The 43,836-nt window shown below is 72.5% G+C and carries 37 protein-coding genes (1 of these 37 only partly in view); 19 read left to right on the top strand and 18 right to left on the bottom strand.

The genetic code is table 11. The features are described 5' to 3' along the window. The 3 genes in view from ACWD4U_RS16340 to ACWD4U_RS16350 are tightly spaced (at most 54 nt apart) and all read right to left on the bottom strand, a layout consistent with a single transcriptional unit that may run on beyond the window. A protein-coding gene (locus ACWD4U_RS16340) for a cytochrome ubiquinol oxidase subunit I (RefSeq protein WP_363454354.1) crosses the window boundary here: on the bottom strand, nucleotides 1–351 show its 5' end (the start). The gene continues 1,020 nt to the left of window position 1, outside the view; only the first 351 of its 1,371 coding nucleotides appear in the window; the start codon lies at nucleotides 349–351; the stop codon falls past the left edge of the window. Between the two features lie 54 nt (nucleotides 352–405). Beyond that, nucleotides 406–1,116: a YoaK family protein gene (locus ACWD4U_RS16345; RefSeq protein WP_363454356.1), complete on the bottom strand. Its 711-nt coding sequence runs from the start codon at nucleotides 1,114–1,116 to the stop codon at nucleotides 406–408. A 28-nt stretch (nucleotides 1,117–1,144) separates the two neighbouring features. Further along, nucleotides 1,145–3,019, bottom strand: coding sequence for an amidohydrolase (locus ACWD4U_RS16350; protein ID WP_363454430.1), 1,875 nt, complete (start codon nucleotides 3,017–3,019; stop codon nucleotides 1,145–1,147). A 430-nt stretch (nucleotides 3,020–3,449) separates the two neighbouring features. Between ACWD4U_RS16350 and ACWD4U_RS16355 the strand changes: the two genes are divergently transcribed. Further along, nucleotides 3,450–4,112: a hydrolase gene (locus ACWD4U_RS16355; RefSeq protein ID WP_363454358.1), complete on the top strand. Its 663-nt coding sequence runs from the start codon at nucleotides 3,450–3,452 to the stop codon at nucleotides 4,110–4,112. Between the two features lie 29 nt (nucleotides 4,113–4,141). After that, nucleotides 4,142–4,624, top strand: a complete 483-nt coding sequence (locus ACWD4U_RS16360) for a DoxX family membrane protein (RefSeq protein WP_363454360.1) — start codon at nucleotides 4,142–4,144, stop codon at nucleotides 4,622–4,624. A gap of 56 nt (nucleotides 4,625–4,680) precedes the next feature. Here ACWD4U_RS16360 and ACWD4U_RS16365 read toward each other — a convergent pair whose 3' ends face one another. The 6 genes from ACWD4U_RS16365 to ACWD4U_RS16390 all read right to left on the bottom strand — a co-directional run bounded on the left by ACWD4U_RS16365 (nucleotide 4,681) and on the right by ACWD4U_RS16390 (nucleotide 8,833). Further along, a complete protein-coding gene (locus tag ACWD4U_RS16365; RefSeq protein WP_363454362.1) occupies nucleotides 4,681–4,986 on the bottom strand; it encodes a GNAT family N-acetyltransferase in 306 nt (101 codons plus the stop codon). A gap of 114 nt (nucleotides 4,987–5,100) precedes the next feature. Then, a complete protein-coding gene (locus ACWD4U_RS16370) occupies nucleotides 5,101–5,550 on the bottom strand; it encodes an SsgA family sporulation/cell division regulator (protein ID WP_363454364.1) in 450 nt (149 codons plus the stop codon). 34 nt (nucleotides 5,551–5,584) lie between these two features. Then, nucleotides 5,585–6,472, bottom strand: coding sequence for an alpha/beta fold hydrolase (locus ACWD4U_RS16375; protein WP_363454366.1), 888 nt, complete (start codon nucleotides 6,470–6,472; stop codon nucleotides 5,585–5,587). 76 nt (nucleotides 6,473–6,548) lie between these two features. After that, nucleotides 6,549–7,103 (bottom strand): Dps family protein, encoded by a 555-nt coding sequence (locus tag ACWD4U_RS16380; RefSeq protein ID WP_363454368.1) that lies wholly within the window; start codon nucleotides 7,101–7,103, stop codon nucleotides 6,549–6,551. Between the two features lie 12 nt (nucleotides 7,104–7,115). Further along, complete coding sequence (locus ACWD4U_RS16385) at nucleotides 7,116–7,835, bottom strand: alpha/beta fold hydrolase (protein WP_363454370.1); 720 nt, start codon at nucleotides 7,833–7,835, stop codon at nucleotides 7,116–7,118. Beyond that, entirely contained in the window at nucleotides 7,832–8,833 is a 1,002-nt protein-coding gene (locus tag ACWD4U_RS16390; RefSeq protein WP_363454372.1) for an alpha/beta hydrolase, read from the bottom strand. The genes ACWD4U_RS16385 and ACWD4U_RS16390 overlap by 4 nt, the downstream gene beginning before the upstream one ends. A gap of 180 nt (nucleotides 8,834–9,013) precedes the next feature. Here ACWD4U_RS16390 and ACWD4U_RS16395 point away from each other — a divergent pair, with 180 nt between their 5' ends. Then, nucleotides 9,014–11,332, top strand: a complete 2,319-nt coding sequence (locus ACWD4U_RS16395; RefSeq protein ID WP_363454374.1) for a helix-turn-helix domain-containing protein — start codon at nucleotides 9,014–9,016, stop codon at nucleotides 11,330–11,332. A 92-nt stretch (nucleotides 11,333–11,424) separates the two neighbouring features. Here ACWD4U_RS16395 and ACWD4U_RS16400 read toward each other — a convergent pair whose 3' ends face one another. The 4 genes from ACWD4U_RS16400 to ACWD4U_RS16415 form a co-directional block, all read right to left on the bottom strand. Beyond that, nucleotides 11,425–12,390: an AraC-like ligand-binding domain-containing protein gene (locus ACWD4U_RS16400; RefSeq protein WP_363454376.1), complete on the bottom strand. Its 966-nt coding sequence runs from the start codon at nucleotides 12,388–12,390 to the stop codon at nucleotides 11,425–11,427. A gap of 112 nt (nucleotides 12,391–12,502) precedes the next feature. After that, entirely contained in the window at nucleotides 12,503–13,474 is a 972-nt protein-coding gene (locus ACWD4U_RS16405) for an AraC-like ligand-binding domain-containing protein (RefSeq protein ID WP_449787207.1), read from the bottom strand. Between the two features lie 127 nt (nucleotides 13,475–13,601). Next, nucleotides 13,602–16,385 carry an ATP-binding protein gene (locus ACWD4U_RS16410; protein ID WP_363454380.1) on the bottom strand — a complete coding sequence of 928 codons (2,784 nt, stop codon included), beginning with the start codon at nucleotides 16,383–16,385 and terminating at the stop codon, nucleotides 13,602–13,604. Nucleotides 16,386–16,532: 147 nt separating this feature from the next. Then, complete coding sequence (locus ACWD4U_RS16415; protein ID WP_363454382.1) at nucleotides 16,533–17,384, bottom strand: LysR family transcriptional regulator; 852 nt, start codon at nucleotides 17,382–17,384, stop codon at nucleotides 16,533–16,535. A gap of 95 nt (nucleotides 17,385–17,479) precedes the next feature. On the opposite strand from ACWD4U_RS16415, the gene ACWD4U_RS16420 reads away from it, so the two are divergent. After that, nucleotides 17,480–18,211: an SDR family oxidoreductase gene (locus ACWD4U_RS16420; RefSeq protein WP_363454384.1), complete on the top strand. Its 732-nt coding sequence runs from the start codon at nucleotides 17,480–17,482 to the stop codon at nucleotides 18,209–18,211. Nucleotides 18,212–18,446: 235 nt separating this feature from the next. Here the strand turns inward: ACWD4U_RS16420 and ACWD4U_RS16425 are convergent, their stop codons facing one another. Next, nucleotides 18,447–19,034: a TetR/AcrR family transcriptional regulator gene (locus tag ACWD4U_RS16425; RefSeq protein ID WP_363454386.1), complete on the bottom strand. Its 588-nt coding sequence runs from the start codon at nucleotides 19,032–19,034 to the stop codon at nucleotides 18,447–18,449. Between the two features lie 162 nt (nucleotides 19,035–19,196). On the opposite strand from ACWD4U_RS16425, the gene ACWD4U_RS16430 reads away from it, so the two are divergent. The 3 genes from ACWD4U_RS16430 to ACWD4U_RS16440 all read left to right on the top strand — a co-directional run bounded on the left by ACWD4U_RS16430 (nucleotide 19,197) and on the right by ACWD4U_RS16440 (nucleotide 23,156). Then, a complete protein-coding gene (locus tag ACWD4U_RS16430) occupies nucleotides 19,197–20,339 on the top strand; it encodes an FAD-dependent oxidoreductase (protein WP_363454388.1) in 1,143 nt (380 codons plus the stop codon). 556 nt (nucleotides 20,340–20,895) lie between these two features. Continuing rightward, a complete protein-coding gene (locus tag ACWD4U_RS16435) occupies nucleotides 20,896–21,921 on the top strand; it encodes an SGNH/GDSL hydrolase family protein (protein ID WP_363454390.1) in 1,026 nt (341 codons plus the stop codon). A 320-nt stretch (nucleotides 21,922–22,241) separates the two neighbouring features. After that, nucleotides 22,242–23,156 (top strand): hypothetical protein, encoded by a 915-nt coding sequence (locus ACWD4U_RS16440; RefSeq protein ID WP_363454392.1) that lies wholly within the window; start codon nucleotides 22,242–22,244, stop codon nucleotides 23,154–23,156. 66 nt (nucleotides 23,157–23,222) lie between these two features. Here ACWD4U_RS16440 and ACWD4U_RS16445 read toward each other — a convergent pair whose 3' ends face one another. Further along, nucleotides 23,223–23,795 carry a TetR/AcrR family transcriptional regulator gene (locus ACWD4U_RS16445; protein WP_363454394.1) on the bottom strand — a complete coding sequence of 191 codons (573 nt, stop codon included), beginning with the start codon at nucleotides 23,793–23,795 and terminating at the stop codon, nucleotides 23,223–23,225. Nucleotides 23,796–23,921: 126 nt separating this feature from the next. Here ACWD4U_RS16445 and ACWD4U_RS16450 point away from each other — a divergent pair, with 126 nt between their 5' ends. The 4 genes from ACWD4U_RS16450 to ACWD4U_RS16465 all read left to right on the top strand — a co-directional run bounded on the left by ACWD4U_RS16450 (nucleotide 23,922) and on the right by ACWD4U_RS16465 (nucleotide 29,424). After that, nucleotides 23,922–24,362, top strand: coding sequence for a nuclear transport factor 2 family protein (locus tag ACWD4U_RS16450; RefSeq protein WP_363454396.1), 441 nt, complete (start codon nucleotides 23,922–23,924; stop codon nucleotides 24,360–24,362). A 557-nt stretch (nucleotides 24,363–24,919) separates the two neighbouring features. After that, on the top strand, nucleotides 24,920–27,139 hold the full coding sequence (locus ACWD4U_RS16455; RefSeq protein WP_363454398.1) for a tetratricopeptide repeat protein: 2,220 nt from the start codon (nucleotides 24,920–24,922) through the stop codon (nucleotides 27,137–27,139). Nucleotides 27,140–27,634: 495 nt separating this feature from the next. Further along, the gene (locus ACWD4U_RS16460; protein ID WP_363454400.1) at nucleotides 27,635–29,047 is read left to right on the top strand and encodes an amino acid permease; all 1,413 of its coding nucleotides are present in this window, start codon (nucleotides 27,635–27,637) and stop codon (nucleotides 29,045–29,047) included. Nucleotides 29,048–29,298: 251 nt separating this feature from the next. Further along, the gene (locus ACWD4U_RS16465) at nucleotides 29,299–29,424 is read left to right on the top strand and encodes a hypothetical protein (protein WP_363454402.1); all 126 of its coding nucleotides are present in this window, start codon (nucleotides 29,299–29,301) and stop codon (nucleotides 29,422–29,424) included. A gap of 173 nt (nucleotides 29,425–29,597) precedes the next feature. Here ACWD4U_RS16465 and ACWD4U_RS16470 read toward each other — a convergent pair whose 3' ends face one another. Continuing rightward, nucleotides 29,598–30,371, bottom strand: coding sequence for a maleylpyruvate isomerase family mycothiol-dependent enzyme (locus tag ACWD4U_RS16470; RefSeq protein ID WP_363454404.1), 774 nt, complete (start codon nucleotides 30,369–30,371; stop codon nucleotides 29,598–29,600). A gap of 48 nt (nucleotides 30,372–30,419) precedes the next feature. Next, nucleotides 30,420–31,748, bottom strand: coding sequence for an aldehyde dehydrogenase family protein (locus ACWD4U_RS16475; protein WP_363454406.1), 1,329 nt, complete (start codon nucleotides 31,746–31,748; stop codon nucleotides 30,420–30,422). Nucleotides 31,749–31,864: 116 nt separating this feature from the next. Between ACWD4U_RS16475 and ACWD4U_RS16480 the strand changes: the two genes are divergently transcribed. The 7 genes from ACWD4U_RS16480 to ACWD4U_RS16510 all read left to right on the top strand — a co-directional run bounded on the left by ACWD4U_RS16480 (nucleotide 31,865) and on the right by ACWD4U_RS16510 (nucleotide 41,371). After that, nucleotides 31,865–32,335 (top strand): MarR family winged helix-turn-helix transcriptional regulator, encoded by a 471-nt coding sequence (locus ACWD4U_RS16480; protein WP_363454408.1) that lies wholly within the window; start codon nucleotides 31,865–31,867, stop codon nucleotides 32,333–32,335. Between the two features lie 153 nt (nucleotides 32,336–32,488). Beyond that, nucleotides 32,489–35,137, top strand: a complete 2,649-nt coding sequence (locus ACWD4U_RS16485) for a helix-turn-helix transcriptional regulator (RefSeq protein WP_363454410.1) — start codon at nucleotides 32,489–32,491, stop codon at nucleotides 35,135–35,137. A gap of 84 nt (nucleotides 35,138–35,221) precedes the next feature. Beyond that, entirely contained in the window at nucleotides 35,222–38,398 is a 3,177-nt protein-coding gene (locus ACWD4U_RS16490) for a hypothetical protein (RefSeq protein ID WP_363454412.1), read from the top strand. Nucleotides 38,399–38,441: 43 nt separating this feature from the next. Continuing rightward, nucleotides 38,442–39,689: a hypothetical protein gene (locus ACWD4U_RS16495; protein WP_363454414.1), complete on the top strand. Its 1,248-nt coding sequence runs from the start codon at nucleotides 38,442–38,444 to the stop codon at nucleotides 39,687–39,689. A 103-nt stretch (nucleotides 39,690–39,792) separates the two neighbouring features. Further along, nucleotides 39,793–40,413 carry an L-threonylcarbamoyladenylate synthase gene (locus ACWD4U_RS16500; protein WP_363454416.1) on the top strand — a complete coding sequence of 207 codons (621 nt, stop codon included), beginning with the start codon at nucleotides 39,793–39,795 and terminating at the stop codon, nucleotides 40,411–40,413. 16 nt (nucleotides 40,414–40,429) lie between these two features. Continuing rightward, a complete protein-coding gene (locus tag ACWD4U_RS16505; RefSeq protein WP_363454418.1) occupies nucleotides 40,430–40,642 on the top strand; it encodes a hypothetical protein in 213 nt (70 codons plus the stop codon). A gap of 309 nt (nucleotides 40,643–40,951) precedes the next feature. Further along, a complete protein-coding gene (locus ACWD4U_RS16510) occupies nucleotides 40,952–41,371 on the top strand; it encodes a hypothetical protein (RefSeq protein ID WP_363454420.1) in 420 nt (139 codons plus the stop codon). A gap of 811 nt (nucleotides 41,372–42,182) precedes the next feature. Here the strand turns inward: ACWD4U_RS16510 and ACWD4U_RS16515 are convergent. Then, complete coding sequence (locus tag ACWD4U_RS16515) at nucleotides 42,183–42,791, bottom strand: TetR/AcrR family transcriptional regulator (protein ID WP_363454422.1); 609 nt, start codon at nucleotides 42,789–42,791, stop codon at nucleotides 42,183–42,185. Between the two features lie 423 nt (nucleotides 42,792–43,214). Here ACWD4U_RS16515 and ACWD4U_RS16520 point away from each other — a divergent pair, with 423 nt between their 5' ends. Then, complete coding sequence (locus ACWD4U_RS16520; protein WP_363454424.1) at nucleotides 43,215–43,607, top strand: ester cyclase; 393 nt, start codon at nucleotides 43,215–43,217, stop codon at nucleotides 43,605–43,607. The last annotated feature ends 229 nt before the right edge of the window (nucleotides 43,608–43,836 follow it).

The following is a 43,836-nucleotide window of genomic DNA, read 5'->3' on the forward strand; positions in this document are numbered from 1 at the left end:
GAGCATGACGCCGATGAAACCGGCCTCCAGGAAGAACGCCGTGATGACCTCCATCCCGATGGTCACCCCGATGACGGGCCCGACCGCGTGGGCGAAGACGCCCCAGTTGAGGCCGAACTCGAAGGTCATCACGGTGCCCGCGACGACGCCGAGGCCGAAGCCGACCGCGAAGATCTTCTTCCAGAACCGGAAGATCTGCTGGTAGAGCGGGTTGCCGGTGCGCACGTACACGGTCTGCACGACGGCGAGCAGCACGGAGAGGCCGACCGTGAGGGCCGGGAAGGACATGTGGAAGATCGCCGTGACGGCGAACTGCCACCGGGACAGTTCCAGGGCAGCCGGTGAGGCCATGAGGTCTCCGGGAGGGACGCGGGACGGGCGGGAGAAGGGGACTGCTGTACCGGGCTACTCCCGGTACAGCAGGACGGTGGCGCCGGCCAGCACCGCGCTGGCCACCAGCGCCCACGCGGTCTGCCCGTGCAGCACCAGGACGGCGCCCGGCGCGGCCCCGGCGAGCATGGTGACGACCGCGAGGATCCGGCGGCGCTGGCGCGGCGCCGTGCCGCCGGCCGGGCGGGAGTCGGCCGCCAGGCCGGTCAGCGTGAGGGTGAGCACGGTGGTCGTGAGGTCCGGCACCCCGAGGCCGCGCACGGTGCCGTTGCGGATGCCCATCGCCAGCGCGAGCAGCGCGATGACGACGTACTGCGCGGTCCCGGCCACGCCCCAGGCGAAGACGGCCGCGGCCGCCACGCCGTGCAGCGCCACCTCCAGGGCCAGCGCGGAGCGCAGCCGCCGCCCCCGGCCGGAGTCGGGCTGCGGACCGGCCAGCCGGCCGGCCAGTCCCGCGCCGAGCAGGAAGGCGGCGAGCGACGTCACCGAGCCGAGGACGGAGAACCCGGGGGCTCCGGCCAGGGCGAAGCCGATGACGACGACGTTGCCGGTCATGTTCGCCGTGAAGACGTGGCCGAGGCCGAGGTAGCTCACGGCGTCGATCAGCCCGCTGACGGCGGTGAGGGCGAACAGGGCCAGGGCCAGCGGATGGCGGTCGTGGACCTGCGGGCCGGGAAGCGGCTTCGGCCGGTCGACGGCGCCGGAGTCGGCTGCGGGCGTGCTCATGCGGGTTCCTCTCGGAAGTGACGGGTCGTCAGAAGAAACACGGGTCCAGCGGCGCCGCACCCTGCGCGGGCAGGGCGAGGCCGCGTGCTTCGCGCCAGCCGCGCTGCTCGTCGGAGGCCGCGGCGGCCTCCGCCACCAGCTCGGCCTGCCGGAGGCCCGGGCCGGGCGCGGGGGTGGCGTGGTAGCCGCCGAAGCGGGCGACCGGGCTCCAGGGCGGTGTGATCGCGGGCAGGTCGGGGGCGAGGCCCTGGTGCTCGTGGGTGCCGTGGACGATCCGTCCGCCGACCACGGTGAGGACGGCCTCGATGTGCGGGATGTCGGGCTCGGGCACGGCGAAGTAGTCGGCACTGAGCACGGCGACGTCCGCGTAACTGCCCACGGTCAGGCGGCCCTTGACGTCCTGTTCGCCGGTCAGCCGGGCGCCGCCCAGGGTGTACAGCTCCAGGGCCTGTTCGCGGCTGAGCCGGTTGTGCGCGGCGGCGAGGCGGCGTCCGGCGACGTTGCGGCCGGAGACCAGCCAGTGCAGGGCGACCCAGGGGTTGTAGGAGGAGACCCGGGTGGCGTCGGTGCCCGCCGCGACGGTGAGGCCGCGGTCCAGCATGGCCCGCAGCGGGGGCGCCTCGGCGGCGACCGGTGCGCCGTAGCGGGAGAGGAAGGCCTCGCCCTGGAAGGAGAGGCGGTTCTGCACGGAGACGGCACCGCCGAGCGCCGCGATCCGGTCGAGGCTGTCGGGGCTGACGGTCTCGGCGTGGTCGAAGAGCCAGCGGTTGCCCTGCGGGAAGAGGCCCTCGGCGGCGAGCCGCTCGAAGACAGCGAGGTCGCGGCGGATCGTCTCGTCGTAGCTGGCGTGCAGCCGGAAGCCCCAGCCGTGCTCCGTGAGCAGGCGGACAGCCTTCTCGAACTGCGCCTCGTACGGGCCGAGTTGCGGGCGGGGTTCGGTGAAGTTCTCGAAGTCGGCGGCGGCCCAGGTGAGGTTCTCGCCGGCGCCGTTGAGGCGCAGCCAGGCGTCGCCGTCGCCCGGGCGGACGGTGCTGACCCAGCAGGTGAGGTCGTCCAGTTCCTGTCCGGCGGTCTGCGGGAAGAGGTGGTAGGCGATCCGCAGCGTCAGTTCGCCGCGGGCGGCGAGTTCCATGACGGTGCCGTAGTTCTCGGGGAAGGACTGGAAGCCGCCGGCGGCGTCGATCGCCGAGGTGAGGCCGAAACGGTTCAGCTCGCGCAGGAAGTGCCGGGTGGAGGCGGCCCGGTCGGCCTCGTCCAGGGTCGGCGCCTTGGCGAGGGTGGAGTAGAGCAGCAGCGCGCCCGGCGCGGCGACCAGCAGACCGGTCGGGGTGCCGTCGTGGCCGCGGACGATCTGGCCGCCGACCGGGTCCGGGGTGGTGCGGGTGAAGCCTGCGGCGCGCAGTGCGGCCCGGTTGAGCAGCGCCGACTGGTAGAGGTGCAGGACGAAGACGGGGGTGTCGGGCGCCGCGGCGTTGAGCTCGTCCAGGGTGGGCAGCCGCCGCTCGGCGAACTGGTCGGCGGACCAGCCGCCGACCACCCGCACCCACTGGCCGGGCGGGGTGCGCTCCGCCTGGACCCGGAGCATGGCCAGGGCCTGACGCAGCGTCGGCACCCCGTCCCAGCGCAGCTCCAGCACGTAGTTGAGACCGCCGCGGATGACGTGCACGTGTGCGTCGTTGAGTCCGGGGACGGCCCGGCGACCGAGCGCGTCGACGACCCGGGTGTCGGGGCCGACCAGCGGGACGACGTCCGCGTCGTCACCGACCGCGGCGATCAGTCCGTCCCGGACGGCCAGCGCGCTCGCCCGGGGGCGACGCGGGTCGTTGGTGTGCACCTTGGCATTGCGGAGGACGAGGTCGGCGGGCCGGTCGGGCGCGCCGGGGCGGATGCCGGTGACGGGCATGCTGGACAACGGGGGTTTCCCTTCGGGCGGTGGCGGTCGATGGCTCGGCGTGCGGGAGGTCAGTGCGGACTGAGCGCGGCGGGCGGCCGCACGGGGTTTCAGGCGGCCGGCCGTGGCGCTGCCGCGAGGGTTAGCGCGGCGAGTTCGCCTTTCCGCTGACAGGCCGGCCCGGTGGGACCGCCCCGGCGAACCTAGGCGGGCGACTGTGTCCGGAGTGCCTTCGCAGTGCACTGCCGATGGCCTCGCAGTGCACGGTGCGGGGCGGCTGAGCTGCGGTTCGCCGGCGGTGCAGTGTCGGAACAGCCCCGGGCACGGAGCGAGCAGCCGGGGCGGGCAACGCGCACTAGCGTCGCCGGACGTGACGCCCCGTCGACCCGGCGGGAGCGTCCTGACGATCCGTCAACTCCCTCACGTGCCAAGGAGAAGAACCATGGCTGACATCGCCGCCGTCCAGGCCGGCCCGAGCCCCGATCTGCTCACCCCGGACAACGCGATGATGCTGTTCGTGGACCACCAGCCGCAGATGTTCTTCGGCACCGGCAGCGGCGACCGCACCTCCATCATCAACTCGACCGTCGGCCTGGCGAAGGCTGCGAAGGTCTTCGACGTACCGGTGGTGCTCTCCACCGTGGCGGCGGAGTCCTTCTCCGGTCCGATCCTCCCGCAACTGCGGGAGGTCTTCCCCGACCAGGAGGTCATCGACCGGACCAGCATGAACGCCTGGGAGAATGCGGCCCTGGTCGAGGCGGTCAAGGCGACCGGCCGCAGCAAGATCATCCTGTCGGGCCTGTGGACCGAGGTCTGCCTGGTCCTGCCTGCGCTGTCGGCGCTGGAGCAGGGCTACGAGGTGTACGTGGTCGCGGACGCCTCCGGCGGCGTGAGCCCGCAGGCGCACGAGCACGCCCTCCAGCGGATGACCGCCGCCGGGGCCGTGCCGGTCACCTGGGTGCAGGTGCTGCTGGAGCTCCAGCGCGACTGGGCCCGGGCCGAGACCTACGTGGCCGTGACGGACCTGGTGAAGGAGCACGGCGGCGCCTACGGCATGGGCATCGTCTACGCCCAGTCGATGATCAACCCGCACGCCGCCGGCTGACGGCCGGCACCGAACCACCGGAGTCCGACATGAACACGGGCCTTCTCCTGCTGCGACTGGTCGCCGGCCTGCTCGTCGCGGGTCACGGCGTCCAGAAGATCAGCTTCCACCTCGGCGGCAGCGGACTGGCCGGCGGCACCGCGGAGTTCCGCGGCGACGGCTTCCGCGGCGGGCGGCTCACCGCGCTCGCCGCGGGCGGCACTCAGCTCGGCGCCGGGCTGCTGCTCGCGCTCGGCCTGCTCACCCCGCTGGCCGCCGCGGGAGTGATGGGCGTGATGACCGTCGCCCTCACCGTCAAGTGGCCGCACGGGCTGTGGGTGCAGCACGACGGGTTCGAGTACCCGCTCGTCCTGATCGTCATCGGCGCGGTGCTGGCCGCCACCGGCCCCGGCCAGTGGTCGCTCGACGGCGCCCTCGGCCTGGCCCACTGGCCGCTGTGGTGGCTGCCGCTGGCCGTTGCCCTCGGCGTCGGCGGCGGTCTGGCCACCAGGCTCGCCCTGCACCGGAACTGACCGTTTGTGGCGTGGGCCCCGAGGCTGCTTGCGCCTCGGGGCCAACTTAGGTCGGCTCAGAGGCCGAACCTGGCGCGGTGGGAGGCGGGAACCAGGTCGGCGTACTCCGGGTGCTTGGTGATCCACCCCCGGATGAAGGGGCAGTAGGGCAGCACGGCGAGCTTCTGCTCGCGGGCCGCGTCCAGCGCTGCGCGCGCCAGCTTGCCGGCCAGGCCCTGGCCTTCGAAGCGCGAGTCGACCTCGGTGTGAATGAACGCGATCTCGTCGCCCGAGCGGTGGTACTCCGCGAAGCCGGCGCGCTCGCCGTCCACGTGGATCTCGAACCGCGACTTCTCGGCGTTGTCGACGACGATCTGCTCCATGACTCCTCCTTCTCGCGGCGGCCCGGGCGGGCCGACGCTCACACTGTAGTTGAATCCTCAACATCTGTCTCCCCGGAGCGAGTCAGTGACCGCTCGGTGATCCGGTGACCAGGCTCAGTGGTCGTCGGTGAGGTGGCTCAGTTCGGCTTCCCAGTCGATGAGTTCGGCTTCGGTGCCGCGTGGGACCAGGGCGTAGCTCTCGTTGCGGAGCCAGCTGCGCAGTGGCCTGGCGGGGAGGCCGAGCAGGGCTGTGCCGTCGGGGCCGATGAGCATGATCCGCAGTTGTCCGCGGCCGCGGCAGACGCACGGTGGCCAGATCCGTACGTCGCCGAGGCCGGCGGGCTTGTGCAGGCCCTCCCAGAGCAGGTCGCGGGAGAAGCTCCACGCCTCGCTGCGAGCCGCGGAGTCGGGGAACTCCAGGACCACGGCGAAGGGTGCGTCGCGGGAGTACCGGAAGCACACCGACAGGTCGAGGAACTGGCCTTCCCCGAGGAGAAGTCGGGCCTCCAGCGGGAGCGCCGTGGGAGCGGGACCCTGGTCGTGCAGCGGGTGGCGTCCGGGCACGGTACCTCCTGGGTGGTGAGGGTGGTGCGGCCGGTCAGCCGGTGGCCTGCGCGGCTTCGGTGATCGTGCGGGCGACCGTGTCGGGGGCGGTCAGCAGGGAGAGGTGTCCGGCGGGGACCTGCACGATGTGCGAGCCCGCCCGGCGTGCCATGGCCAGCTGTTCGGTCGGCGGGATCACCTGGTCCTCGGTCCCGACGACCGCCCAGGACGGGAGGGTCTTCCAGGCCGGCGGCCCGGAGGGCTCCGAGCCCGCGCTGACGGCGAACGGCCGCTGCCCCGCGGCCAGCAGCCGGGCCTGCGCCGCCGGGACACCGTTCGCGAAACACTGGCCGAAGCCCCGATAGGCGCCGTTGGGGGCGTACTTGAGGTACGCGTCGACATCGCCGGCCGGTCCGCCGGGGTACGGCACCAGGTCGAGGAAGGTCGTCGGATCGGCCGTGACGCAGGAGCCGGGCTGCGCCGCGTTGAGCGCGAACACGGTGTCGCCCTGGTCCGGGACGTACGCGTCGACGTAGACGAGGGCCCGTACGTTGGTGGTCTGGGTGGCGGTGTTGGTGATGACCATGCCGCCGTACGAGTGGCCGACCAGGACCACCGGGCCGGGGACGGTCGCGACGAAGTCGGCGACGGTCTCGGCGTCGGTCCGGACGCCGCGCAGCGGGTTCGGCGGCGCGACGACCGGGTAGCCGGCCTTCACCAACCGGCTGATCACGGGGTTCCAGCTGGACGCGTCGGCCCAGGCCCCGTGGACCAGCACGATGGTGGGCTTGTCGTGCTCCGGCTGCCGGTCGACGGCCATGACCGCGGGCTGATCGGCGGCCACGACGGCCTGTGCCGGGGCCAGCGTGGCGGCGGCGGCACCGAGCAGCGACGCCAGTGCGAGGACGCGGCCCGCACGGCGACGGGTCGGGATGGTGGGCAACGGGGTCTCCTTCGAACGGAGTTGACGGGAGGTCAGGGCGGGCGGGGCCCGTCGGTGGGCGGGCCCCGCCCACCGGTCACGCCCCGGGTCGGGGGGTGACCACGAGGTGTTCGGCGAGGAACCAGACCTGGGCCTCACCGGTGCGGATGACCTGGGAGACCAGGAGGTCCTGGGTGCCGTCGTCGCCGAGCTGCGCGGTGCGGCCGGCCGCGTCGCGGGCCTCGGCCAGGATCGTCTCGTGGGCGTCGAGGAGCCGCGAGAGCATCGCGGGCACGTCCTCGACCCCGTCCGGCGGACGCGGCACGCCGGTGATCTCGGCGGCGTGGCGGGGATCGCCCACGGCGACGCCGCCCAGGCTCTGCACCCGCTCGGCGAGCACGTCGACCAGGTTCAGCTGCTCCTGGGCGTGCTTGTCGAACAGCAGGTGCAGCTGGTACGAGGTCGGGCCGTGCGCGCCCCAGTGGTGCTTCTTGTACAGGGCGTACAGGAACTGGGTGTCCGCGAGGATGCGGTTGAGCCGCTGGCAGGAGTACTGCCGGGCGTCGTGGGCCAGCGCGATCGGCAACTGCGTGACGGTGCCGAACGCGTGGACCTCGGGGCCGTGCTGGTGGAGTCGGGGCTGGCTGGTCATGGGTTCTCCCGGTCAGGCGGTGACGGAGCGGACGGCGGTGCGGATCAGGTCGGCGACCTGCTCGGGCCGGGAGAGCATCACCAGGTGCGAGGAGTCGGCCTCGACGGTGGTCATCCCGGCCCGCCGGTAGCCGAACCGTTCGACCTCGGGGTTGATGGTCCGGTCGGCGGTGCAGACCAGCCCCCAGGACGGCTTGGTCCGCCACGCGGCGACCGGCGCGGCCTCGGCGAAGGCCGCGGCGGCGAGCGGGCGCTGCGAGACCGCGAGGACCCGGGCCAGCGCCGGGTCCACGTCGGCGGCGAAGATCGCCGGGAAGCGGTCGGTCTCGACCGAGACGTCGGTGCCCTCGCCGCCGCCCTCCAGCGGGAACGGCCGGTACACCAGCGCGTCCGCGAGCTCCGAGGCGGGGAAGCGGCCCTGCAGCGCGCCCAGGCTCTCCCCTTCCTCCAGCGCGTAACCCGCCAGGTACACCAGCGCCTTGACGTTCTCCTCGGCGCCGGCGACGGTGATCACGGCGCCGCCGTAGGAGTGGCCGACCAGCACGACCGGGCCGGGGATCTGCCGGACCACCGAGGCGAGGTACGCGGCGTCGCCGGTCAGACTGCGGTTGGGCACGGCCGGTGCCACCACCTGCAGGCCGTCGGCCAGCAGCGCGGGGATGACCCGCGCGAAGCTGGAGGCGTCGGCGAACGCGCCGTGCACCAGCACCACGGTGGGAGTGTCGTTCGTCATTCCGACTCCTTCAGGGTGCCGGGGGTGTCCTGGTGGAGCGCCTCGCGGAGCGTCTGGACCGCGAGCGTGATGGCGCCCTGCGCGGACCTCGACGGCCGCAGCGCGTTGAGCATCACGAAGTCGTGGATGGTGCCGAGGAACCGGACGGCGGTGACCGGCACGCCGGCCTGCCGCAGCTTCACCGCGTACGCCTCGCCCTCGTCGCGCAGCACGTCGGCCTCGCCGGTGATGACCAGCGCCGGCGGCAGTCCGGTGAGCTGCTCGACGGTCGCGCGCAGCGGGGAGGCGGTGATCTCGGCGCGCTGGGCGGGGTCGGTGGTGTACTGGTCCCAGAACCACTGCATGCCGTCGCGGCGCAGGAAGTAGCCGGTCGCGAACCGGTGGTAGGAGTCGGTGTCGAAGGCGGCGTCGGTGACCGGGTAGAACAGCACCTGCAGCACCAGCGGGACGCCGCCGCGCTCCTTGGCCATCAGGGTGAGCGCCGCGCTCATGTTGCCGCCCACGGAGTCACCGGCCACGGCGAAGCGGGTGGCGTCCAGCCCCTTGGTGGCCCCGTCGGTCACCACCCAGCGGGCCACCGCGAAGTTCTGCTCGATCGCGACCGGGTAGCGGGCCTCGGGTGACAGGTCGTACTCCGGGAAGACGACCGCGGCGTGCGCGCCGACGGCCAGCTCGCGCACCAGGCGGTCGTGGGTGTGGGCGTTGCCGAACACCCAGCCCGCGCCGTGGATGTAGAGGACGACGGGGAGCGGACCGGTGGCACCGGCCGGGCGCACGATCCGGGCGCGGACCGAGCCGGTCGGGCCGCCCGCCACCTCGACCCACTCCTCGTCGGTCTCCGGCGCGGCGACCTCGCCGGACTGCACCTGGTCGACCGCCTCGCGGCCCTTGGCCGGGGCCAGTTCGAAGAGGTACGGCGGGTTCGCGGTGGCCTCGGCGAAGGCCTGGGCTTCGGGCTCCAGGGTCGGGCCGGCGCCGACGCCCTGCTGCTCGGACATGGTGATCACCTTCGGATCTCGTCGTTCTGACTGGTGCTCACCAGGCTAGGAACGTGCAGGTGGGGGACTGTCCCGACGGCGCACACCTTCCAGCCGCTCCGCGCACTCGATCGTTTCGTCCATCTCCTCCGGGACGGTAAGAATGGTCCGGAAGACCACGGCGGAACGGGCTGGAGTGCGATGAGTGACGAGGGCGGGACGCGGTTCGGCCGGCTGCTGCGGGAGCTCCGGCAGGCCCGCGGTCTGACGATCGAGGAGCTGGCGGAGGCCTCCGGCGTCTCGGGGCGCGCGATCGGCGACATGGAACGCGGCCGGAGCCTGCGTCCGCAGCGCGGCACCGTCACCGCGATCGCCCAGGGCCTCGCGCTGGACGAGGCCGCGCACGCCGAACTCCTGGCCGTCGCCCGCACCGGCCGCACCGGCCACCGGCCCGCGGCCGCCGTCACCGCCCCGCCCTGCGCGCTGCCCCGCGGCGTCCGCGACTTCGTCGGTCGGCGGGCGGAGCTCACCGCGCTGCGCGAACTCGCCCACCGGAGCGCGGCGGACGAGGGGAGCGCGGCACCGCCGGTGGCGGTGGTGTTCGGCGCGCCGGGCAGCGGCAAGACCTCGCTGGCCGTCCGGCTGGCCGAACAGCTCGCGCCGGAACTCGCCGACGGGGCCTTCCTGCTGGACCTGCAGGGGCTGGACGCGCAGCCGCTGTCGCCGCAGGAGGCGGTGCTGCGCCTGCTGGCGGCCTGGGGCGCGGGTGACCAGGACCTGGTCCAGCTGAGCCCCGAGGAACGCCTCGCGCGCTACCAGGCAGCCGCGGGCAAGGTCCACGGGGTCCTGGTCCTGGACAACGCCGGCCACGAGTCCCAGGTCCGCCCCCTGCTGCCGCGCGAAGGGCGGCTGCTGGTGGTGGTGACCAGCCGTCACACCATGGCCGGCCTGGAGGGGGTGCGGCGGGTGGAACTGCCCGCACTCGATCCGCAGGAGTCCGGCTCCCTGCTGCGTGCGGTGGTCGGCGCCGCCCGGGTGGACGCGGAACCCGACGCGGCCCGGACGATCGCCGAGCTGTGCGGCCAACTGCCGCTCGCCGTGCGCGTCGCCGCCAACTGGGCCGCCACCCGCACGAACTGGAGCCTGCAGCGGCTGGCCACCCGGCTCACCGACGAGGACCGCCGGCTGGACTCGCTCAGCGCGGGCGACCTGCGCGTCAACTCCGCCTTCTCGCTGTCCTACTCACGCCTCGCTCCGGCGGCCGCCCGGATGTTCCGGCTGCTGTCGCTGATCCCCGGGCCGGACTTCAGCATCCCGTTGGCAGCCGTCCTCGCACAGGTCTCCCCGTTCGACGCCGAGGACCTGCTGGAGGAACTGCTCGAGGCGGGCCTGCTGATGACCCATCGGGAAGACCGGTACCGCCTGCACGACCTGCTGCGCCTGTACGCCAGGGCGCAGCTGCGCCAGGAGGACGGCGAGGCGCGGTCGGCCGCCTCCGGCAGCCGGCTGCGCAGCTGGCTGCTCGACACCGCCGCCACCGCCGGACGGTGGCACGAACCGGGCCACGGCGCGCCGGCCCCGGACCGCGGGCAACCGGCCGCCCTGGCGAGCCCCGAGCAGGCCATGGGCTGGCTCAAGGCGGAGCGCGCCAACTGGCTGGCCGCCTTCCGGGAGGCCGCCGAACTCGGCGAGCACGCCGCGGTCGACGAGATCGGTGCGGCCATGTGCCTGGTCTCCGACAACTGGGTGTCCGCGGACCACTGGATCGAGGTCTTCGACGCCGCGGCCCGGGCGGCCGCCGCCCTGGGCGAACCCGCGCACCAGGCCGGCCACCTGAACGACCTCGCCTGGGCGTACTGGGTGTGCGAGGGCCGGTACGAGGACGCGGTCGCCGCCGCGACGCAGGCGCTCGACCTGGCCCGGGCCTGCGGCGACCTGACCCAGCAAGCCCGGGCGCACAACCGGTTCTGCGTGCTGGACGCCGCCGTCGGCGCGACCTCCTCCGCTGCCGACCACTGCCGGCTGGCCATGGACCTCTTCATGGCGGTGGACGACGTCAACGGCTACCTCCCGGCCTGCAACCTGAGCCTGCGGCTGCTGGAGATGGCCGGCCGCTTCGAGGAGGCGATCGAGACCCACCGGGAGGTCCTGACGGTCCTCGCCGATCCGCACTACGCCGACCGCATACCCGAGAGCGTGCGGGGTCTCACCCGGCTGATCGCCACCTACTACGTGTCCCTCGTGCACCTGAACCGCGGCCACTGGGCCGAGGCGGTCGACACCCTGCGCCCGACCCGCGGGCAGCTCGAGCTGCGCGGCTACCACCGGGTGGCGGCCAAGGCCCACCTCCACCTGGCCCACGCCCTCGTCCACCTCGGGGAGCACGACGAGGCCGGGGCCGAGTACCGCACCGTCCTCACCTTCGAGGACCGCGTCCCCGCCGACCTGGTCGAGCTGGCCCGGACCGCGCTCGCAGCCCTCGCCGTAGGGACACCCGCCCCGCCCACCCACTTCGACTGAGGCTCCGGCGATCCGACAGACCGTCGGTCATACCCCGCCCGCGATCTGACAGACCATCGGTCGTGCGCAGCCGTGATCCGACAGGCCGTCGGTCAGGCGGCGACGCCGTACCTGACGCCCTCGCGCCACTCGCTCGGGGAGACGCCGTAGGCGGACCGGAAGGCCCGGCTGAAGTGACTGGCGCTCACGAACCCCCACCGGCCCGCGACCGCCGCCACCGTCAGCTGACCCGCCGTCGGGCGGGCCAGGTCCCGCCGGGCCATGTCCAGCCGCTGCCGCTGGATCCAGCGGGCCACCGTCAGGCTCTCGAAGTGGAAGAGCTTGTGCAGGTACCGCACCGACAGGTGGTTGGCCGCGGCGATCCGCTCCGGCGACAGGTCGGGGTCACCGAGGTGGCGCAGGATGTGGTCCTTCACCCGCGCCAGCGCGACACCGGCCGCCTCCGGCGCGTCCGGCACCGACCGGCCGCGGCGCTCGTCGGCGAGCACCGCGAGCAGGTCCAGGGCCGTGGTGGCGAGTCGGCCCGCGACGGCCGGTTCGAGCGAGTCGGCCGAGCGAGCCAGGTTCTGCAGGTAGGCGGACACCAACGCCGCGGTGCCGCTGCCGGTGTCGAAGGCCGTCGCCGTGAGCACCCGCAGGTCCTCGTCGGACACGCCCACGGCGGCGCGCGGCCAGTGGAAGGCCGTGAAGTCGAACGGCTCCGACAACTCCTTGGTGAACGGCCGCCCCGCGTCGGAGATCGCGAAACCGCCCGGCCGGAGCAGCACCTGGTGGCCGTCCTGCGCGAGCCGGGCGGTCCCGCGGTGCTGGAGCGCCAGCGTGAGGTGGTCCTCGCCGCCGCCGGCGATCAGGCCGGCGCTGCGCACCACCTGCTGCGGACCGGCCTGCACCCGGGAGACCTGCAGGGCGCCCACGCGCCGGCTGGTGATGGTCGCGGCGGCGGGCGCGCTCTCCAGCAGCGACACGTCCAGCGGGATGAAGGTGTGGGAGACCGCCTCGTGCCAGTACTCGGCTCGTTCGGCGGTCGGAACCGGGGCGGTGTCGAGAACGACGGGCATCGGCACTCCTCGGGCGGGTTCTCGGACGGACCGGACCATCCCATCGCCGTGCACCGCCCCGGACCAGGAAGAACCGCAGGAGGAAATCGCCCCGGCCGCAGCGCCCGGACCGTCAGCCGGCCTCCGCGGCCCTGAGCTCGCGCCACTCGCGCGGCGAGACGCCGTACGCGGCCCGGAAGACCCGGCTGAAATGGGTCGGGTTGACGAAGCCCCACCGCTGGGCGATCGCCGACACGGTCGGGGCGGTCCGGCTGCGGCGTCCCAACTCCCGGGCGCAGGCGTCCAGTCGACGCCGCTGGACGAGCCGGCTCACCGTCACCCCTTCGTCCTCGAAGAGCCGGTGCAGGTACCGCACGGAGACGTGGTGGGCCCGGGCGATCGACTCGGGCGACAGCTCCGGGTCGCACAGGTGGTGGTCGATGTGCTCCCGCACCCGGCGGACCAGGTGGCCGTTCCGGGCGCCGGGCTGCTCGGCCGCCCGCACGGCGGCCAGTTGGGCCACGAGCGTGCTCACCACGTCGGCGACGCTTCCGGCCAGCCGGTCACCGACCGGGGCCGGGTAGGCGTGCGCGGACGTGGCGAGGGTGCCGAGGAACGGCAGCAGCACCGGCCCGCACCCCTCCGCCGGGCCGACGGCCGTACCCGCCACCTGCCGCAGCTCGCGCTCGGGCACGCCCAGCAGCCGGCGCGGCAGGTGGAACAGGTGGGTACGGAAACGCTCCGGGTAGTCGACCGCGTACGGCCGCGCCGTGTCGTACAGGACCAGCCCGCCCTCCGGCACCTCCGCCCGGCGCCCGTCCTGCTCCAGCACGGCCCGGCCCGCGACCTGGACCCCGACCCCCACCTGCGGCTCGGCCCGCGGGGAACCGGCGATCAACGCCGCCGTACGGGAGACCCGCACCGAGTCCGCCTCCAGCGTCGAGATCCGGACGTACCCGAGCCGGTGCGCCGTCAGCCGCCCGTCGAACGGCCGCCCGGCGCGCGGGACGACCTCCACCGGCACCAGCGTCCGCGACACCGCGCCGCCCCAGAACTCCGCCTTCTCCGCGTCCGGAACCGACCCCGTCGTCACCTGCACATCCATCGGGCCGCCCTTCCGTTGCACTCCCAGGACGCCAGCCTGATCCGGGGGCCGGCGGGCGGCTTAGGTCATCTGACTGCCCGGCTGCCGCGGTGCACCCCGGGACCGGCCGGGTGCACGGAGAGCACGGTCAGTCGTCGCCGAGGGCGAGCGCGAGGGCGGCCCGCGAGGTGATGCCGAGCTTGGGGAAGACCTTGTACAGGTGCGCGCCGACCGTCCGGGGCGACAGCCGGAGCAGCAGGCCGATCTCCTTGTTGCTCAGGCCGGTGGCGGCCAGCCGGGCGATCCGCAGCTCCTGCGCGGTCAACCCCGCCGTCTCCGGTGCCACCGCGCCCGGCGACGGCGCCAGTTGCTCGCCGGCGGCCCGCAACTCCTCCTCGCACCGCTGCACCCAGGGACCGGCCTCCAGCCGGAGGAACACGTGGCGCGCCGCCCGCAGCGCCTCCCGGGCCCCGGGCCGGTTGCGGCGGCGCAGCCACGAGCCGTGGGCGAGCCGCAGCCGGGCCAGCTCGAAGACCCAACTCTCCGCGCCCGGCACGGCGTACGCGGCCCGGTAGGCGGCCTCGGCGTCCTCGTCGTCGGCGGCCAGGGCGGTGGCGGCCGCCAGCAGGAAGGCGTGCCGGCCGGAGATCTCCGCGGAGCCCGCGGCCCGCCCCGCCGCGGCCTGCGCCCGGGCCTCCGCGCGCCGTCCCGTGTACACGGCGGCCGTCACCAGGTCGAGGACCAGCGCGTGGCGCCAGGGCGGGCCGTCCAGCGGACGGCCGGGCGGGGTGAGCTCCCCGAAGTGCGCGTACGCCTCCTCGTACCGCCCGTGGGCGAGCGCGGCCAGACCGCGTAGGTGGGCCAGCCGGTCGAGCACGAACCGCATCCGGGCGCGGGTCGCGGCCGGCCTGATGATCCGTTCGACCTCGTGCAGCCCGGCCTCGTCGCCCCGCGCGGCCAGGAAGTGCGCGTAGTACTGACGGAACATCAAGGCGTTGCAGTGGTAGCCGAGTTCGTCCGCGCTCTCGGCCTCGCGGCGGCACACCTCGGCCTGGTCCCAGCGCCCGAGCAGGTAGTCCTGGTGGCACCTGGCCTTGGCCACCGAGCCCTGGGTGGCGTAGCCGTGCAGCCCGGTGGAGCGCCGCCACAGGTCGCTCTCCGGGCTGTCGAGCGCCGAGGCGGTCCACAGCAGGAGCCAGGCCGCGCCCGCCTCCTGCTCCTGCGTCATGCCCACGGTCACCGCCCGCAGCGCCTCGAAGACCCCCGGGCCCGGGTCGGTCCAGGCCCGCAGGCAGAGCCGGCCCGCCTCGGAGACGTTCTCCCGGTGCCGCTCCAGCGCCCGCCACGCCCAGGGGTCGTCGGTGTACGTGGCGGCCAGCAGCAGCTTGAAGTAGGCCTGTTCGACCAGCCCGAAGGTGTCGGCGCCGGGCGCCGTCAGCGCGTCGAGGACCCCGGGCAGCAGAGCGGTGGACGACGCGAAGTCGATGTGGTGGCTCTGGTCGGCGTAGACCACCGCGTACGCGAACAGCGGCGCGACGTCCTCCGGCACCGGGCCGGCCTTCAACTCCTCGACCAGGGCGGCGCTGTGCCGCAGCTGACCGCCCCGGGCCGCCATCACCGCGGCCCAGGCGAGCCGGCGAGCGCGGTCGGCCGGATCGGGGCTGAGCGCGGCGGCGCGTTCGAGCAGGAGCGCCCCCTCCGCGTCACCGCCGCGGCGGGCCAGCCCGCGGCCGACCTCCTGGAGCCGCTGCGCGAGGCCCTCCTCCGGCACCTGCGCGGCCGAGGCCTCGTGGACCAGCCGCCGGGGGTCCTCCGGCGCGAGGGAGTCGGCCAGCGCCCGGTGGGCCTCCCGCCGTTGGGCGTCCGAGGCCGCCGCGATCACGGCGGTGCGGACCAGCGGGTGCCGGAACACCAGCCGCCCACCGGCGTCGAGCCGGGCCAGGCCATCCGCCTCGATCCGCTCCAGGGCGTCCCGAAGACCCTCGCCCTCACCCACCCTCGGCAGCACCCGGCTGCTGAAGTCCGCACCGGTCGCCAGCGCGCCCATCAGCAGGAGCCGCGCGGCTTCCGGCGTCGCCGCGCCCAGCCGCTCGGCGAACAGCCGCTCCAGATCACGCCCCAGCGGGAGGCGGTCCGGCAGCGGGACGAGACCCCGCCGCTGGGCCTGGGCCAGTTGCCGGGGCAATTCCACCAGCGCCAGCGGGTTCCCGGCCGCCTCTGCCAGGACCCGGTCCGTGGTCGCCGCCGCCAGCTCGGGGTAACAGACCCTCAGCAGCAGGGTCGCATCCGCCGGGGACAGGGCCGCCACCTCGACCGGTTCGGCCGACCACGTCTGCGCCGCCGGGCCGCCGGGGCGGCTGGCCCCGACGATCACCAGGGGCAGCTCGGCGCAGCGCCGACCCAGGAAGGCGAAGACCGCTGCGCTCGACGAGTCGACCCAGTGCAGGTCGTCGAGGGCCAGCAACACCGGGGCGGCCTGCGCCGCCCCGTCCAGCAGCGCCAGCGTGGCGGCCCCCACGGCGAAGCCGCTCGGCGTCCCGGCCCGCGCGCCGAGCGCGCTCTCCAGGGCGCCGCGCTGGTGGTCGGACAGGGCGAGGGCTGCGCGCTGGGGGTCGGACAGGGCGAGGGCTGCGTGCTGGGGGTCGGACGGGGTGCCGGAGCGCTGGAGCAGAGACCAGAGCGCTTGGTGCAGCGCCCCGAACGCGAAGTCGGTCTCCGCGTCGTTGCCGACCGCCCGCAGCACGGTGAATCCCCGCTCGCGGGCCGCGCGCTCCACCCAGGCCAGCAGCGTGCTCTTGCCGACGCCGGCGTCACCCCGCAACAGCACCGCGGAGCCACCCCCGGCACCCTCGGCCCGGGCCAGCGCCGCGGTCAGCAGCTCCGTCTCGCGCAACCGCCCGACCAGGTCCTGACCCTGCCCGTCCTCCGCCACTCTCGTTCTCCCCGGGGTAGGCCGGCTTGCTCACTTCCCCGGCCGACCAAGGCTATCGTCCGTCCGTGCCTCCCGGGAGACCGATGGGTACCGGTATCGCCCGATCCGTCCACCGCTGGAACAGGTGTGGGCGAACGCCGTTCGGGGCTACCGGAGTTGCGTCGCGGTGCGGACGAGTCCGGCGACGGCTCGGGAGCGGCTGTGCGGTGGCCAGGCGATCACGGTGGTGACCGACGGGGCGTCCAGGACGGGGACGGCGGCGAGGTCGGCGTGGAGTTGGGTCCGGCAGGACTCCGGTGAGACCGCGCAGGCCCGGCCGAGTGCGACGAGTTGCAACAGCTGGGCGTGGTCGCGGACCTGGGGGCCGGGGCCGGGCGGGTAGCTGCCGTCGGGGTCGGGCCAGCGCGGCAGGGGCAGGCCCGGCAGGTCGGTGATGTCGGCCAGGTGCACGTGAGCCCGGGCGGTGAGCGGATGCCCGGCCGGCAGGACCACGACCTGGCCCTCGGTGCTGAGTTCCTCGGTGTGCAGCCCGGCCGTCGAGTCGAACGGACGGTGCAGCAGCGCCACGTCGGCGCGGCCCTCGCGCAGGAGCCGTCCCTGCTCGGCCGGGCCGCACAGGATGACGTCGACGGGGACCGCGCCGGGTTCGGCGGCGTACGCGGCCAGCAGTCTCGCCAGCAGCTCGCTGGACGCGCTGGCCTTCGTGACCAGGACCAGGCCGGGCCGGCCGGTCGCCGAGAGGGCGGCACGGCGGGTACGGCGCTCGGCCGCATCGACCGCGTCGAGGGCCGCCCGGCCCTCGGCCAGCAGCACCGAGCCCGCCTCGGTCAACGCGACACTGCGCCTGCTGCGGTCCAACAGGACGGCCCCGAGCCGACGTTCGAGCTGCTGGATGGCCCGCGACAGCGGCGGCTGCGCGATCCCGAGCCGCTGCGCGGCCCGTCCGAAGTGCAACTCCTCAGCGACAGCGACGAAGTAGCGCAGTTCCCGGGTCTCCATCCGGCCACGCTACCCCCGATCAATACCCTGACGGTATCTCAGCCCACCCGATCGGTCTTGGACCCCCGCCGGGCCGCGAGGGCAGCATGGTCCCCATGAGCGAACGAACGATTGCGCTGGTCACCGGCGCGAACAAGGGCATCGGCTACGAGATCGCCGCGGGCCTCGGTGCCCTCGGCTGGAGCGTCGGCGTCGGCGCCCGCGACGACCTGCGCCGCAAGACCGCGGTGGAGAAGCTCCGCGCGGCCGGCATCGACGCGTTCGGCGTACCCCTGGACGTCACCGACGACGCCAGCGTGACCGCCGCCGCCCGACTGATCGAGGAACAGGCCGGGCGCCTCGACGTCCTCGTCAACAACGCCGCCATCACCGGCGGCATGCCCCAGGAACCCACCCGGGTCGATGCCGCCACCATCCGGACGGTCGTCGAGACCAACGTGATCGGCGTCATCCGCGTCACCAACGCGATGCTGCCGTTGCTGCGACGCTCCGCCTCCCCGCGGATCGTGAACATGTCCAGCAGCGTCGGCTCCCTCACCCGGCAGGCAGCGGGCGCCGGTGAGCAGACGGTCGGTCCGGTCGCCGCGGCGTACTCGCCGTCCAAGACGTTCCTGAACGCCGTCACCCTCCAGTACGTCCGGGAGTTGAGCGGCACGAACATCCTGATCAACGCCGCCTGCCCCGGCTACGTCGCGACCGACCTCAACGGCTTCCGCGGCATCCGCACCCCCGAACAGGGCGCCGCCATCGCCATCACCCTCGCGACCCTGCCCGACGACGGCCCGACCGGCCAGTTCTTCGAGGACGCAGGCCCCGTGCCCTGGTGACGCCCACGGCGGGCGATCGCCCACGGGGGCCCGGTGGGCTACGGCTGGCAGGATGACGGGCCTTTGCCATCCCGTGAGCGGCCTACCGCCGGACCGGGCCCCGCCTCGCCGTCCGTCACCCGCGGAGCGATCGACCTGCTGGGACCGGGGCTGTCGAGAGGGAACAGGTGCCGGAGGACCGTTCCGGCCTGCGGCTGGTTGGCTTGCCGGTCGGGGGTGCCGTTTCGCTGCTGGGTCAGGGGCGGGTGGTGGGGTGGTGCCAGCCGTTTTCGAGGAGGTCGAAGGCGGTGTCCACGGCCTGGTCGGGATCGGCGGCGCGCTGGGCGAGGGCGGAGGTCTCCAGCGCGAAGTGGGCGAGGGCGGCGCTGCGCGGGTCGCCGGGCGGGGCGCCGGTGTCGGTGGCGATCGCGTGGGCGAGGGCGTCCTCGTGGCGCATCCACATGCGGTGGGCGTAGGCGCTGAGCGCGGGGGTCTCGCGGACCAGGTCGAGGAACCGGGTGAACCGGGCGTCGGAGCCCGCGGCGTGGATGCGGACGCGTTTGACGTGTTCGCGCAGGGCCTGGGGGATGGTGGTGCCGGGCGCGCGGTCCCGGACGGCGGCGATGAGCGCGGCCTCCTGGTCGGCCTCCTCGTCGAAGACCAGGGCCTCCTTGCTCGGGAAGTGCTTGAGGAGCGTGGTGGTGGACACGTCGGCGGCCTCGGCGACGGCGTGGAGGGTCACCGCGTCGTAGCCGTGCGCGAGGAAGAGGTCGAGGGCGGCGTCGGCGAGTGCCTGCCGGGTGGCGGCCTTCTTCCGCTCGCGGCGGCCCGGGGGAGTCGTCATGCCGCCATCATACAGAAAGCTGTTCCACTCAAAAAGTTGCATCGTTGCACTTTCTTGATGGGTGTGCTTTCGTGGCAGCGGAGGGACGCCGGGTCGTCCCGGCCGCCCTTCGCTGCCGCCCGCGGCGCGGGCCCGAAGCATCGCGAACCGAGGAGCCTCACCATGAACCCCGCCACCGCCCGTATCGCGGTCATCGGCGCCGGACCGGCCGGCCTGGCGACGGCCCGGATCCTGCAGCGGCACGGCATCGGCGTCACCGTCTACGACCTCGACGCCTCGCCCACGGCCCGCAGCCAGGGCGGCACCCTCGACATGCACCCCGACAGCGGCCAGCACGCCCTGCGCGCCGCCGGCCTGTGGGACGCCTTCACCGCCCTCGCCCGCCCCGAAGGCGAGCAGATGCGCCTGGTGAACCGGGACGGCGCCGTCGTCCTGGACACCGCACCGCCCGGCGGCGGACCCGGGAACCCCGAGATCGACCGCGGCCAGCTCCGCGACCTCCTGCTCGACTCCCTCGCCCCGGGCACGGTGCAGTGGGGCCGCAAGCTGGAGCGCGCCGAGCCCCTCGGCGAGGGTCGCCACCGCCTCCACTTCGCGGGCGGCGACACCGTCGAGTCCGACCTGCTGGTGGGCGGCGACGGCGCCTGGTCTCGGGTGCGGCGCCTGCTCAGCGACGCCGAACCCGTCTACACCGGGGTCACCTTCGTCGAGACCGGCCTCAACGACGCCGACACCCGCCACCCCGACCTGGCCGCCCTGACCGGCGACGGCACCATGATGGCCCTCGACGACAACCTCGGCTTCGTCGCCCAGCGCAACAGCGGCGGCCACATCCGCACCTACGTCGGCATGCGCACCCCCGAGGACTGGCACCGCCGGGCCGGCATCGACCTCGCCGACCCCGCCGCCGTCCGGGCCGCACTCCTCCACCGCTTCGCAGGATGGGCGCCGTCGCTGCTCGGCTACATCACCGACACCGACACCGGGTACGTCAACCGCCCCCTGTACGCGTTGCCCGTTCCCCACGCCTGGACCCACACCCGAGGCGTCACCCTCCTCGGCGACGCCGCCCACCTGATGTCGCCGTTCTCCGGCATGGGCGCCAACCTCGCCATGCGCGACGGCGCCGACCTCGCCCGGGCCCTGATCGACCACGACGACCTCGACGCCGCCGTCACCGCCTACGAGAACATCCTCCTGCCACGCTCCGTCGCAGCCGCCGAGGGCGCCGCCGAAGGCATCGACGGAGCCTTCGCCCCCGACAGCGCCGAACAGACCCTCGCCCACATGACCGCCCACCACTGACACCCCGGACCCTGCTACGGCCGGTCGCCGCCCGGAGCACGCCACGGACCCGGGGTCAGCGTCGCGCGCCGGCTCTTGGTGCTGGCGAGCCGTGAGCCGAGTCCGACGCCGACGAGGTTCTCGCCGCCGGGCCGGTGGTGACCGGCTCCAACTGCTCGCGGTGGGGCCTCACTTGAGCCTTGCGTTGCCTACCGGTCGGCGCACTGGGGGAGCGTGCGGCGATGCTTTGGGTGAGCCGGTCGGCCTGCGGCTGCGCGCGGCGGCCGACTGTGCCGAAGCGCGCTGCGTGACGCGTCCGCCCGCAGGCCCGCGCCGGGACCGTCCGACCGGTGCTTTCCCCTGAATACCTGTCAGAGCACCCTGCGGGGTGGTCCTGGCGCATCGTGAGCTGGGGCGGTGCTGTCGTCGACGGGGGCTCGGCTGGGTCCCGGGATTCCACTCGGTCGGGTGAACAGTCGCAGGGATCGTATACAGACAGCATGGATCTGAATACGCTGCGCAACGACGCCGGGGCCGCTCGTGGTACCCGGTGTGCCTGCGTGAAGGGATCCTCAGCGTGTTCCGCACCCGTCTGCCCGCCACCGTCCGTACGGCCGTGGCCGCCGCGACCGCCCTCACTGCCACCCTGTCGGTGTTCGTCCCGAGCGCCGCGGCGCGGCCGGGCGTCCGCGCCGTGCCGAGCTATGTCGCGCTCGGTGACTCGTACAGCGCCAACGTGTTCGTCCGCCCCTGGGACGCGAGCGACGGCTGCGGCCGCTCCTACCGGAACTACCCGCACCAGGTCGCCGCCGAGTTGGGGCTGGACCTCACGGACGTGACGTGCGGCGCGGCCGAGGTGCACGACGGGATCCTGGCCCCGCAGCCCTCCCACAAGCTGCTCGGCCCGCCGACCACCCCGCCGCCCGGCGGCTGGCCGGCCAAGCCCGCGCAACTCGACGCGCTCAGCCCGACCACGGACGTCGTGAGCGTCGGCATCGGCGGGAACACCCTCGGCTTCGGCGAGATCGTGACCCAGTGCCTGGAGCGCGGACTGACCACGCTGGGCTTCGGCACCCCGTGCACGAAGCACTACACCCAGGGCGAGGGCAAGGCCTGGCTGGACGCCAAGTTCGCCCAACTCGACCACGAGTACGGCGAGATGATGAACGCGATCCACGACCGGGCACCCAACGCGCGGGTCCTCGCCGTCGGCTACCCGGCGATCGTCCCCACCAGCTCCGGCTGCACGTGGGGCGTGTGGCGGCAGCTGGGCACCGTCGCCAAGGGCGACATGCCCTGGCTCGACGGCCTGGAGCGGCGACTCAACCAGCTGATCGCCGACCACGCCGCCGACGCCGGCGCGACGTACGTCGACACCTACTCCTCCAGCGTCGACCACGGGGTCTGCGCGGGCGAGCAGAAGTGGATGTACGGCGTGAAGGACGACCTCACCGGCGACGGTGACCAGACCGATCCGCCGGCCGGCTTCTGCCGCGACATCCCAGGCAACGGCGAGACGTGCACCTTCGTCCACCCCAACGCCCTGGGCGCGGACAACCAGGCCCGCCAGGTCGCCGCCGCCCTCTCGGGCCAGGGCCGCTGAACACCCGCCCGGTTCCGGGGAGTGTCCGGCCTGTGCGCTCCCCGGAACCGGGCGACCCGCCTCGTCACCTCGGCTGGGTGGATGTACGGCCTGGACGCACACAGCCGGGGCGGGGCGTTGGGGGACGTCTCGATCTCTGCCAGCTCGGTGTCCGTTCGGCACCGGGCTGTCTTGCCCACCGCTGAACGCCTCCTCCGCAGGTGCGCGCAAACTCGGTGCCGGGCCGGCGCAGTGATCGGTTAGAGTCCGCACGGAGTTGGACCCGGCACCACCGGGCGGGGAGAAGCCGCACCCGGGTCGTATCCAGGGGGAGAGACCAGATGATCAGGACCGGACGTACGTTCCTCGCTGCCACGGCTGCCGTGGTCGCACTGACCGCCACCGCCACCGGCTGCGGCACCAAGGTCACCGGCGACAACGGGGCGGCCCCGAGCGCCGCGGGCAGCGGCTCGGCGGCCACCGGGCAGGCTGCCGAGCTGACGCCCGCCGCTCTGCTCAAGCTGGCGGGGGAGAAGACCAGCGCGGCCAAGTCCGCCAAGGTCGACGCGGTCACCGAGGTCGGTGCCGCGAAGACCAGCATGAAGGGCGCCATCTCCTGGGACCACGGCTTGCAAGGCGAGTTGACCGGGACCGCCGACGCGATGGCCAAGGCCGCCGCCAAGTTCGGCGGGGACGGCACCTTCACCGCCCGCTACCTCAGCGACGCGATGTACATCAACATGGGCGACGGGTTCGCCAATCAGCTCGGCGGCGCACACTGGATCAAGTACGACTACGCGAACCTCGCCAAGACCATGGGCGCCGCGGGCGAAGGCCTCAAGAACCAGCTGCAGAACGCCGACCCGGTCGCCTCGATGCAGGCGCTGATCGCCTCCGGCAAGGTCAGCAAGGCCGGGACCGAGCGCGTGAACGGCGTCCAGACCACCAAGTACGCCGGCGACCTCGCGGCGGCCGACCTCACCCAGGCTGCCGCCCAGGGGCTGACCAAGGAGCAGGTCGACGGCCTCCAGCGGCAGTTCACGACCGCCGGCATCACCACCGAGCACATCGAGATCTGGGTCACCGCCGACCTGCTGCTGGTCAAGCAGGTCCAGCAGTTCGCGACCAAGGCCGGCCAGTGCACCGCGACGGCGTCCTACTCCGACTACGGGACCCCGGTCGCGACCACCCCTCCGAGCGCGAGTGACACGATGGACTTCGCCCAGCTCCTGCAGAGCTCGATGGCCGGCAGCTGACCCCGCGAACCCGGCGGCCCGTCCACGCCTTTGCGCGGCGGGCCCCGCCGCGGCTGACCACGTCGGTCAGCGAGGCCGCAGCCCGGCGAAGACGACGTCGAAGATCCGCTGCTGGGCCGCGGGGTCGGCTCCGAGGTGCTCCATCGTCGTACTGGTGCCGGCCAGCAGGGCGATGAGTTCCGGTAGTTCGAAATCTGGGCGGACCGCGCCGGCCTGCTGCGCCCTGTCCAGTAGCCCGGCCAGCTGCGCCCGGATCTGGTCGCTGGACTCCCGCAGCGGCGCGTGCGCGTCCACGCCCGCTGCCGCTAGCGCTTGGGTGAACTCGTTCTTGCCCGCGGACTGCTCGATCACCAGGCGGAAGCAGGCGAAGAAGGCGTCGGCGGGCTCGGAGTCGGCGGCCAGCTGCGCGGCCCGGGTGGCGATCGCCTCCAGCCTGCGCACCATGACGGCCTCCAACAGCGCTTCCTTGGTGGGGAAGTGCCGGAAGAGGGTGCCGACGCCGACGCCGGCGGCGCGGGCGATCTCTTCGGTCGGCACGCCGACGCCACGGGTGGTGAACACCTCCGTGGCGACGTCCAGCAGCTTGGCCCGGTTGCGGGCCGCGTCCGCCCGCAGCGGGCGCTCGTTGGTGCCGCTCATCGCTCCTGCCCTTTCCCATCGACATCGACCGCAGAGCGGTAGCTGGACAACCGGAGTGGCCAGTCCGTATCGTTGAAAGCGGACTAGCTAGTCCTATTCTAGTGGCGGATCCGCTGGGGGTTGATCATGTCCGAAACGCTGTCACCGCGCGAGGTCTTCCAGAAGCTGCTCGACGGCATCGGCGGAGGGCGGTTCTCGGAGCTGGCCGGGCTCTACGCCGAGGACGCCGTGGTGGAGACCGTCTTCCAGCCGATCGGACCGCGCCGGTTCGAGGGGCGGTCCGTGCTCGAGGAACGGTTCGCGGAAGTCGCCGCGCACAGTCCCCTCGCGCTGACCCCGAAGAACGTGGTGATCCGGGAGACCGACGACCCCGAGGTGATCGTCGCCGAGTGGGACTACCAGGTGCACCACCGGGTGACCGGGCGGACCTTCGAGTCCGCCAACATCCAAGTGCTGCGGGTCCGCGACGGCGTGATCGTCCACAGCCGTGACTTCCACGACCACCTGGCCTTCATCGTGGCGGGCGGTGCCTTGCCGCAGCTGGTGGCGGCACTGGAGGGCGAGTGAGGTCTCGTTGCTCGACTCGATGGCCTGGCGCAACTCCCTGACTGGCTGCTGTGACCCGGCCCGCTCGGCCCTGCCCTTGCGAGCCGGGTGCAGCATGGTTAGCCGTGGCCTGCGGACGTTCGGCTCGTTGGACCATCCGTGGTGGGGACTGCGGCCTCCCGGGCGGCGTTCGCTTCGGCGAGGCTCTGTCCTCGGTGATGCCGAGCGCCACCAGCAGTTCCTGCTGCTCCTCGGCTCAGCTACCGCGGGCGGGCGGGCGGTGTATGCGCTGGCAGGTGGCAGGTGGCAGGTGGCAGGTGGCAGGTGGGCCGAGCACCAGTGCGGGGGTCGGTCTCCGCCAGCACGCGCCGCCGCTCTGGCGCGGGTACGCCCGGGTGCGTGGCTTCAGGACTTCGTCCTGTGCTCGCGGTGCGGCGGTACTACGCTGCCGAGTGGGGCGGATGATTGACGGTTCGTCAGGGGCGGTGGGGCTGCGGGTGGACGCTGGAGACACGGAAGCGCAGGGTGGGCCCGGTCCGGCGGATGCCGCAGGCTCGGGTGCGTACGTCGCGCGGGACGTGTCGGTCTCCGCGGACAACGGTTCGGTCGCGGCGGGCCGCATCGACGGGTCGGTGACGATCAACAACAACTACCCGCCGGCACCGGCGTCGGTGTGGCGGCCGGTGCGGGTGGGGATGGTGCCTGCGCTGGCATCGGCGTTCCAACCCCGCCACGGATTGCGGGAGTTGGTCGACCGTGCGCGGGAGCGCAACGGCACCGTGGGGTTGACGCAGGTGCTGTCCGGCGGCGGAGGTGTCGGCAAGTCGCAGCTCGCCGCCTCGTACGCGCAGCAGGCCCACGCGGAGGGTGTGGACGTGCTGGTGTGGGTGGACGCGGCGGAGACCTCTCGGATCGTCGCCGCGTACGCCGAGGCCGCCGGGAAGGTCAAGGCGCTCGGTGCCGCAGGCGTGGACGCGGAGGGCGACGCGGCCCGGTTCCTGGAGTGGCTGACCGTCACCGACCGTTCGTGGCTGGTGGTTCTGGACGACCTGACCGATGTCGAGGGTGCGGGGCCGTGGTGGCCACGCCCGCCCGCTGCGGGTGGGAGCGGTCGGGTGCTCGCGACCACGCGGCGGCGCGGGGCGTTGCTGTCGGGTGCGGGCCGCGCCCTCGTCGACGTCGGCCTCTACTCGAAGGGTGAGGCCCTCGACTACCTGCGCGACCGTCTCGGTGCCGCCGATGCCGTCCACCTCCTGGACCGAGACGCAGGCGACCTGACCGAGGCGCTCGGCCTGCTGCCGCTGGCGCTCTCCCACGCCGCCGCCTACGTGATCAACGAGGCCGTCACCAGCACCGACTACCTCCGTCTGTTCACCGACCGGGACTCCCGCCTGGACGTCCTGCTGCCGACCGGCGCGGACACCGACGCCTACGGCCGCCAGGTCACGACCTCCCTGCTCCTTGCGCTCGACGCCGCGCAGCGGCGCGAACCCGTAGGCCTGGCGGTTCCCGCGGTCCGGTTCGCCGCGCGCCTCGACCCCGCGGGCCACCCCCTCCAGCTGTGGACCACCGCAGCCGTCACCGACTACCTCACCGCCCAGCGCACCCCGCACCCCGACGCCCCCGCACTCGGCCCGGTCACCCCTGACCAGGCCCGCGCCGCCCTGCGCCTGCTCCACCACTACGCCCTGCTCACCAGCGACTCCCGCGACGGCCACCGCGCGGTGCGCATGCACGCCCTGACCGCGCGCGCCGCCCGGGAGACCGCCCCCGATGCCGATGCCCCCACGACCTATCAGGCGGTCGCCAACGCCCTTGCGGAGATCTGGCCCAGGCACACGCACACCACACCCGACCTGACCGCCGTCCTGCACGCCAACACCGACGTCCTCGCCGCCGGCGCCGGAGCAGTGCTTCAACAGCCCGACGGCGAGCTCGCCGTGCTGCGCGAGGCAGGCCGCACGCTGATCGACGCGGGCCTGTACGCCGCCGCCGTCACCTACTGGCTGCGCCTGGCCGCCGACACCGAGCGGCTGCTGGGCGGCCAGCACCCGGCCACCCTCACCGCCCGTGGGAACCTCGCCGCCTCCTACACGCAGGCGGGCCGCACTCGTGAGGCGATCGTGTTGCAGGAGCGGGTGCTTGCCGATCGTGAGGGGTTGCTGGGCGACAGGCACCTCCACACCGTCACCGCCCGCGGCGACCTCGCTCTCGCCTATGCGCAGGCGGGCCGTACCGCTGAGGCGATCGCGTTGCAGGAGCGGGTGCTCGCCGATCGTGAGGGGTTGCTGGGCGATGGGCATCTCGACACTCTCACCGCCCGCGGCGACCTCGCCGCCTGCTACTGGGAAGCGGGCCGTACCGCTGAGGCGATCGTGTTGCAGGAGCGGGTGCTGGCCGATCGTGAGCGGTTGCTGGGCGACCAACACCCCCACACCCTCACCGCCCGCGGCGACCTTGCCCTCTCCTACTGGCAGGCGGGTCGTACCGGCGAGGCGACCGACCTGATCGAGCCGGTGCTCGCCGACCGCGAGAGGCTGCTCGGCGACCAACACCCGCACACCCTCACCGCCCGCCGCATCCTCGCGGCCTGTCTCTGGCAAACGGGCCGCCGCAGCGAGGCGGTCGACCTCATGGAGCGGGTCTTCGCGGACCGCGAGCGGGCGCTGGGCGCCCTGCACCCCGACACCCTCGCCGCCCTCAAGACCCTCTCCTTCGCCTACTGGCAGACCGGGAACTACAGCAAGGCGGTCGACACACAGGAGTGGTTGAACGCCCGAGGCGCCGGCACCGCCTGAACGGCGCGCCCCACGACGTCGACGGCGCCTGCCGAGCCGCAGTTCGTCGCCGCGTCAACGGCAGCAGCCCGTCGAGGCTCGTAGAAGATGATGCCTGGTCAGGGACATCAACACCGCGGCTCGGCAGGCAAGGCGAACGAGGCGCCCAGGAGGCTGCGCGGGACGTCCTGGCCGCGTTCGGCGTGCTGCAGGTCGCCACGGTCGGCCACATGCGGCCCGCCAGGGAAGTGCGGCTTCACGCCGGCTCAGTGATCAGTCGCCACCTTGTCGGCGACGAATCCCGGGGGAGCTGACGATCAGGCCCACGGCCGAACCTGCTTGCGGAGCGGCACGTCACCCCCCGACGGCACGACGGAATGCCCGAAGGCTCAAATGATCCTCAATTTTTAGAGGTTAATTCGGTTTTTGGGTTACGAATCCAAGGCGTTACGTATTAGCTTCCCTCGCATTGCGCGCTATCACCCCCGCGTCGCGCAGAGAGGCAGCAGAAGACGGATGACCACCCACACCCCCCTTTCCCCGCCGGCGACCCCGCCCGGGACGCCGGATCCGAACCACCTCAAGGCCGGGCTGAAGAACCGCCACCTGTCCATGATCGCGATCGGCGGCGTGATCGGCGCCGGCCTGTTCGTCGGCTCCGGCGCCGGCATCGCCGCGACCGGCCCGGGCATCCTGCTCTCCTACACGCTGGCCGGTGCGCTGGTGGTGCTGGTGATGCGGATGCTCGGCGAGATGGCCGCGGCCGACCCGCAGTCCGGCTCGTTCTCGGCGTACGCCGACCGCGCGCTGGGCCGATGGGCGGGCTTCACGATCGGCTGGCTGTACTGGTTCTTCTGGGTCGTGGTGCTCGCCGTCGAGGCGACCGCGGGTGCGAAGATCCTGCACAACTGGATGCCGGGCGTCCCGCAGTGGGGCTTCGCGCTGATCGTGATGGCGGCGCTGACCGCGACCAACCTGTTCTCGGTCGCCTCGTACGGCGAGTTCGAGTTCTGGTTCGCCGGGATCAAGGTGGTCGCGATCGGCGCCTTCCTGGTGGTCGGCGCGCTCGCCGTGTTCGGCGTGCTGCCGGGGACCCACGCGGTCGGCACGGACAACCTGCTGCACCACGGCGGCTTCCTGCCGCACGGCGTCGGCGCGGTCTTCACCGGCATGCTGACCGTGGTCTTCGCCTTCATGGGCAGTGAGATCGTCACCCTGGCCGCCGGCGAGTCGCCCGACCCGGGCCGCGCGGTCAGCAAGGCCACCAACAGCGTGATCTGGCGGATCGGCGTCTTCTACCTGGGCTCCATCCTGATCGTGGTCACCCTGCTGCCGTGGGACTCCGCCGACGTCTCGTCCAGCCCGTACGTCGCCGTGCTGAAGCACGCCGGCCTGCCCGGCGCCGCGCCGCTGATGGACTTCATCGTGCTCACCGCGGTGCTCTCCTGCCTCAACTCCGGGATGTACACCGCCTCCCGGATGGCCTTCTCGCTGGGCAAGCGCGGCGACGCGCCCAAGGCGTTCGCCCGGGTCACCGGCCGCGGCGTGCCGCGGACCGCGATCCTCGCCTCGGTGGTGTTCGGCTTCGTCGCGGTGTTCTTCAACTACACCTCCCCGAAGACGGTGTTCAGCTTCCTGCTGAACTCCTCCGGCGCGGTGGCGCTCTTCGTCTGGCTGGTGATCTGCGTGTCGCAGCTTCGGATGCGCCGGATCCTCGAGCGCGAGTCGCCGGAGAAGCTGACCGTGCGGATGTGGCTGTACCCGTATCTGACGTGGGTCGCCATCGGCCTGGTCGTCTTCGTGCTCGGCTACATGTTCACCACCGCCGACGGCCGCGAGCAGATGATCCTCTCGCTCGTCGCCGCTGCCGTGGTGCTCGTCGCCGCTCGGATCGTCGGCGCCCGCCGCCGGGCCGCCGCCCGCGACTGACCTCGCGCCGCACCCGCGACGGCACCCGCCGGAAGGCGGGTGCCGTCCGCGTCATCGGCCCAATGCCGAGCGCGTCGTCCGTCGCGCCGACGACGGTCGCCGGACCCGTCCGTCAGCGCAGGAGCTCCACCGTCGGGAACGCCGCGCTCGGGCGGGGGACCCGTGACGCTCCGTCCCTCGATGCGCAGCAAGCGGCCCCACCACCTGCCCGGTGCCGCTCGCACCGCCCGGCGCTGCGGGAGGTCGCAGCCATGACGAGCCAGTTCCGGCAGCTCGCCGCCCCGCCGGAGGCGCCGTTCGCCGCAGGCCCCCGACGCCCGCACACCTGGTCGGCCGACGCCCTGTGCAACCCGCCGTCAGCGCCGCGCCGTGCCTGAGCACCTCGTACCGCCGATGGGCCTCAACCGGCCCGCGTGCGCCGCCGTCCTGCACCGATGCGCAGTGCCCTGCGCCACCGCGGGTTCGGTGGCCGGGTCGCGTCGGTCCATGGGGCGCGCGGTCCGTCCTGTCGTGGGGCTGGAAGCCCCGGGTCGGCAGTCCCGCCGTCCGCTCAGAAGGCGGAGTGGGCGGTCCAGTGGGCCAGCAGCTCGTCGTCCCCCTGCACCTCGAAGCGGTCGGCCGACCGGTCCAGCCGGCCGTAGAGGAGGAGCAGCAGGTCCGCAGCGGTGCCCCGGACCGTCGCGTCGGCACGCCCACCGGCGTCGGCGTCCCCGACCTGCGGATCGAGCCCGAAGCCGTCGGGGCGCAGCCGGACCAGCCAGTCCCCGTCGCCGTCGGTGCGGGTGAAGCGGATGGTCCGGTCCGCGCCCCGCAGGGCGGCCGTTCCGGGGGCGAACCCGGCGGCGAAGGGCAGGTTGATCAGGAACTCGGAGACGCCGTCGGCGGCCAGCACCGGGTCGATGTCGGGGTCCAGGCCCAGTGCGAGGTCGGCGTCGACGCGGTGCACCAGGGTCTCGAACAGCATCCGGCGCACCCAGAACCGGGCGTGCTGGTCGGCGCCCCAGGCCCACATCGGCGCGTCGAGGTCGGCCGAGGCGAACTCCGCGCCGGCCTGCGCCGCGGCCTCGGCCAGCCAGTCGGGGTAGCCGTCCGGCGTGGGCGGCAGGTGCAGGTCGACGTCCCTGCTGCGCGGCGCCTCCTGGATTCTCTGCCGCAGCAGGACGGTGAACCAGCGCTGCACGCTGCCGGTGTGGCGCACCAGGTCGGTCAGCGTCCAACCGGGGCAGGTGGGCACCGAGGTGTTCCGGTCGGCGGTCCGGACGGTGGCGACGAAACGCGCGGTCTCGGCCGCGATGCCGGCGGCGTGGTCGGCGGGGGTGGTCACGGGATCGTTCTCCGGGGTGGTCGGTCGGCTCGGACGGGGGTTGCCGGCTCAGGCGAGGGGCTTGTCGACGACGGCCTTGGCGTGGCTGAACGTGTCGATGGAGTACTCGCCGTGGTAGCGGCCCATGCCGCTCTCGCCGACGCCGCCGAAGGGCAGGTCGGGCATGGCCAGGTGGGAGACGGGCAGGCCGAAGGAGAGCGCGCCGGAGGACGTCTCCTCGACCAGCCTCCGCTTGGTCCGCTCGGACTCGGTGAAGGCGTAGAGGGCGAGCGGCTTGTCGCGCTCGTTGATGAAGGCGATCGCCGCGTCGAGGTCGGGCACGGCGACGATCGGCAGGATCGGGCCGAAGATCTCCGCACGCATCACCGGCGCATCCGGGGAGACGTCCGCGAGGACGGTCGGGGCGAGGTAGCGCTCGCCCCGGTCGTGGCCGCCGCCGGTGACGACTCGCCCGTTGTCCAACAGCGCGGCCAAGCGGTCGAAGTGGCGGTCGTTGACGATCCGCCCGTACTCGGGATCGGCGGCGGGGTCGTCGCCGTGCAGTTCGCGCACCGCGTCGGCCAGGTGCTTCTCCAGCGCGACGGCGCTCTCGCCGATGGCGAGGACGTAGTCGGGGGCCACACAGGTCTGGCCGGCGTTGAGGAACTTGCCCCGGGCGATCCGCTGAGCGGTGGCCGCCAGGTCGGCCCCGGGCTCGACCACGACGGGGCTCTTGCCCCCGAGCTCCAGGGTGACCGGGGTGAGGTGGCGGGCGGCGGCCGCCATCACGATCCGGCCGACCGCACCGTTGCCGGTGTAGAAGATGTGGTCGAACCGCTGCTCCAGCAGAGCGGTGGTCTCGGGGACGGCGCCCTCCACCACGGCCACCGTGTCCGAGCCGAGGTAGCGCGGCAGCAGCCGGGCCATGGCGGCGGACGTGGCGGGGGCGAGCTCGCTGGGCTTGAGGACCACCGTGTTGCCGGCCGCCAAGGCTCCGACCAGCGGGGCCAGCGCGAGCTGCAGCGGGTAGTTCCACGGCGCGATGACCAGGACCACGCCCAGCGGGTCGCGGACCACGCGGGCTTCGGCGGGCTGGAAGAACCCGGGGACCTCGGCGGGCTTCGGCCGGAGCCACTCCTCCAGGTGCGCGACGGTGTGGTCGAGCTCGTTCAGCGTGAATCCGATCTCGGTGCGGTACGCCTCCGCCGCGCTCTTGCCGAGGTCGGCGGCCAGCGCCTGCTGGAACGCCTCGGCCTGCTCGGTGAGCAAGGACCGTAGGGCCGCGAGCCGGTCCAGGCGCTGGGCGAGGGGTTTCGTCCGGCCGCTGTCGAAGGTGGCGCGCAGGCGGGCGATCAGGGCGGGGATGTCTGCCGCGGCGGGGGTCGGGGTGTGCGTCATGAGGGTCTCGCGGTCCTTCCAGGGGCTTGAAGGCCTAGATGGTTGATGCCTTCAAGTAATTTCGACGGTAGACCTCGATGGTTGATGATGTCAACTAATCTCCCTATGCTGGACCCATGCGCCAGACGCCCCGGCCCGCACCAGCGCCCTCCTCCGAAGAGCTGATGGAACGGCTCGCGCGGGTGGCGGCGGCCTACTACCGCCACTTCGCCGCGGTGGCCGCCGGGCGCGGGCTCACCCTGATGCAGGGCAAGACGCTCAGCCTGCTGGTCCGCCCCCGGCCCATGCGCGCCCTCGCCGACCTGCTGGCTTGCGACGCCTCCAACGTCACCGGCATCGTCGACCGGCTCGCGGCCCAGGACCTCGTCCGCCGTGAGGCCGACCCGGCCGACCGTCGGATCAAGAACATCGTGCTGACCGAGCAGGGCGAGCGCACCGTCCGCCACATCCGAGCCGAGCTGATGTCCGGGCTCACCGCCCTGGAACGCCTCACGCCCGACGAGCGAGACACCTTGCACACCTTGCTGGGGCGCGCCTTCCCCGAGACCGCCGCCCCTCAGGGCGGGACGCTCTCCGGCGGATCGTGACGGCACGGTGCGTCGTAGCGGGCCGCCGGTGACCTCGGTCTGGCTGAGTGATCGACAGCTCCACCATCGCGCTTGGGAGTTCAGTAGTGTGCGGGGCGTCGAGTGTGCGGCAGGGTCCGCAGGTGGCGCGAGCGCCGTTCGGAGGAGCTGGCTATGGACGCGCAGACCGGAACGTCCCGCTGGCCTCTCGTCGGACGGGACGGAGAGCTGGCGCTCTTCCAGCGGGAGTGGGCGGATCGGCGGTGCCAGGGGGTGGTGGTGTGCGGGCCGGCGGGTGTGGGGAAGTCGCGGGTGGCCGATGGCTGCCTGGACCGTGCCTCGGCTCTCGGCTACCGGACCGTACGTGCGACTGCCACGGCGGCCGCCGCCGCGGTGCCCCTCGGGGCGATTGCGCACCTGGTACCGGCCGAGGTCGACCTGTCGGACCCGGTCCGGGGATTCGGCCAGGTCGCTGCCGCGCTGGCCGGACCGCAGCGGCGCCGATGGGCGGTACTGATCGATGACCTGCACCTGTTGGACGCGACCTCGGCGGTGCTGCTCCGGCAACTCCTGGACGCCGGCGTGGTGCGGCTGATCGGTACGGTGCGCACCGGGGAACCGGTCAGCGAAGCGGTCGATGCCCTGACCGGCTCGGACGCGGTGTCCCGGATCGACCTCGCCGAACTGGACGAGCAGCAGAGTCACCACCTGCTGCGGGAAGTGCTCGGCGGGCCGGTCGGGCACCGCACCCTGCATCACCTGTACGCCGTTTCGAAGGGCAACGTGCTCTACCTGCGCGAGTTGGTGCTCGGTGCCCTGCAGGCCGGGACCCTGGCCGGCCGCGGCAGGATCTGGGAACTGACCATGGACCCGCCCGCGGCCACGCCCAGGCTGACCGAGCTGATCAGAGCCCGTCTCCTGGGGACGGATGCGGCCGCACTCCCGGTGCTGGAACTGCTGGCGCTGTGCGAACCGGTACCGCTGGCCGACGCCCAGGCGATCGCCTCACTGGACGTGCTGACCGGCCTGGAAACGGCGGGCCTGATCCAGGTGACCGCATCGCGGCGCCGCACGGTCGTGCAGCTGGCTCACCCGCTCTACGGAGAGGTGCTCCGCACCGGCATACCCACCCTGCGCCGTCGCACCCTGCTGCTCGGTCAGGCCGAACGCACCCAGGCCCACGGTGCCCGCCGCCGCGACGACGCACTGCACCTGGCCACCTGGCAGCTGACCGCCACCGGGACGGCCGCACCCGAACTCCTGGGCCAGGCAGCCAAGTTGGCCCGCCACGCGCACGACTACCGGCACGTGGTCACCCTGCTGCGGGCCCTGCCCGAGGAACACCACACGATCACCACCCGGCTGCTCCTCGGCGAGGCCTACTCGAGCCTGCACATGTTCGAGGAGGCGGAGGCGGTCCTGTCCCGCGCGAGCGACACCGCGGAAGGCGAGGCGGAGCGGATCGTCACCATCCGCACCCGCGCCCTGACCCTGCTGCTGAGCGGACGCACGAGCGACGCGCTGGAGGTGAACCGGTGGGGCAGCGAAGGCAGCAGCAGCGAGGTGGGGAAGAAGGCCTTCCGGGCCAACGAGGGCTACATCCGGTGCCTGACCGGAGAACCGGTTCCAGGACTGAGCCTGCTGGAATCACTGACCGATCTCGAGAGCGAGATCGACTCCGCCCACATCCTCGACGTGTGGCTGGTCGGCGCACTCTGCAAGACCCTCGCCCTGGCCTGGGTCGGTCGGACCTCCGACGCGGTGCACTCCGCCGACCGGGCCTACGCGACCCACCTCCGGATGGACGAGAAGGCGCTCTTCCAGCACCCGTCCGTCCAACTCCACGGACTCACCGTGGCGTTGACCGAGGCCGGGGAGCTGTCCCGCGCACGCACCATCGGCCGGGAGGCGATCTCCCAGGCGGTTGCCGCCGAATCGCCCGTCAACTACCTGTGGGCGAGCTTCTTCACCAGCCGCACCGAGCTGGCCGCCGGCCACCTGGGCGAGGCGCGCGACCTGTTCGCGGCGGCGGCCGCGGAGGCGCACGCGCAGGACGTCGGGCTCGGTACCCGGCTGATGGACTCCCTGCTCGCCGCCGTCCACGTCCAGCTCGGCGAAGTCCCCGCCGCCGAAGCGATCATCGCGGAGAGCCTCGACCATCCGATGATGGGAATGCTCCCGGGTGAGGAACGCCTGGGCGAGGCGTGGGTGCAGGCCGGCCGCGGCGACCTCGGACAGGCCCGGGCGATCCTGGCCCGGGCCGCCGCGTCGGCGAGGGAGGCCGGTCACACGGCGTCGGAAGCGCTGCTCCTGACGGACATCGCCCGGCTCGGCGGTGCGCGGGAGGTCGCCGACCGCCTGGCCGAGCTCGCGGAGCGGTGCGACGGAGTGCTCACCCCGGCCAGGGCGCGCCTGGCCCGTGCGCTGGCCGCCGAGGACCCCGACCTGCTCCTCGCCTCGGCGGAAGAACTCGAAGCCGTGGGAGCGGACCTGCTGGCCGCCGAGGCCGCTACCGCCGCAGCCACGCAGTGGACCCGGGCGGGGGAGTCCCGCCGCGCCGCCCACGCCACCACCCGGGCCACCGCCTGTGCGGCCCGGTGCCGGGGCGCGAGCACGCCACTGCTCGCGGCGGCCCCGGCCACCGCCGCGCTCACCGCCCGGGAAAGGGAGATCGCCCTGCTGGCCGCGGCCGGCACGTCGAGCAAGGACATCGCCGCCGCCCTCCAGCTGTCGGTACGCACCGTCGACAACCACCTCCAGCGCAGCTACGCGAAGCTCGGCGTCACCACCCGCCGTGAGCTCGCCGTCATCCTCGGCGACTGACGCCGAAGTTGAGTAGTCGTTACTCACGCGCCGCGGTCTGACGCGCCGTTAGCTTCCAGTCGAGAAGTCGACAAGGAGCGTGTGATGAGTCAGATCAGTGCCGCCGGCGCGAGACGCCGCCGCGGCAGGGGGGTACGACGTCTGCTCGCGGCAGCCACCAGTACCGCGGTGCTCGCGGTCGGGTCGGTCACCGTCACCGTCCACCCGGCGGCCGCGGCCGCCCCGGTCACGGTGGACATGGTCAAGCTGCAGCACGAACTGTTCGCGGCGCACCTGCGCCAGCACAGCGGCAACGACAGCCTGAAGAACCTGGTGCTGAGCGCCTACATGGTGGGGAAGGCCCAGCACAGCCCGAACCTGACGTCCGATCAGTTGATCAGCGCGACCGGCCTGTTCTCCAACTGGTGGGACAAGAGCCTCGCCCCGTCCAGCGCCGAGGCGACCCTGGACAACTTCAACACGGCCCTCGACCTGGTGGCCGTCGCGGCGCCCGAGGGGAAGATCGCCATCGAGATCCTGAAACCCATGTACGACAGCCTCACCAGGGGCGACTTCAAGGAGTACGACACCTGGCAGAACCAGGTGGCCGGGGCGAAGTTCCAGTACCAGTTCATGTCGAAGTTCTACGGCGCGGCCGGGGACATCGTGGCCGGCAAGGTCCTCGATCTGGGGCAGAACCCGAACGCGGAGTTCTCCAAGGCCTGGGACTCCTACTTCGGTTCCAAGCTCCAGGTCCGCACCAGCTCGACGGTCGACGAACTCATGGCCGACCCCACGCTGACGGCCATGGTGAACACGAAGTTCATCCTCGAGCAGCAGGCGGGCAGCGACGGCTACCTCCACGAGATCATGAACCAGCTCGCCACCGCGGAGGACAGCCTGCACGACCAGATCGCGGAGGTGATCAAGAAGCAGGACGCCGCCGCGGGCGAGGACATCCACGTCACCGTCGTCACCTACCCGGTCGGCACCACCGCGGCCACCCCGCCGCCGTCCGTGGAGGAGAGGGCGAAGGCGAAGGCCAAGGAGCGCCAGGCCACCATCGACTCGATCGCGGCGGGCATCGACGTGCTCGCGGAGCTCGCCGGATTCGCCGATCCGGATGCCGGCAGGATCGTCGCGGGGGTGGGCCACGCGGGAATCCAGATAGCCACGGCGATCAACAACTACCTGCCCGAGATCGCCGGAAAGGGCCTGGCGGACGCGCTGCTGTCCACCAGCACGCTCGCGCTCACCGGGAACATCGCCGGCGCGATCGGCTCGCTGCTCCCGCTCTTCCGGGCCGGTGCCCCCACCCCCGAGCAGCAGATCCTCGCCGAGGTCGGAAAGCTGCGCCAGGACGTGTCCGACCTGCGCACGGAGATGAACCAGCAGTTCGGCCAGGTCAACAGGTCGCTGAGCATCATCTACTCCGACATGCTCACCCAGTTCGACCAGGTCCTCGCCCTCCAGCAGGCGACCGAGAGCAGGCTCATCTCGATCCAGGGCAGCCTGGACGGCATCAAACAGAGCATCGACGCCTGGGGCGGCGAGATCGTCAAGTCGTTGGGCCAGATCGACCTCAACGACGCCCACCAGGCCATGGACACCTACCTGGACTACTACCAGAAGTACGGCCAGCCCATCCCCAGCTACGACCAGTACGTGCACGCGGAGAGCACGCTCCACGAGGCCGCCACCGACAAGGTCCTCAACGCGCCGCTGGTTCTCTCGGCTTCCTCCTACCCCAATCTCGAAAGCGACCCGGGCGCGGTCCTCGACGCCTACGACCGGGGCGGTGCCGCCGGATTCCTGGCCTGGTACGGCAAGCGCCACTACGGGTGGCCCCTCGTGGCCGCGGACCCCGCGCACCCGGAGCTCACGCCTGCGGTCGCCGCCACGGCCGACTGGCTCTCCATCGCCAACGGGTACCAGCAGCTGATGGCGCAGAACAGCGGCTACGCCAAGCAGGTCAACACCGCCCAGGCCAGCCAGATCGTGAGCGTCGGCGACACCATCAACAAGTCGGCCCAGGCCCTGAGCGCCCCGCGGAGCCCGGCGAGCGCGGACGGCACCGTGACCAACCCGCTCTACACCGGTCTGGTCAGCGACTACAGGAACGCCGCGGACGCCTTCCAGGCCCAGCTCAAGCCGCTGCAGAAAGCGCAGACCGGCGACAAGGACTACCAGCTGTTCGGCACCGCGGACCAGGCGCTCCCGGCGGGCCAGAGCCCGACCGACCCGGGGAAGGTCCCGGCGTGCAACTCCTGGCCGTCGCAGCCGTCGCTGACCCGCCCCGGCAACGTCACCATCAGCAACGCGCCGAGCGCCCTGGCGTTCGCGCAGTACGCCCACCCCGACGGCCCCAAGCTGCGGCTGTGCCACACCTCCGGGCTCGCCGACGCGGAGACCTCCAGCACCGGAACCTGGGACATCACCACGGCCAACCTCCAGGTGACCATGCAGGTCGAACTCGACTGGGGCAACGACCACCAGGTCTACACCTCCTGGACCCGCAGCTGGCCGCTCGGCGTGGTGTGCCGGCAGAGCAACATCGGTGCCCCCGGTGGCTACTGCCACGACGAGAACTACTACCTCAACAAGTGGGACGCCACCTACGCGCCGTCCTTCACCGCCACCGGCACCGACTTCGTCCAGAACGACCAGGTGGCAGCGAACGCCCGGACCAGGATGACCCAGCTCCTCGCCGGGAAGCAGAAGGCCTACTACGACGCCGTGGTGCACGACCTGCAGACCGCGGGCACCCCGCTGTTCGGCGCCAACGCCGCGCTGACCAAGGCCCTTCGGCTGATCCAGGGCTACACCCAGGCGGGCTGGGCGACCGCGCTGCGGCAGGACGTCCAGCTGCAGCTGGTCGTCAACGGCGCGGAACGGCTGCCCGGTGACACCGGGGACGACACCGTCATCACCAACATCTTCCGCAGGGCGCAGGCGAACTACAGCGGATGCAACCCCCAGGGCGGCGCAGGCTCCCCGTGCAGCTCGACCACCGGGTACAGCCCGATGGCCGGACAGACGTACGGCTGGCTGGCCGGCTGCTCCGCCTGGGCGAGCAAGGCACCCCTGCCGGCCGACAAGCTCGCCGCGGACCCGGTGGGCAACACCGTCGAGGCGTACGCGCAGTGGGACGCCGGCTTCCTGGGCGGGTTGTACGAGCAGCACTCGAAGGAACTCGCCGCGCACACCTACACGGAGGCGGTCCCGGAGGTGCTGACCACGATGAGCGCGCTCAGCACGACCAACACCATCCTGCACACCTGACCAGAGCCCGACGGAATCGAGCAGGAACCTGGAATCGGTAGACATGACGACACGTAAGAAGATCCTGAGATGGGCGGGCGCCACGCTGGTCTCGCTGGCCATGGCCGCGACCCCGCAGACCGTCCACGCGGAACCCCGCCCGCAGCTCCCCGCAGCCTCGGCGGCGACCGCTTCGTCCGAGGACACCGCGCCGAAGGTCGCGGTTCCCAAGCCCAGCAAGCTGGAGAAGCCTCCGGCGGACTTCCCGAAGGCCCCCGAGAAGGCACCGGAGGGCAAGGCCCCGACGGCCACCGGCGCCCCGGCCGCACTCGCCCCGGCGATGCTCGGCAGCTTCGACAGGCTGGACCCGACTCCGAGCGGATTCCGGCTCCGCGGCTGGGCGGCCGACCACAACGCGCCGTCAGCCGCCCTGGCGGTGTACGCCTGGGACGACACCGGCCAGTCCACCTGGTCGACCGCGAACACCTACCGTTCCGACGTCGACCAGGTCTACCCCGGCCTCGGCAGCTACCACGGCTTCGACTTCCAGATCCCGCTGCCGTCCGCCCGGGCCGGGCACACCGTCTGCGTCAACGCCTACGCGCCGAGCAGCGGTTCGATCGGACTCGGCTGCCGCACCTGGGACACCCACGCCTTCGGCACGAACGAAGTGTTCACGACCGAAGTGCCCAGCCCGACCGGCACCGTGATGGTGGTACAGGGCTGGGCCATCGACCCGTACACGTCGGGAATCGCGACGGTCGTCGTCCGCCGCGACGGCCAGATCGTGGCCCAGAGCAACACGGGAGCGTCGCGGCCGGACGTCGCGGCATACTTCCCGGCCTACCCGATCGCCGGGTACAGCATCGGGGTCCCGCGCACCGCCACCAACGGCACGCACACGCTCTGCGTCTCCGCGCTCTCCGGCGGCGTCGAGCAGACCCTGAACAACGGCTGCACCACCTACACCGAGGACCACACCACCTACGGGTCGCTCGACAAGGTGACCAGGAACGGCGAGAACGCCCTGGTGGAGGGCTGGGCCCTCGACAAGGACCTGGGCACCTCGGCGATGCAGGTGGAGATCAGCGTCGACGGGCAGGTCGTCAGGACCGTCGCCGCCAACACCGAACGCACCGACATCGTCGCCGGCTTCCCCGGCTACGGAAGCGCCCACGGCTTCTCCACCACCATCCCCGCCCGGCCCGGCCAGCACACGGTCACCGCGCGGGCGATCAACCAGGGACCGGGTGCCGACGGGACCTGGTCCAAGATCTACGACAGCTCGCTGGGTGTCTGTCCGCTCAGTTGACGGCCTGACACCCCGGTTCCCCTCGCCCCGTCGGCGCGCTGCCCACGCACGCGCACCGGCGGGGCGACGAAAGTCGCCCGCCGGATCGCGTAGGGTCGGCCAAATGGCGAAGTACTTCGACGTGCACCCGCAGACCCCCCAGCCGCGCACCATCGGGACGGTGGTCGACAGCATCCGGTCCGGGGCCCTCATCGCGTACCCGACCGACTCCTGTTTCGCCCTGGGCTGTCGCCTGGACAACTACGAGGGCCTGGAACGGATCCGGTCGATCCGGCGGCTCGACGAGCGCCACCACTTCACCCTGATGTGCCAGGACTTCGCGCAGCTGGGGCAGTTCGTGCAACTGGACAACAACGTCTTCCGCGCCGTCAAGGCGGCGACCCCGGGCAGCTACACCTTCATCCTGCCCGCCACCAAGGAGGTGCCGCGCCGCCTGATGCACCCGAAGAAGAAGACGGTGGGCGTCAGGATCCCCGACCACCCGGTCACCCGGGCGCTGCTCGCCGAGCTCGGGGAGCCGCTGGTCTCCAGCACGCTGCTGCTCCCCGGGGAGGAGGAGCCCATGACGCAGGGGTGGGAGATCAAGGAGCGGCTCGACCACGTGCTGGACGCCGTGGTGGACTCCGGCGACTGCGGCACCGTCCCGACGACCGTGGTCGACTTCTCCGGCGGCGAGGCGGAGATCGTCCGCCGCGGGGCCGGCGACCCCGCGCGCTTCGAGTAGCAGCGGCACCCAGGCCGTGCCGCTCCGCACGATCTCCGCTGCCGCCCGGGTGGTGCGGCCCGGCCGGACCGTCCAGATCGCCGCCGCGACTGGACCTACCGCGACGCCGTCGATCCACCCGAAGATCGCGGTGCGCGCCGCCGTCCGGGTCGGCCATGGCCGGTCGCCGAGCGACTCCCGCTTCAGCGTGGCGAAGAACGACTCGGCGAGCGCGTTGTCCCGACACTGACCGGTGCGGCCGACCGACAACCGACGGTTCGCGGTCGCCCTCCACTGCCGCGTTCTCGGTCTGCTCCGTCCTGATCCTTCGGAGCAGCGGGCCGCAGGGACCGCCTCGTGGCGGCCCTCGGAGTCAGTGGCCTCGGCGGGGTCGAGCGGGAGGGCGTGGCGGCGCTTGCCTTGTGCGCGGTGGGCTTCTGGTGCGCTCGTACGGGGGGGTTTGCAGTCGGGCGCGGCCTATCGGTCGGTGTGTACCCGTACGGTCCTTGGTGGCCGGGCTTGTTGAAGCCGGAAGCGTTGGCTTGGGGAAGGACTTCACATGGTCGGGAACAAGGGGATCCGTACGGCCGGCTGGGTGGGGGCTGTGGTCAGCCTCCTCGTGGGAGGCGTGTGTACGGGGGTGGCGGGGGCGGCGACCGGCACCGGGACCAAGGTCACCGCGCCCTACGCGCAGGCTGCCGCCGTGGTCAACTCCGACGGCAGCATCAACCGGTCCAAGGGGATCGCGGGCGTCACCAAGCCGGCCGTCGGCCGGTACTGCGTCGAGTTGGAGGACAAGGCGCTGGACGTGACCCGCCTCGTCCCCGTCGCCACGTTGCAGTACACGTCGTTCGAGTACGGGATCAGGATCTCGATGTGGCCGGACCCCGTGTGCGGGACCCGCAGCGACACCTTCCTCGTCATCACCGGGAAGCCGGGCGTGTGGGAGGACCAAGCGTTCTCGATCGTCATCCCGTAGGCCCGCGGCGGCCACGCGGACCGTCAAGGCGGCTTCGTGTACGCGCTGTGGCGGTCCGCCGGCCCCGGGAGTCATTCCCGCCGGCGAGGAGTTCGACGTGGAGGCGGTCCCGCCCGGCGAGCGGTGCCCGCCGCAGGTCCCACCCGCTGGCGGCGGCGCCGACGGCGAGGGCGTCAGACGCGGACACGGACGTCGCCGGGTGGCTGCCGCGGGCCGAGGCGTACCGCTGCACCTACCTGACCGACTGGACCGTGGTGAAGGCCCGCTGGGCCCCCCGAGCATCGACCCGGTCGAGCCCGACACGCTGCACCGCCTCACCGCCGCCTGCCCGAACACCGAGCTCATCCTCACCCGCTGACCCAATCCGGCCGCACCGGAGATCCTTCGTGGTGGCCTGGCGAGTCGTCAGGGCACGGATTCCGCCGGAGGCGATCATGGCCGTGGCGGTCGGTGGGCCGCCGAGCCGGGCGAGGGCCGCGGTCGCGTGTCCGGTCCAGGCGAACGATGAGGAGACTCGCGGATGAAGACCGTTGTCCGCGGCGGCCCGCCGGCCACCGTGCCGGTGGCCGGGGTTCCGCTGCTCGCCGGGGCGCCGGCCCGGGCCGCCGAGCCGGTCACCGACGCCACCTGCGTGATGAAGGCCTACGGCGTGTTCGCCCATGCGGTCGGCCCCGCCGCCACCGTGTCGCGCCGGCTTGATCAGTTGGTGGCGCGGGCGGGATGCCGTGGGTATGGGCCAGTCATGAGGCCTGGGCCGTCGATGCGGGTGCGGGGTTCCGTTTTCCGCATGAGGACACATTCCGGGCATGCCTCAGGCGAGTGGCCAGTTGCGTAGTGCGGCGTCGGCCATCTCCCGGAGTTCATCGCGGTCGACACCGCTCGCGGCTTGTACGGCGATGCCGTAGGCGAAGGTGGTGAGGTAGCGGGCCAGTAGTCCTGGATCGGTCTGCGGAGGCAGGTCGCCTTCGTCGACGGCGCGCTGGAACCGCTCCTGGATGCAGCGGTAGCCGTCGTTGCGCCAGGCGACGAGGAGGTCGCGGACTTCTTGTCCGGAGCCGCTGGTGGTCAGTGCGCTCTGGACGCCCAGGCAGCCATTTGGATGGGCCGGGCGGGTGGTGGTTCGAACGGTGCCGGCCAGGATTGCGGTGGCGACACGTAGGGCGGTCGGTTCCTTCAGGGCTCGGGCGAGGTATGCGCTCGGGCCTTCGGTGTAGCGCTCCAGGACCCTGCGGAACAGCTTCTCCTTGTTCCCGAAGGCTGCGTACATGCTGGTGGTGGAGATGCCCATCGCGTGCGTCAGCGTCGCCGTGCTGGCTCCCTCGTAGCCGTGCTCCCAGAAGACCAGCATGGCGCGCTCCAAAGCTTCGTCGGCATCGAACCCTCGGGGGCGGCCGATGAGGCCGCTCTGCTGCTTCTCCACCCCTGCAGCCTACCTTTTCTGTAGCGATCGCTGCGGAAGTGCTACCGTTCTACTTCCGCAGCGATCGCTACAGAAGTAGATGGGGCTCACCACGTGGGACTGATCGAGGGGAGGGCCGCTCTCGTCATCGGGGCAGCACCGGGATCGGACCGGCCGGTGACGCCCGACCGGCGGCCGATGGCGCCCACGTGTTCATCACCGGCCGCCGGAAGACCGAACTCGACGCGACCGGGAAGCACTTGGTCCGGCGCCCCCGAGGTGACCGGAGACATCTCAAGCGAGCACGCCACCGGTTCGACGACGGCGCTGCGGTCATCCTGAACGGCTCTACCGACGTGGACGTCGGCGGTGATTCGCCCGGCGTGTATGCGGCAACCCAAGCGGCCGCCCAATCCGGAGCCGCCCCACAGAAGGGTCACCCTTGTGTCCGACGGAGATCTGCGCGCTTTCTACCTGCGCTACATCGAGGCGCTCAACGCCCACCAGTTCGGCGGCATGGACGAGTTCATCAACGACCGGACCACTCTGAACGGTGAGCCGGCCACCCGGGACGACCTCATCGCGGTTCAAAAGCATGACGTGGACGCGGTTCCGGACCTCCACTGGGAGCTCAAGGAACTGCTCTTCGACGGTGACCGTCTGGCCGCGCGACTCGTCAACACGGGTACCCCGGTGAAGGAATGGCTCGGCGTGGCTCCTACCGGCACCTCGTTCGAGATCACCGAGTACGCCATCTACCAGGTCAGCAACGGTCGGTTCGTGCACATGACCGCCCTGCATGATGCCGGCGAACTTCGCCGGCAACTGACCGGCTGAGTTCCGGATCAGCGCCAGCAACGCACAGAACAGTCCCACCATCGCCAACGGCCCAGCCTGGCCGCATGACTCGTAGGGGTACGCATGACCATCACTCTGATCACCGGGGCCAACAAGGGCATCGGGTTCGAGGCGGGTCTGTAAAAAGAACGGTGTAACTCCCGATCAAGGAAGTAGCACCTGATGACAGACGTGACCGTCTCGGCCGAGGCCGTGGAGGCCGGGCGGC

It is taken from the genome of Kitasatospora sp. NPDC002522, from assembly GCF_053595195.1.

What these genes read in the sequence shown, in the direction of transcription:
- ACWD4U_RS16345 (WP_363454356.1), bottom strand. Translation starts at nt 1,116, where the DNA reads ATGAGCACGCCCGCAGCCGACTCCGGCGCCGTCGACCGGCCGAAGCCG.
- ACWD4U_RS16350 (WP_363454430.1), bottom strand. Translation starts at nt 3,019, where the DNA reads ATGCCCGTCACCGGCATCCGCCCCGGCGCGCCCGACCGGCCCGCCGAC.
- ACWD4U_RS16355 (WP_363454358.1), top strand. Translation starts at nt 3,450, where the DNA reads ATGGCTGACATCGCCGCCGTCCAGGCCGGCCCGAGCCCCGATCTGCTC.
- ACWD4U_RS16360 (WP_363454360.1), top strand. Translation starts at nt 4,142, where the DNA reads ATGAACACGGGCCTTCTCCTGCTGCGACTGGTCGCCGGCCTGCTCGTC.
- ACWD4U_RS16365 (WP_363454362.1), bottom strand. Translation starts at nt 4,986, where the DNA reads ATGGAGCAGATCGTCGTCGACAACGCCGAGAAGTCGCGGTTCGAGATC.
- ACWD4U_RS16380 (WP_363454368.1), bottom strand. Translation starts at nt 7,103, where the DNA reads ATGACCAGCCAGCCCCGACTCCACCAGCACGGCCCCGAGGTCCACGCG.
- ACWD4U_RS16385 (WP_363454370.1), bottom strand. Translation starts at nt 7,835, where the DNA reads ATGACGAACGACACTCCCACCGTGGTGCTGGTGCACGGCGCGTTCGCC.
- ACWD4U_RS16390 (WP_363454372.1), bottom strand. Translation starts at nt 8,833, where the DNA reads ATGTCCGAGCAGCAGGGCGTCGGCGCCGGCCCGACCCTGGAGCCCGAA.
- ACWD4U_RS16395 (WP_363454374.1), top strand. Translation starts at nt 9,014, where the DNA reads ATGAGTGACGAGGGCGGGACGCGGTTCGGCCGGCTGCTGCGGGAGCTC.
- ACWD4U_RS16400 (WP_363454376.1), bottom strand. Translation starts at nt 12,390, where the DNA reads ATGCCCGTCGTTCTCGACACCGCCCCGGTTCCGACCGCCGAACGAGCC.
- ACWD4U_RS16405 (WP_449787207.1), bottom strand. Translation starts at nt 13,474, where the DNA reads ATGGATGTGCAGGTGACGACGGGGTCGGTTCCGGACGCGGAGAAGGCG.
- ACWD4U_RS16415 (WP_363454382.1), bottom strand. Translation starts at nt 17,384, where the DNA reads ATGGAGACCCGGGAACTGCGCTACTTCGTCGCTGTCGCTGAGGAGTTG.
- ACWD4U_RS16420 (WP_363454384.1), top strand. Translation starts at nt 17,480, where the DNA reads ATGAGCGAACGAACGATTGCGCTGGTCACCGGCGCGAACAAGGGCATC.
- ACWD4U_RS16425 (WP_363454386.1), bottom strand. Translation starts at nt 19,034, where the DNA reads ATGACGACTCCCCCGGGCCGCCGCGAGCGGAAGAAGGCCGCCACCCGG.
- ACWD4U_RS16430 (WP_363454388.1), top strand. Translation starts at nt 19,197, where the DNA reads ATGAACCCCGCCACCGCCCGTATCGCGGTCATCGGCGCCGGACCGGCC.
- ACWD4U_RS16440 (WP_363454392.1), top strand. Translation starts at nt 22,242, where the DNA reads ATGATCAGGACCGGACGTACGTTCCTCGCTGCCACGGCTGCCGTGGTC.
- ACWD4U_RS16445 (WP_363454394.1), bottom strand. Translation starts at nt 23,795, where the DNA reads ATGAGCGGCACCAACGAGCGCCCGCTGCGGGCGGACGCGGCCCGCAAC.
- ACWD4U_RS16450 (WP_363454396.1), top strand. Translation starts at nt 23,922, where the DNA reads ATGTCCGAAACGCTGTCACCGCGCGAGGTCTTCCAGAAGCTGCTCGAC.
- ACWD4U_RS16460 (WP_363454400.1), top strand. Translation starts at nt 27,635, where the DNA reads ATGACCACCCACACCCCCCTTTCCCCGCCGGCGACCCCGCCCGGGACG.
- ACWD4U_RS16465 (WP_363454402.1), top strand. Translation starts at nt 29,299, where the DNA reads ATGACGAGCCAGTTCCGGCAGCTCGCCGCCCCGCCGGAGGCGCCGTTC.
- ACWD4U_RS16475 (WP_363454406.1), bottom strand. Translation starts at nt 31,748, where the DNA reads ATGACGCACACCCCGACCCCCGCCGCGGCAGACATCCCCGCCCTGATC.
- ACWD4U_RS16480 (WP_363454408.1), top strand. Translation starts at nt 31,865, where the DNA reads ATGCGCCAGACGCCCCGGCCCGCACCAGCGCCCTCCTCCGAAGAGCTG.
- ACWD4U_RS16485 (WP_363454410.1), top strand. Translation starts at nt 32,489, where the DNA reads ATGGACGCGCAGACCGGAACGTCCCGCTGGCCTCTCGTCGGACGGGAC.
- ACWD4U_RS16490 (WP_363454412.1), top strand. Translation starts at nt 35,222, where the DNA reads ATGAGTCAGATCAGTGCCGCCGGCGCGAGACGCCGCCGCGGCAGGGGG.
- ACWD4U_RS16495 (WP_363454414.1), top strand. Translation starts at nt 38,442, where the DNA reads ATGACGACACGTAAGAAGATCCTGAGATGGGCGGGCGCCACGCTGGTC.
- ACWD4U_RS16500 (WP_363454416.1), top strand. Translation starts at nt 39,793, where the DNA reads ATGGCGAAGTACTTCGACGTGCACCCGCAGACCCCCCAGCCGCGCACC.
- ACWD4U_RS16510 (WP_363454420.1), top strand. Translation starts at nt 40,952, where the DNA reads ATGGTCGGGAACAAGGGGATCCGTACGGCCGGCTGGGTGGGGGCTGTG.